The organism is Streptomyces sp. NPDC058812, assembly GCF_042744565.1.
Lineage (GTDB): Bacteria > Actinomycetota > Actinomycetes > Streptomycetales > Streptomycetaceae > Streptomyces > Streptomyces thinghirensis.
Genome location: NZ_JBHYOB010000026.1, coordinates 1 through 55,048 on the forward strand (window position 1 = coordinate 1; position 55,048 = coordinate 55,048).

Genomic DNA, 55,048 nt, shown 5'->3' on the forward strand with positions numbered 1-55,048 from the left:
AGCGCCATCACGCCACCGATCACGAAGAACGCGAACGACGTCACCAGATACAGCGTGCCGATCGTCTTGTGGTCAGTGGTCGTCAACCACTTGATGCTCTTGAGGTTCCTCACACCCCGCCTGTGTCCGAGCCCCGCCCGGACGTCACACTCGCAGGACGAGACGAGCGTCACGCGAAGACACGAAAAAGAACTGTGACGATCACGAGGGTGCCGGACACGAACGGAACATGAGCAACGACGAGATCTTCGCCGCTGCCTACCGCGAGCACTACTGGGCGGTCAGCCGCTACGTGGCGCGACGGCTGGACGGGCGCACGGGCGAGGTCGAGGAAGTGGTGGCGGAGGTGTTCACGGTGGCCTGGCGCCGCCGTGCCGAGCTGCCGCACACCCCGCTGCCCTGGCTGTACGGGGTGGCACGCAACTGCCTGGCCAACGCGGTACGCGGCCGGGGACGGCGCCGCCGGCTCCTCGACCGGCTCGGCAACGACGACGCCGCACACGGCCGGCACATCGCCTCCGGACCCGAGGCGGAGCCGCCGGGCGGCTGGGTCCACGAGGCCCTGGCCAGGCTCTCCCCGAAGGACCAGGAGGTGCTGCGGCTGACCGCCTGGGAGGAACTCGGCGTGGACGAACTGGCCGTCGCCCTCGGCTGCGGCAGACGGGCCGCCTCGATGCGGCTGCACCGGGCCCGCGCCCGGCTGAGAACGGAGATCGACCGCACGGGCCCGCCACCCGGTACGGCCCCGGCCCCCCGGCCGGGCACGGACGGCGTCCGGCGGCCCCCGCACCCGGCGACCACCGCCGACGCCACCCCCGCGAAGGAACACGGCCATGGCTGACGAACTCGACCTCCTGCGCCGCGCCAACCCGGTGCCGGCCGACGCCCCGGACTTCGGCGACGGTCCCCTGGACGGTCGCGCCGAACGGCACCTGGAGAAGTTGCTGCGCGAACCACCGCCCGCCCCGCCGCCCCGGCCGCTGCCCGGCCGGCGTTCCGCCCGCCGCGGCGTCCGCCTTGCCTGGGGCCTGGCCGCCACCGCCGTCGTCGCCGTGACCGCGCTGGCGCTGCTGGGCGGCCCGAGCACCACCCCCGCCGTCGCCGCGCCCCGCCCCCTGGTGGTGCTGGCCGACGCCGCCCCCGTACCGCTGGACCGGCTCGCCGACCGCGCCGAACAGGCCGCGGCGGACGGCGGACCCGGACTGCGCAAGGGCACGCACGTGCGGTCCTGGAGCCTGGGCATGTCCGACGACGAGCCCCCGGTCACCCTCCCCGTGGAACGCGTCGTGCGCTGGACGGCCGACGGCCGCCACACCGAGCTGGTCGTGGCGACCGACCCGCGCCACCCGGGCCGCCCGGTCCTCGGCGAGGACGAGGACGGCACCCCGCGGCTGGTCGACGACGGCCACGTCATCAGCCGGAAGACCTATCCGCCGAGCTGGAGCGACGCCCCGCCCGAGTCCCCCCCGCCGCACGACGCCGGACGACTGCGCGCCTACCTGGAGGAGGTCCAGTACACCGACTCACTGGGCACGCCCCAGCTCCTCGACGCGGCCCAGGTGCTGCTCGGCCACTGGACCCTCGGCGCCCGGGAGTCGGCCGCGCTCGCCCGCCTCCTCGCGGACGCCGACGGACTGCGGCCCGTCGGACAGGTCACGGACCGCCTCGGCCGGCGCGGCCAGGCCTACGTGTACGAGGGGACCGCCGGGGTGCGCCGCATGCTGATCATGCACCCGGCCACCGGCGCCGTCCTCGGTCTGGAGACCACCTTCACCGAGGACCAGCCCGAGTACGGCGTCACGGCGGGCGACGTGATGGAGTACAGCGCCTGGACGCGCTGACCGGCCCCGCGGACCGGGCCCCGCCACTCGGCTACTCGTCCCAGACCTGGATGGTGGTCTGCTCGACGATCCTGCCGTCCCGCAGCGACAGCATCGACTCGGCGAGGACCCGCTCACCGTCCGGATACGTGCACTCCTCGGTGAACGCGGCGTGGTCGCCCTGGACGACGCAGCGGTCCAGCCGGTGCGTCATGTCGCGGCTGTACACGTCGTCGAGCATCGCGGCGATCTGGTCCCGGCCGTGCAGGACCTTGGGACGGCTGGGCTGGTCGAACCTGTCGACGATGCGGACCTCCGCGTCCGGCGCGTAGAGCGACACGAGGGGTGCCGCCGTCTCTCCTTCGATGCCCCGGCGCAGCGCTTCGGTGTCGAAGCCGGGGCCTGCCGTGGTGCCCATGACGACCTCCTTCGAAGGCCGCGGCCCGAGGGAGGGGGGAACGGGCCGCCGTGGCCCTCTCCTTCGAGCTTCCTCCGTCCGGACGCCCACGGCAATCGCGGCCGGGCCACTGGTCCTCACGAGTGAGCGGCGCCGCCCGCCCGTGTCCGGGCCCGGCCCGCGCGCGTTGCTCAGAGCATGATCTCAACACGACGTATCGTCGCCGCCGTCGGGCTCGCCGCCGGTGTCACCGGCCTCGCCGCGCCGATGGCGAGCGCGGCCGAGGGAGGCGCGCTGGGCACGGGCAAGCTCAGCGTGACGCAGACGCTGGACTCGCTCGCGGTCGGTGACATGCCCGCCGAGGACCGGGCCCAGCTGCCGAGGCCCTCCCAGCAGCTGAACCGGCTGAACGACCTCAATCAGCTCCAGCATGTCACCGGCCTGGTCTCGCCGCTGTTCGGCGCCGTCCCCGCCCTGGGCTGACCGCCTGACCGACCCGCCGCCGAGGGCCGCCCGACTCCGGGCGGCCCTCACGCGCGTCAGAACGCGCCCGGCTCAGCCGCCGGTGGCCAGGAACTGGGTCGCCGCCAGCTCCGCGTACAGCGGGTCGGCGGTCACCAGCTCCCGGTGCGTGCCGACAGCGCGGACGCTCCCAGCGTCCATCACCACGATCCGGTCGGCCATCGTCACCGTGGACAGCCGGTGGGCGACGACCAGCACCGTCGTCGTGCGGGACACGTCGGCCACGGTGTCACGCAGCGCCGCCTCGTTGACCGCGTCCAGCTGCGAGGTGGCCTCGTCCAGCAGCAGCAGCCGGGGACGGCGCAGCAGCGCGCGGGCGATGGCCACGCGCTGACGCTCGCCGCCGGACAGCTTGGTACCGCGGTGCCCGACCAGGGTGTCGAGGCCCTTCGGCAGCCTGGCGACCAACCCGTCCAGCCGGGTCGTCTTCAGCACCCCGGCGAGCGTGTCGTCGGCCGCCTCCCGGTTGCCCAGCAACAGGTTGTCCCGCAACGACCCGGAGAGCACCGGGGCGTCCTGCTCCACGTAGCCGATGGCGGCCCGCAGCGAGGACAGTTCCCAGTCCGCCAGGCTCCGCCCGTCCAGTGTGATCTCTCCCGACTCGGGGTCGTAGAACCGCTCGACGAGCGAGAACACGGTGGTCTTGCCCGCACCGGACGGGCCGACGAACGCCGTCATCCCCCGGGCCGGCACGTCGAAGGTCACCCCGTGATGGACGTACGGCAGATCGTCCGCGTAGCGGAAGCGGACGTCGTGGAAGGCGAGGGCGGCGGGCCGGTCCCCGGCGGAGGGCAGCGGGGCGGCCGACCGCACCGGCGGCTCGGCGGGCAGCCGCAGCGCCTCCTGGATGCGCACCAGCGCCGCCGCACCCGTCTGGTACTGGGCCACGGCGCCGATCACCTCCTGCAGCGGTGATATCAGGAAGAACACGTACAGCAGGAACGCGACCAGCGTGCCCACGTCCACGGCCCCGGTCGCCACCCGCGCCCCGCCCACCGCCAGCACCGTGATGAAGGCGATCTGGATGGCCAGCCCCGCCGTGTTGCCCGCCGCCGCGGACCACTTGGCGGCCCGCACGCTCTGCCGCCACGACTCCTCGGCCGCGTCGTGCAGCACCCGCTCCTCCCGGTGCTCGGCACCCGACGCCTTCACCGTGCGCAGGGCGCCCAGCACCCGCTCCAACGCGGCCCCCATCACGCCGACGGCCTTCTGGGCCTCCTTGCTCGCCCGGTTGATGTGCGGCGCGATCAGCCCGATCACCGTCCCCGCGCCCACGATCACCGCCAGCGTCACCCCGAGCAGCACCGGATCGACCAGTCCCATCATCACGATCGTCGCCACCAGCGTGAGCCCGCCGGTGCCGAGGCCGACCAGCGACTCGGAGGTGACCGTGCGCAGCAGCGTCGTGTCGGAGGTGATCCGGGCCATCAGGTCGCCGGGCTCGGTGCGGTCGACGGCTGTGACCCGCAGCCGCAGCAGATACGACGACAGGGTGCGCCGTGCGTCGAGCACCACCGACTCGGCGGTGCGCCGCAGCACGTAGGAACCCAGGGCGCCCACCACCGCGTTGGCCACGACCAGGCCCGACATGGCGAGCAGCGCGCCGGTGATGGCGCGGTCCCGCGACAGGTCGTCGATCAGGCCGCGGGCCACCAGCGGCAGCAGCAGCCCCGTCACTCCGGTGAGCAGCGAGAGCAGCGCGCCCCCGAACAGCGCCCGGCGGTGCGGCCGTACGTAACCCAGCAGCAGCCGCCAGGCGGGCGGACCGGTCTCCGTCTCTGCGATGCTCACGACGCTCCTTCGATGGACGGACGGGCGGGTGGACGGGCGGACGACTCAGGTTATGTCGCCCTGTCGTCGGCCCGTACCGATCAGTTGCGCGTAGGGTCGGAGGGATTCATCGAGTGGTTGAAGAAGGGGTCCAGACCATGGCGCAGGAAGTACGCGGCGTGATCGCACCGGGCAAGGACGAACCGGTGCGGATCGAGACGATCGTCGTGCCCGATCCCGGACCGGGCGAGGCCGTGGTCGCCGTCCAGGCCTGCGGGGTGTGCCACACCGATCTGCACTACAAGCAGGGCGGCATCAGCGACGAGTACCCGTTCCTGCTCGGCCACGAGGCCGCGGGCGTCGTGGAGTCCGTCGGCGCCGGCGTCACCGACGTGGCCCCCGGCGACTTCGTGATCCTCAACTGGCGCGCGGTGTGCGGCAAGTGCCGGGCCTGTCTGCGCGGGCGGCCCTGGTACTGCTTCGACACCCACAACGCCGAGCAGAAGATGACCCTCGCCTCGACCGGGCAGGAACTCTCTCCGGCCCTCGGCATCGGCGCCTTCGCCGAGAAGACGCTGGTCGCCGCCGGACAGTGCACCAAGGTCGACCCCGCCGTCTCCGCGCAGGTGGCCGGACTGCTGGGCTGCGGGGTGATGGCCGGCATCGGTGCCGCCATCAACACCGGGAACGTGGGCCGCGGTGACACGGTCGCCGTCATCGGCTGCGGCGGCGTCGGCGACGCGGCGATCGCCGGTTCCCACCTGGCCGGGGCGGCGAAGGTCATCGCCGTGGACGTCGAAGACCGCAAGCTGGAGACCGCCCGCTCCATGGGCGCCACCCACACCGTCAACTCCCGCGAGACCGATCCCGTCGAGGCGATCCGCGAACTGACCGGCGGCTTCGGCGCCGACGTGGTCATCGAGGCGGTCGGCCGCCCGGAGACCTATCAGCAGGCCTTCTACGCCCGGGACCTGGCCGGCACCGTCGTCCTCGTCGGCGTACCGACCCCCGAGATGAAGCTGGAACTGCCGCTCCTCGACGTCTTCGGACGCGGCGGATCCCTGAAGTCGTCCTGGTACGGCGACTGCCTGCCCTCCCGCGACTTCCCGATGCTCATCGACCTCCACCTCCAGGGCCGCCTGGACCTCGGCAAGTTCGTCACGGAGACCATCCAGCTCGACGAGGTCGAGAAGGCCTTCGAGCGGATGCACGCCGGTGACGTGCTGCGTTCGGTGGTGGTGCTGTGATGGCCGCCCGCATCGAACGCCTCGTCACCTCCGGCCGGTTCAGCCTCGACGGCGGCACCTGGGACGTCGACAACAACGTCTGGCTCGTCGGCGACGAACACGAGGTGATCGTCATCGACGCCGCCCACGACGCCGACGCGATCGCCGAGGCCGTCGGGGACCGCAGGCTGACGGCCATCGTGTGCACCCACGCCCACAACGACCACGTCGACGCCGCGCCGGCCCTCGCCGAGCGCACCGGCGCCGTCATCTGGCTGCACCCCGACGACCTGCCGCTGTGGCAGCAGACCCACCCCGACCGCGACCCCGACGCCTGGCTGACCGACGGCCAGGTCATCGAGGCCGCCGGCGCCGACCTCACGGTCCTGCACACCCCTGGGCACGCCCCCGGCGCGGTCTGCCTCTACGACCCGGGTCTCGGCGCCCTCTTCAGCGGCGACACCCTCTTCCAGGGCGGGCCCGGCGCCACCGGACGCTCCTACTCCCACTTCCCGACCATCATCGACTCGATCCGCGACCGGCTGCTGGTCCTCCCGCCCGAGACGAAGGTCCACACCGGCCACGGCGACCCGACCACCATCGGAGCCGAGGCCCCGCACCTGGAGGAGTGGATCAAGCGCGGGCACTGACCCGTCGGGACGCGCGTAAACAGGACACGCGTAAAAGGAGACAGAAGATGTCCGGCTTCCCGGGCACTCTCGATCACGACATCGCTCGTGCGCGAGAGGAACGGGAGCCGGACATGGCAGCGTCACCGGAAGAGTCACCGAAGAAGCCGCTGACGGGCAGGGTCGCACTGGTCGCCGGGGCGACCCGGGGCGCCGGACGCGGTATCGCCGTCGAACTGGGCGCGGCCGGCGCCACCGTCTACGTCACCGGCCGCAGCACCCGCGCCCGGCGCTCCGAGTACGACCGCCCCGAGACCATCGAGGACACCGCCGACCTGGTCACCGAGGCGGGTGGCCAGGGCATCGCCGTACCGACCGACCACCTCGCCCCGGCGCGGGTCGCCGTGCTCGTCGACCGCATCACCCGCGAACAGGACCGCCTCGACATCCTGGTCAACGACATCTGGGGCGGCGAGAACCTCTTCGAGTGGGACAACCCCGTCTGGGAGCACGACCTCGACAAGGGCCTCAGACTCCTGCGGCTCGCCGTCGAGACCCACGCCATCACCAGCCACCACGCCCTGCCGCTGCTGCTGCGCCGCCCCGGCGGACTGGTCGTCGAGGTCACCGACGGCACCGACGACTACAACCGCCACCACTACCGCAACTCCTTCTTCTACGACCTCGCCAAGACGTCCGTCCTGCGCATGGCCTTCAGCCTCGGCCACGAACTCGGCCCGCGCGGGGCGACGGCCGTCGCGCTCACCCCCGGCTGGCTGCGCTCGGAGATCATGCTCGACCACTTCGGCGTACGCGAGGAGAACTGGCGCGACGCCCTGGACCGCGTCCCGCACTTCGCCATCTCCGAGACGCCCCGCTACGTGGGCCGCGCCGTCACCGCCCTCGCCGCCGACCCGGACGTGGCGCGCTTCAACGGCCGGTCCCTCTCCAGCGGCGGCCTCGCCCAGGAGTACGGCTTCACGGACCTGGACGGCAGCCGCCCGGACGCCTGGCGGTACATCGTCGAGGTCCAGGACGCGGACAAGCCGGCCGACGTCACCGGTTACCGCTGACGGGCGGCAGCGGCCAGCGGGCCGCGTGCCCCGGGGGGAGGGCCAGGTCCTCCCGTACGGCCGTGTAGTAGCCCTCGCGTCCAGCGCGCTGCCGCTCCAACAGGGTCTGCCAAGCATCCGGGTCACGCGTCCCCTCGCGCAGGAAGCGCTCCATCTCAAGCACCGTCACCACCCACGCCCGTGCCTTCTCCACCACATCCCTGCTGCCGAGCAGGAGCAGCGCCTCCCCGGCGGGGTCCCGGGCGAGGGTGGCCTCGGCCTGGGCAGGCGCGGCCTCCTCGGGGCTCAGCGGATGCGGGTGCGGGTCGTTGCCGAGGTGGGCGGCGACGCGGTACGTCAGCGTGACGGAGGCCTTGAGGGTCCGCGCGTAGTCGGCGTAGACCGCGAGCCTGCGCTCCTCCCAGCGGGCCGCGGTCTCACGGCTGAACCGGGCCCGATCGCTGCGGACCACGGCGAGATACGAACCGAGCGCGCCGATGACGACGCCTATGAGCGCGGGGAGTTGCTGAAGGAACGCGGACATGGAGGCACGCTATCTGCCCGAGTGATCGTTTCGGCAGTACCGTCGGGCCATGACGGACACAGGGCGATTCACCGACCACGGAGTACTGATCACCGGCGCCGCCCGGGGCATCGGCGCGGCCACCGCCCGCCGGTTCGCCGCCGAGGGGGCGCGGGTGCTGCTGACCGACGTGGACCTCCCAGCGGCGCGGCGCACGGCGGGGGAACTGACGGAACAAGGGCTCACCGCCGAGGCGTTCGTCTGCGACGTGGCCGACCGGGCGTCCGTCGAGGAGGCCGTCGGCCACGCCGTGGACACCTTCGGCGCCCTCGACGTGCTGGTCAACAACGCCTGCGCCTGCTCGCCCGACGCCCCGCTCTTCGAGGACGAACCGGACGAGGTCTGGGCCCGCGACCTCGACGTCACCCTCACCGGTGCCTACCGCTGCTGCCGCGCCGCGCTGCCCCACCTCGCGGCCTCGGGGCGCGGCGCTATCGTGAGCGTCGGCTCGGTCAACGGCGTCCAGGACTTCGGCAACCACGCCTACAGCGCCGCCAAGGCGGGCCTCGGCTCCCTGACCCGCACCCTCGCCGGACACGCGGCCGCGCGTGGCGTCCGCGTCAACCTCGTGACGCCGGGCACCGTGCGCACCACGGCCTGGGAGGGCCGGGAGGACGATCTTGCGGCGGTCCGGCGGTTGTACCCGCTGGGGCGGGTTGGCGAACCAGAGGACATCGCGGCGGCCGTCGCCTTCCTCGCCTCACGGGACGCGGCCTGGATCACCGGCACCACGCTGGTCGTCGACGGCGGTCTGACCGCGGTCAACACGGGGTTCCGGCAGGCGGTCCGGGAGTGGGACGGGATGGACTGACGGTCGGGGCGCCCGGTGGCGTTTGTCACTGTTCGGTCGCGACGCGGGTGTGGCAGGCAACCGAACCCACCGGTCGGCGGTCTAGCAGGCGGGGAGCACACCCCACCGCTTCGACGCGAAAGGCTGACCGGCCATGGGGGACATACGCAGACGGGGAGCCGTCGCACTCGGAGTCACCGCACTGGTGGCACCGCTCACGCTCGTGCTCGGTGCCGCGCCGGCCCAGGCGGCGAGCTGCACCACGCAGACGGGCCCGTACCAGAAGAAGGTGGAGAAGTTCCTCGGCCGCCCGGCCGACGGCAAGCAGTCCACCGCCGACTGCAAGGCGATCCGCGCCTTCCAGACCAAGCACGGCATCAAGCCGAACATCGGCTACGCGGGCCCTGTCACCTGGGGCGTGATGGACCTGATGACGAAGCAGAAGGCCGTCGGCAAGAACCCCAACAAGTCGGGCAAATGCCCGGTCAACAAGGGCCGCATCGCCTGCGTCAACCTCACCCTCCAGCTGAGCTGGATCCAGGACGGCGAGAAGGTCGTGTACGGTCCCGTGCCGGTCCGCACCGGCCGCGACGGATACGAGACCCGCACCGGCCTGAAGAAGGTCTACTGGCGCAACATCGACCACCACTCGACCATCTACGACGTGCCGATGCCCTACAGCCAGTTCTTCGACGGCGGCCAGGCCTTCCACTCGGCCGGCGTCAGCATGTGGAACCCGCCGGGCTCGCACGGCTGCGTCAACATGACGAAGACCGACGCCAAGAAGTACTGGTCGCTGCTGAAGAAGGGCGACGACGTCTACGTGTACGGCCGCAAGCCGGGCACCTGACGGTCATCCATCGGACACCCGGCTCGCGCGGCCGCGTCACAGCACCGGCGCGTCCCCGAAGTCCGGGATCTCCAGCCTGGCCCCGCCCTGCCGGGCGGACTCGTGCGCGACGATGCCCGGCAGGGTGTAGCGGGCGGCGACCCACGCGTTCACGGTCGGCAGGGTCCGGGAGTTCACCGCCGTGACGAAGTCGTCCACCAGGAAGTGGTGGCTGCCCTCGTGTCCGTTGTGCATCTCGTCGAACGCCCTCGGCAGCCGCGCCCGGTCGTGCACCGGCGCCGAACCCGAGGTGAAGGCGGCCCGCAGCTCCGGCGCGACGTGCTGGAGGGACGGGTCGTCGGGGGACATGGTGGGCTTGGGCTCCAGCAGGTCGCTGATGTCCTCCACCCCGTTCTTGTCCTGCCACAGGGCCACCGTGGCGAGCTGCTCCATGCTCGCCTCGGTGCCGAAGAAGCGGAAACGGGACTCCCGGATGTGCGAGGGGTAGCCGACCCGCCGGAACTCGTTCGTGCGGAACGACCCGCCGCCGGCCACCTCGAACAACGCTGTCGCGTTGGAGACGTCGTTGTCGAACCGGCTCACCGACCGGTCGAAGACCCCGTCCCCGCGCTCGTCCACCACTCCGAGCGCCGAGACGCTGACCGCGTGCGTCTGCCAGGCGCCCAGCACCCCGCCCACCGAGTGCGTCGGGTACAGCAGCGGCGGATAGCTGGCGGTGGACTTCCACGCCTCGCCGCCGCTGTACCGGTACGCCTCGTAGAAGCCCAGGTCCATGTCGTGGACGTAGTCGCCCTCGGCGTAGAAGAGCCGCCCGAAGGCGCCCTCGGCGATACGGTTGCGGGCGTGCACGGTCGCCGGGTTGTACTGGCTGGTCTCGCCCATCATGTACGTCAGTCCGGTCGCTTTGACCGAGTCTATGATCTCGGCGATCTCCCGCGTGCTGATCGCCATGGGGACCGCCGAGTACACGTGCTTGCCCGCGCCCAGTCCCTGGAGCACGAGCGGGCCGTGGGTCCAGCGCTGCGTGAAGATCGCGACGGCGTCGACGGCCTTCGACTCCAGCATCGCCTCATATGTGGGAAAGCTGCCGGCGAGACCTTCGGCGGCGACGAGCTGCTCGGCCCGCTCAGGCAGCAGGTCGGTGACATACACGTCGCTCACACCTGGGTGGGCCAGGAACAGCCTGGCGAACTGGCCGGAGAACTGGCCGGCACCGACGATGCCGAGGGAGAACGTCATGGATGGCGTGCCCTTCACTGGTCGCGTCACTGGTCGCGTCACTGGTCGCCTCGCTGGTCGTGTCACTGGTCGAGAATGAGATTGATCTGGTCGTTGGTCTCGTCGAGGCTGCTCACCGGCTTGCCGCCGCCGTAGATGTCCTGCATGGCGGGGTGCATGAGCGCGAAGACGTCCGCCGCGTAGTTGGTGATGGGGTAGGTGAAGGTCCGGAAGCCCTTCGTGTCGTCGACCGGCCGGGTGAAGGCCGTTACGTCGATGCCCTTCTTCTCGTAGGTCGCGACGGCCGCGTCCGTGCCGTCGGGCGCGGCCGGGAAGACGATGCCGTGGCCGCCCACGGTGCGCTGGCACTCCTCGGAGGCCAGGTACTTCACCCACTTCAGGGCGCCCGGCTTGTTGCGGGCGTTCTTGGTGACGGAATCCGCGAGGCCGTTCATCATCGTGGCCCGCTTGCCGGTCGGGCCCGCGGGGGTGACGGCGGTGGCGATGTCCAGGTCCTTGAAACCGGCGTACGTCGAGAGCATCCACGCCCCGTCGAAGGCGGTGGCCGCCCTGCCCGCGGCCACCTGTGCGTTGGCCTCGTTGGACTGGGAGTAGTCGGTGAAGGGGGCCATGTAGCCCTTGTCCGCCAGTCCGAAGTACCACTCGATCACCGACTGGAAGGTGTCGTCGTCGTACCGGTACTCGGTGCCCCACCGCTCCTTGTCGGTGTAGGACCAGCCCGCCGACGCGGCGAAGTGGCTCCAGGTGGTCTGACCGTCGCCGTCACCGCCGCCGTTGGAGGCGAGGCCGTAGGTCTTGACGTTGTCCTTGTCGAAGCCGGGTTCGTCGCCCCGCCTGCCCTTCTCGTCCACCGTCAGGTGCGCGACGGCCTTCTCGAAGGTGCCGCCGTCCTCCGGGTTCCAGGAGAGAGCGTTCAGCTCCTCGGCGCTCAGTCCGGCGTCCCGGGTCATCCTCTCGTTGTAGAAGAGGGCGACGGTGTCCCAGTCCTTCGGGGTGCCGTAGCGGTGGCCGTCCTCGCCGATCCAGCTGGCGGCCAGCCCGGGCTGGTAGTCGGAGTCCTCGATGCCCAGGTCGTCGAGCGGTTCCAGCACCTTCAGGCCGGCGAACTGGCCGAACTTCTGGATGTGGTCGGTGAACACGTCCGGCTGCGTGCCCGCGATGAAGCTCGCGGTCAGCTTCGTCCAGTAGTCGTCCCAGCCCATCTGGGAGATCCTCACGTCCAGGCCGGGGTTCTGCTTCTCGAAGTCCTTGGCGCACGCCTGGTAGGCGGGCAGCTGGTTGGTGTCCCAGAGCCAGTACGTCACCGTGTCGGCGGACGCCCCGGTGCCGCCCTGCGCGCAGCCGCTCACCAGGGACAGCGCCAGTGCCCCGGTCAGAGCGGCGGCCGTACGAAATCGCATGTCCGTCCCCTCACTTGATGCCGGTGAAGCTGATGGTGCTGACGATGCGACGCGCGAAGACGCCGAAGAGCAGCAGCATCGGCAGCGCCGCGATGAGCGTGGCCGCCATCAGGCCGGACCAGTCGACGCCGGTCGTCGGGGTCTGCGCGCGGAAGATGGCCAGCGCCACGGTCAGTACGCGCGAGCTGTCGCTGTAGGAGACCATCAGCGGCCAGAAGTAGTCGTTCCAGGACGTGATGTACGTCAGCACGGCCAGGGTCAGGACGGGCGTGGCCGCCATCGGCAGCAGCACCCGGAAGAAGACCCGCACCTTTCCGGCACCGTCCAGGAGCGCCGCCTCCTCCACCTCCCGGGGGATGTTCATGAAGAACTGCCGCAGGAAGAACACCGCGAACGGGGTCATGAACATCGTCGGCAGGGCGATGCCCAGCAGGGAGTCCACCAGGCCGAGTTCCTTGATGAGTACGAAGTTCGGCAGCAGGGTGAAGATGGCCGGCACCATCAGCCCGGCCAGGAACAGGGCGAACACCGTGTCCCGGCCCCGCCACCGCAGTCGGGCGAAGGCGTACGCGGCCATGGCGGAGAAGAGGATCTGGCAGACGGTGACCAGGGTGGAGACGAACACCGAATTGAGCAGGTACCGCCAGAACTTGAGGCCGCCGCCCGCGCCGCCCTGCGCGATCGCCTCCTCGGCGGACTGCAGGCCGAGGGCCCGCTCGAAGCCGCCGGTCGTCGGGTCGACCGGCAGCGGGTCGGCCGGGTGGCCGGCCAGTCCGGTGTTGGTGGACAGCGCGGTGCGCAGGATCCAGTAGAAGGGCAGCAGGGTGACGAGCACGATCGCGGCCATCACCGCCCAGGCCACGATCCGCCCGGGGGAGAGGCGGCGCCTGCCGCGCCGTACCGTCGCCCGGCCGGCCGAAGACGCCCCGGTCGCCGCCGCGGACGCCTTGGTGGACACGGAGGCCGTGTCGGTCATCTCGTTCTCCTCTCCGTCAGCCGAGGTCGGTCCGGCCGGCCCGGGTGAGCCGGTACTGGACGAAGGTGATGGCGCTCAGCACGACGAGCAGGGCGACGGACATCGCCGAGCCGTACCCGAACTGGAAGCGGCCGAAGGCGGCGCCGTAGATGTAGAACTGGAGCACGTTGGTGGCGTTCGCCGGTCCGCCGGCGGTGGTCACGGCGACCGTGTCGAAGACCTGGAACGAACCGATCACCGTCATGATGAGGACGACCGCGAGGACCGGCCGCAGCAGCGGCAGCGTGATCCGCCGGAACATCCGCCACTCGCTCGCGCCGTCCACTGTCGCGGCCTCGTACATGTCGTTCGGGATGGCCTGGAGCCCCGCGAACAACAGCAGCGCGGTGTAGCCGACGTGCCGCCACACGTTGATCAGCGCGATGGTCGGGACGGCCCAGGTCTCGTCGGCGAGGAACGGGATGCGGTCGGTACCGAGCGCCGCGAGGATCTCGTTTCCGACGCCGAGCTGCGTGTCCAGGATCCACAGCCAGACGATGCCGGCCACGACGTTGGACATCAGATACGGCGTGAGCACGATCCCGCGCAGCACCGACGACTGCGTCAGCCGCTGGAGCAACACGGCGACGGCCAGGGCCGACACCGTCTGCACGCCGATGTTGATGACCACGTAGCCGACCGTGATCCGCAGCGAGTCCCAGAAGATGGGGTCGTGGACCATCCGCACGTAGTTGTCCAGGCCCACCCACTGAGCCGGTGTCAGCAGGTTGAAGCGGGTGAAGCTCAGGTAGATCCCGCGCAGCGTCGGCCAGAGCAGGAAGACCGTGAAGCCGAGGAGGGCCGGCGCGACGAACACCGCGGCCAGACGTCCGTCGCCCCGGTTCTCGGCACGACGGCTGGAGGGGATGGTCATCGGGAGACTCCCTCTCACGCGGCGGCTCGGTCTCACTTACTTTTGGTGTGGAACAATCATCGCGTCAAGGGTTGGTGCAAGTATCTTTCCAAGGAGTGAGGTGCGGCTTAGGGTGATCCCGTTAGTTCCGAGGTGGAAGAAAGTGGGGGCTCGACCATCATGACCACAAGTGCCGAAGGCTGGCTCCCGCTGAGCCCCGGCGAACGCTCCGTGGCGATCGAGGTGCTCGTGCACGGACCGCTGTCCCGCACCGAGATCGCCCGGCGGCTCGCTCTCTCCCCGGGCAGCCTCACCCGGCTGACCAAGCCGCTCATCGAGTCGCGGCTCCTGGTCGAGGTCCCGGAGACGGGCGCGCCGGCCGGAGTGCGGCAGGGCCGGCCTTCGCAGCCGCTCGACGTGGTCGCCGACTCCCGGTACTTCCTCGGCTTCAAGATCACCGGTGACATGGTGTACGGCGTCGTCACCACCCTCAGAAGCGAGATCGTCGCCCGCCACGACCGTCCGCTCAGCACACACGACCCCGTCGAGGTCGCCGACCTGCTGGCCGCGATGACCGGGGAGCTGTCCCGTACCCGTCCCCGGGTCGTCGGCATCGGCATCGGCGTCGGAGGGCTCGTGGAGGGCCGTGCCGTGGTCGGCGAGTCACCCTTCCTGGGGTGGCGGGGCGTTCCGCTGGCAGGACTGGTCGAGGAGCGCACCGGGCTGCCGGTCGTCGTGGAGAACGACACCGCCGCCTTCGTGGAGGCCGAGACCTGGTTCGGGGCGGGACGCGGCCTGGACCGGTTCGTCGTCCTCACCATCGGCGCCGGCGTCGGTTACGGACTCGTGCTCGGCGGCAAGCGGGTGCCGTACTCGGGGGGCGAGGACCGCGGGTTCGGCCGCCACTGGATCCTCGACCCGTACGGCCCGCTCACCCCCGACGGCCGGCGCGGCAGCGCCGTCTCACTGCTGACCATCCCCAACATCCGCTACCAGGTCAGGGCCGCCACCGGCCGCGACCTGAGCTACGAGGAGATCCTCGCGTCCGCCGCCGACGGCGAGCGCATGCCCGCCCGGGTCGTCGAGGAGGCCGGGCGGGCCCTGGGCACCCTGGTGGCGCAGATCGCCAACTTCGTGATGCCGCAGAGGATCCTGCTCGCGGGTGAGGGGGTCGGCCTGATGGACGTGGCCGGTGATGTGGTGGAGCACACCATCCGCGACAACCGGCATCCGCAGGCCGCGCCGGTCGACCTGGAGACCAAGGTGTCCGACTTTCACGACTGGGCGCGCGGTGCCGCCGTGCTGGCGATCCAGGTGCTGGTGCTGGGGGCCGCGCAGGCGTGAAGTGGTGGGCCGTGTGCGGCGGAACACAGTCGCTGTGAACGAACTCAGCGGTAGGCCTTGACAGATGAGAAGATTGACGTGACCAGTAACACGGTCCGGTATGTCCGTTTGGCGCGCCATTACTCACATCGTCTTCACGCCGGGCGCCGTATGCTTCACAGCATGTCCACCACTGTTGAACCCTCCTCCGAGCGATCGGCTGCCGAGGTCAACGAGGAGATCCGGGCCCTGTGGCTCCGGTCGGGCGGGACACTGAGCGTCGAGCAGCGCGCGGAGTACCAGCGGCTGGTCATGGAGTGGGCCACCGCGGCCCCGGAGCCCGTGCAGGCCGCCTGAGCGGCGGCTGAGGCTCCTCGGCGCATCTGAGCCCCGGCCCCGGGCACCCCCTCGGGATGGGTGCCCTTCTCGCACTGGCCTCCGCCGTCTGCTACGGCGTCGTCGACTTCGCCGGCGGCCTGCTGTCCCGGCGCGTCCACTTCGCCGCCGTCACCTTCCTCGGCCAGGTCGGCGGGCTCGCGCTCGCCTGCGTGGCCGCCCTCCTCGTGACCACCCCCGACGTCCGCCCCGCGGACCTGCTGTGGGGCGCCCTGTCCGGCGTGGGCAGCGGCGTCGCCATGCACTTCCTCAACCGCGGCCTGAGCCGCGGCGCGATGAGCGTGGTGGTGCCGGTGAGCGCCGTCACAGGTGTCGCGCTCTCCGTCCTGTGCGGCGTACTCGTCCTCGGAGACCGCCCAGGCGCCCTCGCGTGGGTGGGGATCGCCGTCACCGTGCCCGCGCTCTGGCTCGTCTCCGGCGGCGGCACCGGCCCGGGCCACGCCGTCACCGACGGTCTGCTCGCCAGCGCGGGCGTCGCCGTCCAGTACCTCGCCCTCGGGCAGGCGGGCCCCGAAAGCGGCCTGTGGCCCGTGGCGGCCGGCCGCGTCGCCGCCGTACTCCTGCTGCTCCCCGGCGCCGCACGGCACGCCGGGCGCCTGCGGCTGCCGCCGCGTCGGTCCGCCGAGGCACTGCTGATCGGCGCCGGTGCCGCGCTCGGCCTGATCCTGTACCTCCTCGCCGCCCAGCGGCAACTGCTGTCGGTCGCCGTGGTCCTCGCCTCCCTCTACCCGGCCCTGCCCGTCGTCCTGGGGCTCGCCCTGCTCCACGAACGGGTCGACCGGCGGCAGGCCGTGGGCCTGATCGGCGCGGCGGCGGCCACGGTGCTGCTGACGCTGGGCTGAGGGCCGGGGCCCCGTGTGTGGCGAAGGTCGCTGCCCCACACCCGGACACGGGCGGCCGTGGCGGCCGAGCGGGGCGCCGCGGCCGCCACGGCGCCGTCCGGGCATCTCGGGGCCGACGGGCCGTGCACCGCGGCGGTGAGGGGTGTGGTGGTGCGAAGGGCGTGGTGGTGCGCGGGGCGCGGCGACAGCGGGGGCCCTCGGCGGGGCACCGGCCGTGGGCGGGCGCCGTTCCGCGGAGCCGCCCGCCCGTGTCCGCCCCCCAGCTCAGCCCCACGTCGCCGAATAGTGCCGTCGATAGGCCTTGCGGTCCTGTTCCGCGCGCATCCACCGGGTGGCCACCAGGGCGATCAGGCTGCCCGCGACGACGAGCATCCCCGGGCCGACGTTGCGGCGGTCGGTGAGACGGGAGAGCAGGGTCGAGCCGTTGACGCCCGTCACGGGCGCCGCGGCCCCGGGTGCCGCGGCACCCGGCGAGGTTCCACCGCCACCGCCACCGCCGCCGTCACCGCCACCGCCACCGGTGGCGGCCGGCGAGGAGGACGCGGCGCCGGGCCCCGCCCCTTCCCGCGTGGAGACGATCAGCTGTACACCGAGCGACTTCATCGCCTCCGGCAGCGGCTGGAAGAACGTCGTACCCCCCTTGTCGCAGTCGCCGCTGCCGCCCGACGTCACACCGAGCGCGATGCCCTCGGAGAACATCGGTCCCCCGCTGTCCCCGGGTTCGGCGCACACGTCGGTCTCGATGAGGCCGGTGACCGTGCCCTCCGGGTAGTTCACCGTCGCGTCGAGCGCGGACACCCGGCCGTCGCGCAGCCCGCTGGTGCTGCCGCTGCGGAACACCCGCTGCCCGACGGCCGGTTCACCGGTACCCGTGATCCGCACCCCCTTGCCACCACCGACCGCCACCACGTCGGCGCCGTCGCCCGCCTTGCCGTTCGCGTACTCCACGAGGGAGAAGTCGTCCCCGGGAAAGCTCCCGGCGACCGTCTTGCCGACCTGCCGGTCGCCCCCGTCGTCGCCGAACCAGACGGACCCCGTCGGCCCGCAGTGGCCGGCGGTGAGGACGAAGTCGCTCTGTCCGTCGGTCACGTTGAAGCCCGCCGAGCAGCGCCCCGCCGTGGACAGGATCGGCTCCGCGCCGTTCAACCGAGTCGTGAACGTGCCCTCGGTGCGCTCCATGCGGACGAAGCCGCCGATGCCCTCCGCGACGCCCGTCAGCCGGGACCAGTCGGACCCGGAGACCGTGCTGTCCCCCCGTACCACCACCTCGTTCGACCGGTAGTCGAGGGCCCACGCCGTACCGGGCACCCGGGGCGCCGAACGCAGCGCCGAGGTCGCCGACTTCAGCTCGGACATGCTGTGCCGTACGAGCTTCGCCTCGGCACCGGCCCGCCGCACCGCCTCGGCCGTGCTCTCGTCGGTGACCGCGACGACCGGCCGCCCGTCGGAGCCGACCCAGTGGCCCGCCGTACGGGAGGCGCCCAACCGTGCCACGAGGCCGGCGCCGGTACCGGACGCGGGCCGCGCCAACGTGTGCGGCGCGGCGGACGTGACTGGGGGCTCGCTCGCCACCGCCCGGGTGACCATCGTTCCCCCGACCAGGAGTCCGCCGACGGCCGCCAGCCGCGCCACTCGCCGGACGATGCGTCGTCGTGCGTGCCTCATGCGTGCGCTCCCGAACCCGAACACACGGCGTCGCCGCCGCGGGGGCCTCCGGACGTCGAGCGCCCTCCTCCCATACGGGGGCGGACCCGCCCGTGTTCATCCGGCCGGCGGTCTCGTCGGTCCCGTGGCGGGTGCGGCGGCCCGCCTGGGCTGGGCCCGACTCCTTCGTCCCCCGACACGGATGGCGCGTCGGCGCTGGGCCGCGGCAACGCGGTGAACCCGGCGACACCGCGTCCGCCCAACTCGCCGGAGGCGGACGGTCCCGGCGGGGAAGTCGGCGAGCCGCACCCGGGGCTGCGGCCCCGGGCGGTGCGGACTGCCCGGCGGCCCGGCGGGCCGGACAGCCGGGCCGTCTCCTCGACCCGGGCGATGCGCTCCGGCGTCAGCATGTCCCGCCGGTCGTGCACCGGGCGGGCCGCCCGCCCGCGCTCCAGGGCGCGGCCGTGGCGCGACGGCCGGCAGCGGTGGATCGGGGACCGGTCTCAACACCGGGCCGCCCGCGGAGCCGCGCCCGGCGGGCGTCCGCGCGGGCCGGGCCGCCAGCGGCAGCCGCGCCCCGTTCCCCCGTTTCCCGGTCGCACCGCGGGCCCCTATCTTGTGCCCCATGACCAGCATCCCGCAGCACCAGCCCGGCGAACCGAACCCCCTGCGCGCACTCACCCTCGACCAACTGCGCCGCCGTACGAGCATGAAGTGGCGCACCTACCCCGCGGACGTGCTGCCGCTGTGGGTGGCCGAGATGGACGTGCCGCTCGCCGAACCCGTCGCGCGGGCCGTCACCGACGCCATGGAACTCGGCGACACCGGCTACCCCGTCGGCACCGCCTACGCCGAGGCCCTGGCCGCCTTCGCCGGCAAGCGGTGGGGCTGGGACGACCTCGCGGTGGAGCGCACCGCGATCGTGCCCGACGTGATGCTGGGCGTCGTCGAGATGCTCAAGCTGGTCACGGGGCCGGGCGATCCGGTGGTCGTGAACCCGCCGGTGTACCCGCCGTTCTACGAGTTCGTGACGCACCTGGACCGGCGAGTCGTCGAGGCGCCGCTCGGCGCGGACCTGCGCATCGACCTCGGGATACTGGAGGAGGCGTTCCGGCGGGCCGTCGCCGACGGCGGGCGGGCCGCCTACCTGCTGTGCAGCCCGCACAACCCGACCGGTACGGTGCACACCGCCGACGAGCTGGCCGCCGTCGCCGCCCTCGCCGAGCGGTACGGCGTCCGGGTCGTCGCCGACGAGATCCACGCGCCGGTCGTGACCGGGAGCGCGCGGTTCGTGCCGTACCTGAGCGTGCCCGGCGCCGAGCGCGGCCTCGCGCTGATGTCGGCGTCCAAGGGTTGGAACCTGGCCGGGCTCAAGGCCGCGCTCGCCCTCGCCGGACCCGGCGCCGCCGCCGACCTGGCGCGGATGCCCGAGGAGGTCGGCCACGGACCCAGCCATGTCGGCGTCCTCGCCCACACCGCCGCCCTGCGCGACGGCGCCGCCTGGCTGGACGCGGTGCTGGCCGGGCTCGACGAGAACCGGCGGCTGCTCACCGACCTGCTGGCCGAGCACCTGCCCGGCGTCGTCCACCGCCCCGGGGAGGCGACCTACCTCGCCTGGCTCGACTGCCGCGCGCTCGGCCTCGGCGACGATCCGGCGGACGTCTTCCTCCACCGCGGCCGGGTGGCCCTCAGCTCCGGCATCCCCTTCGGCGCCGGCGGGGCGGGACACGTGCGGCTCAACCTGGCGGCCTCGCCCGAGGTGATCACGGAGGCGGTGCGCAGGATGACGGCGGCCCTGGCCTGAGCGAGGGGCGCGACATGGTCCGGCACCTATACTTCCGGACCATGGACGACGCCTCACTCGCCCGGCTGGGCGCCGGCAAGTACCTCCTGGTCACCACCTACCGGAAGAACGGCACGCCGGTCGCCACCCCGGTGTGGGTGGTGCGGGACGAGGACACCCTCGGCGTCTGGACGGCCGCCGACTCCTGGAAGGTCAAGCGCGTGCGCAATCGCGCCGACGTCCTGGTCGGCCCCTGCGACGTGCGCGGGAGGCCGACCGGCGACCAGGTCCCGGCGACCGCTGAGATCTGCGACCCGGCCACCACCGGCCGCTACCGCCGGCTGATCGCCCGCAAGTACGGCATCGTCGGCCGGCTCACCCTGTTCGGCAGCCGGCTGCGCCGGGGCCTGGACGGCACCCTGGGGATCCGCATCACGCTCGCGTCCTGAACGCCCGGCGGCCACGACCCACCGCCGGGTACCGGCGGTTGCGCGAGGAGTGAGCCGACGGCCCGGGGGAAAGGGCTTTCTGCATGAGTCGAACTCCCCGCCTGCGCGCGGCCGTCGTCGGTACCGGGCACCGCGCCCAGACCTTCACCCGAGGCCTCGCCGAACGCCCCGGCCACCTCGTCGCCGCCCTGTGCGACCCCAGCCCGACCAGGATGGCCTTCCACAACAGGCTGCTCACGGCGGCCGGTCAACCCACCGCCGCCCAGTGGGAACCCGAGCGTTTCGCCGACCTGCTGACCAAGGAGGACATCGACGAGGTGGTCGTCACCACCGTCGACGTCGAACACGACCGGTACATCGTCCCGGCGCTGCGCGCGGGCTGCCGCGTCGTCACCGAGAAGCCGATGACCGTCGACGCGGACCGCTGCTCCCGCATCCTGGACACCGTCCGAGAGACCGGCAACTCCCTCACCGTCGCCTTCAACTACCGCTTCAACCCGGTCCACGAGAGGGTGCGCGCCCTGCTCGCCGAGGGCGCGGTCGGCGAGGTGCTGTCCGTCCACTTCGAGTGGTTGCTCGACGTACGGCACGGCGCCGACTACTTCCGCCGCTGGCACCGGGAGAAGCGGCACAGCGGCGGGCTGATGGTGCACAAGTCATCGCACCACTTCGACCTCGTCAACTGGTGGCTGGCGGACGAGCCGCGGGAGGTCTTCGGCTACGGACGGCTCGGCTTCTACGGACGAGCGGCCGGCGAACGCCACGGCCTGCGCCGGGAGTACACCCGTGCCCACGGTGCCGGTCCGGCCGCGGACGACCCCTTCGCCCTCGACCTGTCCGCCAACGACACCTTGCGAGCCCTCTACTTGGAGGCGGAGCGGGACGACGGCTATCTGCGCGATCGCAACGTCTTCGACGGGCCGGTCACCATCGAGGACGACATGGCGGTCCTGGTCCGGTACGTGCGCGGCGCGACCATGACGTACCACCTGACCGCCTACTCCCCGTGGGAGGGCTACCGGGTGATGGTCAACGGCAGCGCTGGACGCCTGGAGCTGGAGGTGGAGGAGAGCCGCTGGGCGCGGCCTCTGACGCCGGCGGCCTCGGGCCGGGGAGCGGTGCACGGGGACACGGCCGCCGAGCACGCGGGCGGCGCCCGCCTCACCCTGCGCCCGCTGTGGAAGCCCCCGGTCGGGATACCGCTCGACGTCGACCACGAGGCGCACGGCGGTGGCGACCCGCGCATGCTCGACGCGCTGTTCGGCCCCGTCGGCCGGGGTGGGCCGACCCGCCCGACGGCGGACACGGGCGCCGCCGCACACCCGACCGCCACCGAACGCGACGGCGCGCTCGCCCTGGTCGTGGGGCTCGCCGCCAACCGGAGTTTCGAGACGGGGACGCCGGTGCGCACCGACGCGCTGGTGTCCGGGACGGAGCGTCCCGCGCAGGGCTGACCGGCTCTCAGGTCCAGGCCCGGTACGGCTCGTCGATCAACTGGAAGACGGGCTCGCCGCGTACCGGGTCCTTGGCCGTGGACAGCCGCACCCGGTCCCCGCTGTGGATGCCGATGAGCGGGCCCATGACCCGGCCGCGCAGCACGAAGCCCTCGGCCATCTCGATGAGGGACACGTTGCGCGCGGCGGGGGTGTTGCGGTGCACCACCGTGGCGTGGCGCACCGTCCCCGTGCCCTCGCTGCGCTCGGTCCGCAGGTCGCTGCCGCGACAGACCGGGCACAGCACCCGGTGGTACATGGCGGTGCCGCACCAGGTGCAACGCTGGAAGAAGACGGCCTCGGCGTCCGGGGCCTTGGGGTCGAGCACGCCCGTCGCGGAGCCGACTGCCTGCTGAGCGACGTTTCCTGAGTGGTGGTACACGCTGGTCAACTCCCTGCACTCGGGCCGGAATCCCGCGTGCGCGGTCGCCCGGGCACGCCCATGCGCGGCTCGCCGTGCCACCGTGCACGCTCCACAGCGTATGGCACGGAGTGTCACGCGTAAAGGCACTGCGTACCCTCGATTCCGCGCCGTTGACTTCGCGGCCGTCGGTCGTCAGGCGCGGGCGAACGCGGTCTCGACCTCCCGCACGACCTGCCACAGGGGCGTCCCGCGCCGGGAGACCACGACCACCACGTCCTCGGGCGCCTCGTCGCGGGGCGCGAGGGGAACACCGCCGAACGTGGACTGCGCGTACCCCAGCGCGTGGTCCACCGCGGCGCCCGCGTCGTCCCGCCCGTCCGAACGCAGCCAGGACCGCAGGGCGTTGTTGTGCGCCGCGACCACCGCGGCCGCGATCACGTCGGCCCGCAGGATCCCGTCCGGCCGCCCGTCCAGGCGCCCGCGCAGGTACTCGGCGAGGGCGCGCTCGTAGCGCCAGACCACCGACAGCTCGTACGCGCGCAGTCCGGGGACCTTCTTGGTGAGGTGGTAACGCTGCACCGAGAAGGCCGGGTTCTCGGCGTACATGCGCAGCACGAGCCGGGCCGCGTCGCAGACCCGTATCACCGGGTCGGCGTCCTCGGGGGAGGCGGCCAGGAAGGCCGTCATGTCGGCCAGGCACCGCTCGTGGTCGGGAAAGACCACGTCCTCCTTGGAGGGGAAGTAGCGGAAGAACGACCGCCGTCCGACACCGGCGAGCGCGACGATGTCGTCGACGGTCGTCTGTTCGTAGCCCCGCTCCAGAAACAGCTGGAAGGCCGCCGCGACCAGCGCCTCCCGCATCGGCGGCCGGATACCCGCCGCGTCCGTCCGGTCCCCGCGGCGGGGCGCCGCACTGCTGGAGCTCATGAGGGGGAACGTAGCAGCTCACCGGCGCCCATGACACTCAGTGCAGGGAACAGAGGGAACTCAGTGCCCTCATGGACCCGCTGCCTCGCTGCCTCGCTGCGCCGGTCGCATACGATCACTCCCGGTCAGCCCCGAGGAGTTCCGCATGCCGTCCACCCGCCCCCGCGTCCTGTACGTCACCGACCTGGCCTATGAGGCGCGCGGGCGGCGCTACTGCGACGAGGACATCTTCCTGTCCTCCCGTCTGCGCGAGGACTTCGACCTGGCCCTGTGCCACCCGGGGGAGGCCGCCGTGCTGTTGGACGCCTTCGACGCGGTCGTCGTCCGCAACAGCGGTCCCGTGCTGGGTCACCAGGCCGCCTACGACGCCTTTCGCGAGCGCGCGGCCGAGCGCGGAACCCGCGTCTACAACCAGCTCACCGGCCGGGCGGACATGGTCGGCAAGCAGTACCTCCTCGACCTGACCGACGCGGGGTACCCGGTCATCCCCACCGTCGGACGGCCCGAGGACCTGCACCGGCTGCCCCCGGCGGACGAGTACGTCGTCAAGCCCAGGCTCGGCGCGGACTCGATGGGCCTGCGGTTCGTGCCCGCCGAGCGCCTACGGGAAACGGTGCGCGGCGACGCCGGGGACATCCTCGTCCAGCCGCGCGTCGACTTCGCCCACGAGGTCTCCTTCTACTTCGTCGACCACGACTTCCAGTACGCCCTGTACGCGCCGCACCCCGACCGGCGCTGGCGGCTGGAGCCGTACGACGCCTCACCGGAGGACCTCGACTTCGCGCGGCGGTTCATCGAGTGGAACGGCATCGACCACGGCATCCAGCGCGTCGACGCCTGCCGCGCGCCCGGCGGTGAGCTGCTCCTGGTCGAGCTGGAGGACCTCAACCCCTACCTGTCGCTGGACGCCCTCGACGAGGCGGGCCGGAACTCCTTCGTCACCGCCCTGCGGACGGCCCTGCGGCGCCTCCTCGCGGCATGACCCCGCCCGGGAACGGCGCTTAGCATGGCCGGCATGGACGAGTTTCTCGGTCGGCTCGACCCGGACATGTGCGTGGTGACGGCCGCGGCGGACGGGGAACGGGCGGGTTGCCTGGTCGGCTTCTCCTCGCAGTGCTCCCTCGACCCCGTGCGTTTCGTCGTATGGCTCTCCGAGGTCAACCGGACCTTCCGGGTGGCGCGGTCCGCCGACGTCCTGGCCGTTCATCTGCTCGCCCGCGACCAGCGCGGGACGGCCGAGATCTTCGGCGGGCAGACCGGCGACCGGGTGGACAAGTTCCGGCAGGTCCGCTGGCGTGAGGGGTACGGCGGGGCGGTCGTGCTGGAGGACGCCGAGGCGTGGTTCGTCGGCCGCGTGGTGGAGCGCGCCGCTGGAGGCGATCACGTCGGTTTCGTCCTCGACCCGGTCGAGTGGGGCGGGCGGGAGACGTCCGGCGGACGGCTGCTGCGGCTCGCCGACGCCCTCACCATCCGGCCCGGCCACCCGGTGGACTGACCGGCGCCCACGGCGACCCGGCCGGTTCGTCTGGTTCGTCCGGCACCTGTACGGTCCCGTGCGGGTCGGCCCGGGCCAGCGCGGGTCGGCCCGGGTCAGCGCCCGGCGGCGCCCCGCTCGGCCAGCGCCTCGGTGACCGCTCGCACGCTGCGCGCGATGTGCTGCAACTGCAGGACCTCCGCCGCGTACAGCTTGATGGTGTGCTCGATGACCGACTCGGGCAGGCCGAGCCGGGGCAGGTCCGCCCGGGCGGTCTGCAGGGCGGTGCGGGCCACCCGGATCTCGTGCTGGACCTGGATCTGCGCATGGCGGGCGAGCAGCACGGGGTGGCGGATCAGCGCCGGGTAGCCCGCGTACCGGGCCGGCACCAGCTCGCGCAGCCACTTGGCCGCCGAGCGTTCCCAGTCGTAGCTGCCGGGTGTCTTGACCTGGCACGGCCAGTCCGGGCTGATGCGCGTGGTCGTCAGGGGCATGATCATCGCTTCCGGGGGTGCGGCGTCGACGGGGTGGGGCGACGGTTGGGGCGGCCCCGGTCCAGGGGACGACCGGGACCGCCGCGGGCGCTCGCGCAGGCGATGCCCGACGGAACACCCCCGGGTGCGCCGGAGCGGGTAGGAGCCGGCTGCCAGGGGTGTTCGCGCAGGTGTGGACGCGCTCCGGGGCGGCCCCGTCGCGATCCGTGAGCAGTATTTATATATGCCATCTGCTTTGCAAGGCGTATGAAAACATTCATGCCTGCTTTGACAGGGATGGCCCCCGTCCGCGCCGGCCAATCGCCATGCCCGCCCGGGAAACGGGGCCGGACAGCAGTGCCGGAAACGCGGCCGAAGCAGGGACCGGCTCAGTCCCGGAGGAAGAACTGGTGCTGGTCGGCGACCTGCTCGTACTCCTCCAGCCGGGCCTGAGTGCGCTCGGGATCGGCGTCGGTCATGGCTTGGAGCAGTGCCGCGCACATCACGCCCGGCGCCGCGTAGGAGTCGAAGACCAGCCGAGACCCGGTGCCGGTGGCGAAGGTGACGTCGGCCTCGTCGACGACGGGGCCGAGCGCCAGGTCGGTGATCAGCGCCACCTTCAGTCCGGCACCGCGTGCCACCCGGACGGCGCCCAGGGTCTCGTGGGCGTGCCGGGGCATGGAGAAGGCCAGCACCCAGGTGCCGCCCGCCTCCCGGGACTGGAGCAGGGCGTCGTAGGCGACGGTGCCGCCCCGGGTCACCAGGCGTACGTCGGGGTGGACGCGGCGGGCGGCGTAGGCGAAGTACTCGGCGAGCGAGACGGAGATGCGCAGCCCGAGGACGGTCAGCGGCGCGGAGGCGGCCAGCTTGCGTCCGACGTCGATCACCCGGTCGGCGTCGGCGAAGTCGCGCCGCAGGTTCTCCAGGTTCTCGATCTCGGCGTCGACGGCCGCCTGGAGTTCGTTGCCCCGGTTCTCCTCGGCCGGAGCGCCGCCACGGGTGCCCAGCGCGATCGACTGGAGCTGCTCCCGCAGCGCCGGGTAACCGCTGAAGCCGACCGCCGAGGCGAACCGCGTCACCGAAGGCTGGCTCACGCCCACCCGGTCGGCGAGGTCGGTGATCGACAGGAACGCCGCCTCGGTGAGGTGCTCGATGAGGTACTGCGCGATGCGCCGCTGGCCCGGGGAGAGGCGGGGCCGGTCGAACAGCGTCCTGAGCCGGGACGTGGGGGAGACCTCCGCCTCCGGGGCCGCCCGTCCCGAGGTGATCGCCGATGCCTGCGCGCGTGCCTGCTGCGGCGATGGCACGGATGCGCCTCCTTTGTCTCCCACGGAGGTCAACATAGCTCACCCCCTGTGTCCGGCAGGACGGCGTCACGGGCCGTCCCCGAGCCCGCACAGGCCGGCCTCCGCCCCGCACGGAAGCGGCCTCCGCCCCGCAGGGAAGCGGCCTCCGCACCCACACGGAACCGGCATCCGCACCCGCGGGGGGATAGCACGGCCCGCTCCGGGAACCCGCCGCCACGGAAGCAGGAAGTACCCACAGCACGGACGAGGAGCCGCCGTCATGACCGTCCCGGAAGAGAACCGGCCGAAGACCGACACCACCGACGACGTTCTCGACCAGCGCGACAAGGAGGCGCCCCGCCAGCCGGGTGGCACCGGCCGGACCATGCGCGAGGCCCTGGAGGAGGCGCACGTCCGCCCCGACGACTACGACGAGGAATGACCGTCCGGTAACCGCGCGACGCCCGCGCCACACCCGGGCGGCCGACCCCGAGAACACCCGGCAGGTGAATACCGCATGGGCGCCATCAGCGCGCTGGAGAAAGCCCTGGAAAACGGTTGGGAAGCGCTGTGGGCGCGGGTCTTCGACAGGGACCCTGTCGAACTCCTCGACGCCCTGCGCACGGAATGCGACAGCAGGGCGGTGGTCTCGCCCGCGGGGCGGATCATGGTGCCGAACGCCTACGACGTCGCGCTCGCCGACGTCGTCCACGAGGAACTGACCCGCCGCGACAGCCAGGTGGGCCAGGTGCTCACCGACAGCCTGGCCCGGCACGCCGAACGGCACGGATACGAGTGGGCAGGCCCGCTGGCCGTGCACATCACCAAGTCGGACGACGTGCCCAACGGCCGCTACCGCGTGGCGAGCAGCGTGATGCCGCACGTGAGCGCTGACGGCTTCTCGCACGCGGAGCCCCAGCCGCGCTCCACCGACGGCCGGCTCACGACCGAGTGACGAGGTGACCGACGAGCACGGTGACGCCCCACCCGTGCGGGAACCGAGGCGTCACGCACCAGGCCCTAGCCGTCCGCGCCCGGCATCGCCCCCGCCGGTACCACGAGGTCGGCGCGATCCCGGGTCGCGGCGACCAGGTCGGCGTTGCGCTGGTCGGTGCCGAGCACCCAGGCGACCGCGTCCTCGTGGGACTTGCCGAACCGCTCGTGCCGCGCCACCAGCCGGCGGAGCCGCTCCGCCTCCGCCGGCTCGCAGAACCACACCTCGTCGAGCCGGGAGCGCACCCGCGCCCACGCGCCGGTCTCCAACAGCAGGTAGTTGCCCTCCGTCACGACCAGCCGCGCCGACGCCGGCACCGGCACGGCCCCGGCGATCGGCTGCTCCAGCACGCGCTCGAAGCCGGGCGCGTACACGGTGTCGCCGCCCGCCCCCTCGTCGTCCGGCTCCTCGCGCAGCCGGCGCAGCAGCGCCGCGTACCCGGTCGCGTCGAAGGTGTCGGGGGCGCCCTTGCGGTCCCGGCGGCCGAGGCGGTCCAGTTCGGCGTCGGCGAGGTGGAAGCCGTCCATGGGGACGTGCGCGACCCATGGCTCGCCGGTCCCGTTCAGTTCCCGCACCAGATGCTCGGCGAGCGTCGACTTTCCGGCGCCGGGGCTTCCGGCGATGCCGAGGATCGCGCGCCGCCCGCCCTCCGGCAGGGAGCGGGCCCGGGTGAGAAGGTCGTCGAAAGTCAGCGGCACACCGCAGAGTGTGTCACCTGATCGGACCCGCCCCGGCGGGGAACTGTGTCGGGTATGACGACGCAGCTAGGACTTCCCGAAGACATCCGGGCCTGCCTCTTCGACCTCGACGGGGTCGTCACCAGGACGGCGGTGGTGCACGCCGCCGCCTGGAAGGAGACGTTCGACGCCTTCCTGCGCGAGCGGGACGGCGCGGACTTCCGTCCCTTCACCGACTCCGACTACGACGAGTACGTCGACGGCCGCCCACGCGCCGACGGCGTCCGCTCCTTCCTGGCCTCCCGCGGCGTCGAACTGCCCGACGGGGACCCCGACGACCCGCCGGACGCGCAGACCGTCAACGGCGTCGGCAACCGCAAGAACGAACTGCTCCTGGAGAAGATCCGCACCGACGGCGTAAAGCCGTACGAGGGCACGCTGCGCTACATCGACGCGGTCCGCGCCGCCGGCCTCGCCACCGCGATCGTCTCCTCCAGCGCCAACACCCAGGACGTGCTGCACTCCATCGACGCCGAGCGCCTGTTCGACGTACGGATCGACGGCGTCGTGGCCCGCGAGCGGAAGCTGCCGGGCAAACCGCGCCCCGACACCTTCCTGGCCGCCGCCCGCGACCTCGGCGTCGACCCGTCCCGCGCCGCCGTCTTCGAGGACGCGCTGGCCGGCATGGACGCGGGACGCTCCGGGCACTTCGGCTACGTCGTCGGTGTCGACCGCGTCGGCCAGACCGACGCCCTCTACGCCCACGGCGCCGACCGCGTCGTCAAGGACCTCGCCGAACTGGGAGGCCAGGCGTGATCACCAACCGGACGTACGCCGTCGAGCCCTGGTCCGTGCGCGAGACGGCCCTCAACCTCGACCTCCTCGCCCAGAGCGAGTCCGTGTTCGCCCTGTCCAACGGGCACATCGGCTGGCGCGGCAACCTCGACGAGGGCGAACCGCACGGCCTGCCCGGCAGCTACCTCAACGGCGTGTACGAACTGCACCCGCTGCCGTACGCCGAAGCGGGCTACGGCTACCCCGAGTCCGGCCAGACCGTCATCAACGTCACCAACGGCAAGCTGCTGCGGCTGCTCGTCGACGACGAGCCCTTCGACCTGCGCTACGGGCGGCTCGTCAAGCACGAACGCACCCTGGACCTGCGGCGCGGCGTGCTGGAGCGGACCTGCGAGTGGACCTCCCCGGCCGGTACGACCATCCGGGTGCGCTCCACCCGGCTGGTCTCCCTCACCCAGCGGGCCATCGCCGCCGTGGAGTACGAGGTGGAGCCCGTCGATAGCCGGACCCGGGTGGTCATCCAGTCGGAACTCGTCACCAACGAGAGCCTGCCCTCCCCGGACGGCGACCCCCGGACGGCCAAGGCGCTGCAGTCCCCGCTGGAGCCGGAGGAGGACCTCGCCATGGGCTCCCGGCTGCGCCTGGTCCACCGGACGCGGCGCAGTGGACTCAGGGTCGCCGTGGCCGCCGACCACGTCGTCGACACCTCCGGGGAGATCACCACCAGCAGCGAGAGCAACACGGACGTGGCCCGACTGACCATCACCTCCGTGCTGGAGCCGGGACAGCGGCTGCGGGTGCAGAAGACGGTCGCCCACGGCTGGTCGGGTGCCCGCTCCCGGCCTGCGATGAGCGACCAGGTCGAGGCCGCGCTCGCCGCCGCCGCGCACAGCGGGTGGGACGGCCTGGTGGCGGAACAGCGCGCCTACCTCGACGACTTCTGGGCGCGGGCGGACGTGGAGGTGCACGGTGACGAGGAGATCCAGCAGGCCGTGCGCTTCGCCCTCTTCCACGTCCTGCAGGCCGGAGCCCGTGCCGAACAGCGGGCGATCCCGGCCAAGGGACTGACCGGCTCCGGTTACGACGGACACGCGTTCTGGGACACCGAGATGTTCGTGCTGCCCGTACTGACCTACACCGAGCCCAGGGCCGTCGCCGAGGCGCTGCGCTGGCGCCGGGACACCCTGCCCGCCGCCCGGGACCGGGCCGCCCAGCTGGGGCTGCGCGGCGCCGCGTTCCCGTGGCGGACCATCGACGGCTCGGAGGGCTCCGCGTACTGGCCGGCCGGCACGGCCGCCTTCCACGTGGCCGCCGACATCGCGCATGCCGCGGTGCGGTACACGGCGGCGACCGGCGACGCCGACTTCGAACGCGACATCGCCCTCGAACTCCTGGTGGAGACGGCCCGGCTGTGGCGCTCGCTGGGTCACCACGACCACCACGGCGTCTTCCACATCGACGGCGTCACCGGTCCGGACGAGTACAGCGCCATCGCCTACGACAACACGTACACCAACCTCATGGCACGGTCGAACCTGCTCGCCGCGGCCGACGTGTGCGAACGCCACCCGGACGAGGCGGCCCGCCTCGGCGTCGACGACGAGGAGAGCGCGGCCTGGCGGGACGCCGCCGAGTCCGTGCACATCCCCTACAACGAGGAGCTGGGCGTCCACGAGCAGCACTCGGGCTTCACCCGCCACCAGCGCTGGGACTTCGCCGCCACTGGCGCCGACCAGTACCCGCTGATGCTGCACTTCCCCTACTTCGACCTCTACCGCAAGCAGGTCATCAAGCAGTCCGACCTCGTCCTGGCGATGTACACCTGCGGCAGCTGGTTCGACGCTCACTGCGACGAGGACCAGATCGCCCGCAACTTCGCCTACTACGAGCCGCTGACCGTACGGGACTCCTCCCTGTCCGCCTGCTGCCAGGCCGTCGTCGCCGCGCAGACGGGACATCTGCGGCTGGCCTACGACTACGCCGCCGAGGCCGCCCTGATGGACCTCGCGGACCTGGAGCACAACACCCGCGACGGACTGCACATCGCCTCGCTCGCCGGTACGTGGATGGCGCTGGTCGCCGGCTTCGGCGGCACCCGCCGGGAGGGCGACAGCCTCCGGTTCAGGCCGCGCCTGCCCGAGAAGTTCAGCCGCCTCGCCTTCCGGCTCCAGTTCCGAGGCCGGTGCCTGCGTGTGGAGATCGGCGCCGACAAGGCCACGTACACCCTGCTGGAGGGCGTCCCCCTGACCATCCATCACCACGGGAGCGCGCTGACCGTGAACGGGGACGGCCCCGTCACCCGCGCCATCCCGGCCCCCAAGCGACGCTCCACCCCCGAGCAGCCCCCGCACCGCCGCCCCAACGCCCACTGACCGGTCGGACGCGCAGTGAGGAGAGGGAAAGGGAACGAGACAGCGCGACTGGCCGACTTCCGCCCTGCGTATCCTTGGCCTGCGGGTTAGGTTGATCTTGTTTTCCGGGTTTCCGGGCTCCCGCCACTGGCGGCAGGAGGTGAGGAACGAGCGGCCCCGCGACAAGCGGGGGTGAGGGGTGCACGATGGCCGATGGCGCGAACGCCATGCTCGCCGGCAGACGGCGGGACGAGGCGACGACGGCGTCCGACACCCCCCGGCTCCTGCGCGGTGACGCTCTGATCGCGGCGGTGGCCGCCGTCTTCACCCTGTTGCAACTGGTCTTCGTCCACCCCTGGATGGGCCTCGGCTGGGACGAGACGGTGTACGTCAGCCAGGTCACCTCCCACCACCCCGCCGCCTTCTTCAGCGCACCGCGCTCCCGCGGCGTCTCCCTGCTGGTCGCGCCCGTCGCGTCCTGGTCGTCGTCCACCGAACTGCTGCGCGTCTACCTCGCCGTGCTGTCCGGCCTCGGCCTGTACCTCGCCCTGCGGGCCTGGAAGGGCCTCTTCCCGGCCCGGGTCCTGGCCACGGCCGGCGCGTTCTTCGCCACCCTGTGGGTGACCCTCTTCTACGGTCCGCAGGCCATGCCCAACTACTGGGTCGCGATCGGTGCCCTGATCTGCGTCGGCTGCTTCCTGCGGGCCTGGCAGGGGCTGTCCGGGCGGGCCGCGCTGTGGGGAGTGGTGGCCGGAGCCGCGCTGATGGCGTGGATGCGCCCCACGGACGCGGTCTGGGTGACCCTGCCCCTGCTGGTCCTCGTCCTCGTACGCCGCCACTGGCTGCTGCTGCTCGCCCTCGCGGGCGGCCTCGCCGCCGGGGGAGTGGAGTGGGTGATCGAGGCGTACGGCTGGTACGGCGGCCTCGGGGAGCGGCTGTCGCGGGCCTCCGAGATCCAGGGCGGCCTCGGCTGGAACATCGCCGTCGACGACCAGATGCGCAGCCTCGGCGGGCGGGGCCTGTGCCGCCCGTGCACCGGATCGATGCCGCACCCGGTGGTCACCCTGTGGTGGATCGTCCTCCCGGCCGTCGCCGTGCTCGGGGTCGTCGTCGCCGTCCGGGCCCGGCGTGCCGCCCGCACGGTGATCCCGTTCGCCTGCGCGGTGACGGCCGCGCTGCCGTACCTGTTCATGATCGGCTACGCGGCGCCCCGCTTCCTGCAGCCCGCCTACGCCCTGCTGGCCGTCCCGGTCGCCGTGGCGCTGTGGCACCTGGTCAGGACGGGACGCGGCCGATGGCGTCCGGTGGCGGCGTCTCTCGTCGCGCTCGCGCTGGCCGGCCACCTGGCGGTGCAGTTCGCCGTCCTCGTGGGCACCGTGGACCGCAACGTCGAAAGCCGCGAGGACTGGGCCCGCGTCGCCGACGAGCTGCACCGGCTGGGTGTCCGCCCGCCGTGTCTGATCACCGGGCACGAGTCCATCCCGATCGGCTACTACACGGGCTGTTCCTCCGGCGCCACCAGCGGCAACAACGAGAACACCACGGCCGCCGAGATCGTGGACACCGCCCGCCGCATCCCGGTCGCCGACGTCACAGGACCGGGCGGCACCCCGCCCGGCTACGCCCGCGACTGGAGCCCGCACCGCATCACCGACCTGAGCATCCGCGTCGCACCCCGGGGGTGAAGATCCCGGGCCGGGAACGGGTTAGAGATCGCGTATCGGGAAACGCGAACCGCACATCCAGACCACCGAGCCGACGCAGCGCGAGAGGGAGGCAGCGATGGGCACGGACCCGATGGCCGACGACGTCTACCAGCCCACCGGAACCAACGAGGAGCAGGAGGACGCCGCGCCCCTCGACCTCCAGGACGCCGTCGACGAGCGGACCTACGACGACACGCTCGACGAGGGCTACTCCCCGCCGGAGAAGCCCCTCGGCGTGACCAAGCACGGCACCACGGCCGCCGAGCAGCACGACGGCGAGACCTTGGACGAGCGGCTGTCCCAGGAGATGCCCGACGTGTCCGCGCCGGACGGCGACGGCGTGGGCGACAGGCCCGGAGGTGACGGGGAACCGGTCGACCCCGAGGCGGGCACCGCACGCTCCGGCCGTCTGGTCGCCCCCGACGAGGGCGTACGCACCGACACGACGAAGGAGACCGTCGCCGAGGACGTCGGCATCGACGGCGGAGCGGCGGGCGCCGAGGAGGCCGCCATGCACGTCGTGGAGGACGAGACGGCGCTGCCGGACAGGGAGGACGACCGGTAGGGCAGGCGCCGGCCGCGGACCAGGGCCCCTGCCGCGGACCAGGGCCCCTGCCGCGGACCAGGGGCCGCCGGTCGCGCCTGCCGACCCGCCCGAGCGCGCTCACGCGTCACATGGCCCGGACCGGTGCCGCCCGCACCGGTCCGGGCCATGTGACGCCCGGTGGCCGCCCGGTCAGGGCAGAAGCTTGTCGAGGGCGGCGGGGCCCTCCTCGTCCAGCTTGCGCCTGGCCCATTCGAGGTTCTTCGGGGTGACGTCCCGGCCGGCCGCGAGGACGAGGTCCTCCGGAGACACCTCGGTGCCGGTACGGGTGTGGAGCAGGTCGTCCGGGGTGGCGCGGTCGTCCCCCGCGCGTGCTTCGGACGGCCGGGAGGCGTCGGGCTGTGACGTCGACATGATCAGTGCTCCTCGGATCCGGATCGCTGCTTCGGTGCCGTGCTGTTGTCGGTCCCGAATATCCCGATAACACCATTCAATGCGGAAGCGGCCCCCGCATCCGGAGACCGACGCGATTCAGACCGGCGCAGGGGGCGAAGGAGTGAGGACCAGCATCGTGACGTCGTCGTCCACGTCCGGGCAGAAGCGCACCAGATCGGCCCAGACGCGGTCGGGGAGCGCGGCGGGGTCCTCGTCGGCGAAGGCGGTCAGCCGGTCGGCCAGCGGGTAGTACGCGCCGCCAGCGTCCCGGGCCTCGACCACTCCGTCCGAGGCGAGGAAGAGCCGGTCACCGGGGCGCAGGGACACCGTGTGGGCCCCGATCGCGCCGGCGTCCGCCAGCCCGAGCCCGAGTGGTGTCCACGGCGACACCTCCAGCTCCGTGGCCCGCGCGCCCCGCAGCAGGAGCGGCGGCGGGTTGCCGCAGACGACGACGCGGACCTCCAGGGCGTCGGCGGAGAACTCCAGCAGCGCGGCCGTCGCGAACAGCTCGGCGTGCCGTGCGCCCGCCGAGTCCACCAGCAGCCTGCGGTCGAGCCGTCCGGCCACCGACGGGAGGTCCGGCTGGTCGAGCACCGCCTCGCGGAACGCCCCCAGCAGCGAGGCGACCGTCGACACCGCCGACAGCCCGTGCCCCTGCACGTCCCCCGTCACGACCCGTACGCCGTAGGGACCGTCCCGTACGTCGAAGAAGTCGCCCCCGACGAGCGTCCCGCGCTGCGCCGCCCGGTACAGCCCGGCACAGCGCACCGCCCCGACCCGCTCGGGCAGCGGGGGCACGACGGCATGCTGCGCGGCCTCGGCGACCGTGCGCTCCAGACCCAGCTGGGCGTCGCGGCGACTGCGTACGAAGGACACGAAGACGCTGAGCCCGGCGACGAAGACGACGGTCAGCAGGTCGGTGTCACCCGGCCGGTCGAGCTGGAAGGCCGGGATGTTCAGCAGCGCGACCACCACGCCGCCCAGCAGAGCGGTGGCCAGCGGGCTGTAGGAGAGCACGGCCAGCGGCGGGATGGCACCGAGCAGGAAGCCGATGTCGAGGGGATCGTGGCTGATGAGCGTCGCCGCGCAGATCGCCACGACGAGGACCGGCGGCAGCACCCGCACCCAACGGGGTGGCGGAGCACCGCTCAGCCAGCTCCGCCGGTCCTCGCCCCGGCGCGGTGGCGGGGCCGACACCTTTCGCACACCACCACGCTCCTACGCCGCCCGGCCTACCGCACGCCGGGCCCCGCCCCCGCCCGGAACGCGGTGAGCGTCAGCCGGAACCCGGTGGGCGCCGTGTCCTGGATGCAGGAGGCGAAGTCGGCCTCGGGACCGGTCGTGCCGTCGTCGGGCGCGGCGAGGGCGCCGTCGCGGAACAGCACGTCCCGGGTGGACGGCTTGCCGAAGGACACCTGGGCCGGCCCGGGCCCGCTCAATCCACGCCGGAAACCGGTGGCCGCCCTCGCACGGCACCCGGTACTGTCTGAGCCACGCCCTGAGACCGACGGAAGGAGGGTGCCGTGCAGTTCACATCACCTCCGCGCTCCCTCCCCGTAGTCCCGGCGTACCTAGACTGACACCGGGAGCGCACCACGCATGACGCATCCCGGAGGAATCCGTGACCGATCTGGTCATCCGCGCGCTCGACGCGAGCGACGCCCATCTCTTCGACACGCTGCCCGACCCACTGGGCGCCCGTGAGGGCCACCGGCTCACCCAGCACCGCCCCGACTGGAAGCGGGTCGTCCTGCGCGACGGCGTCGTCGTCGCCCGCGGTGCCTGGTGGGGCGGTCCCGACGACACCGAACCCGTCACCCTCAACTGGTTCGACGTGGCCGAGGGCGAGGAGGAGGCGGGAGCCGAACTCCTGAGCACCGCCCCCTGGCAGGTCGAACTGGAACTCAACCCGCCCGGCACCTGGCGCGAGGACCCCGCCCTGCGCGCCGCCACCGAGGCACGCTTCGCCGCCGCACGGACGGCCGGGTACGACCTCCTGGTCGAACGCTTCCTGTACCGGTGGACGCCGGAGTGCGGGCTCCCCGAGCGGCCCGGCCGTCTGGACTTCCGCCCCGAACCGGACGACACGGTGTTCTTCGACGCGCTGCGCCGCATCCACTCCGCCACCCTGGACGCCCACGCGATCATGGACATCGAAAAGGGCGGGCTCGACCAGGCCGCGCAGTCGGAACTCGACTTCTTCCACTGGTGCCCCTCGCCGCGGGAGTGGTGGCAGTTGGCGTACACCCCGCAGGGCGAACTCGCGGGCATCCACATCCCCGCGCACAACCCGTCCGGCCCGTGCGTCGGCTTCATCGGCGTGCTGCCGGACCACCGCGGACACGGGTACGCCTACGACCTGCTGGCCGAGTGCACCCACTTCCTGGTGGAGCGGGGCGCGGAGTTCGTCTCCGCCGCGACCGACCGGGGGAACCATCCCATGGCCGCCAACTTCGCCAAGGCCGGCTACCCGATCGTGCGGGAACGGATCAACTTCCGTCCGGTAGCGGCCGGCCGGTAGTCGCCAGGCACCGGGCCGGGAGTTCTCCGGCCCGGTGCCGGTGCCTGCGTCGGCGTTCGCTTCGGTGCGGTGTCAGTGCCGGGTGGCATGCTGTCCGGCACGGTGGTCAACGGCGTGCGCGGAGGCGATGTGGGTTTCGAGGGCGAGGTCTGGCACGTGCGCGGGGCGCCGGACACGGGGGAGGGGGGAACCGGCGCGGAGGTCGGGGAGATCCTGATCGACGACGCCGACTTCCCCTGGCTGTCGGGCCGGTTCCGCGCCGGCCCGGCGTTCGCCACCGTCCAGGACCTGTTCGCCCGCGAACTCGCCCTCGCGGAGCGGGACGACGAGGGGCACTGGGCCCAGTGGGAGGCGGTCTACGCCGAGATCGAACGACGTGTGCGGCTGGTCTCTCCCGACGGTCCGGTCGCCGAGTTCCTGCTGCACATCCGGGGAGAGAGAGCCTGGTTCCGGTGGAGCGAAGAGCCGTTCGAGCAGGAGGGGCCGACGGCTGAAGGTGGCTGACGGCGGTTGACGGCGGTTGACGGCGGTCACCACCGGTCGCTCAGCAGCGCCTCGGCCTCGGCGAGGATCTCGGTGACCCGCAGGCCGAACGCGGCGTCGCACGCGTGCGGGTGCCCGCCCCCGGCAGAGGAAAGGAGCGCGTCCGCGGCTCGCAGCAGAGCCGGCACCGGACCCTCCGCGCTCTCCGGAAGCAGCGTCACACCGGCCCGGCCACGCAACTCCACGGTCGCGCCCGCCGCGGCCGGCGGCGCCGTCAGGCTGAGCGTGAGCGTGCTCGACGCGCCGCCGGTGTGGTCGAGGACCAGATGGACGGTGTCCCCGGAGCCCGGTGCCGCCGCCGTCACGCGCCGGGCGTCACCGAGGACCGGCAGCAGCACCGACAGGGCGTGCGGTCCCACGTCCCACAGGGCGCCCTTCTCCCGTCGCCACGGCGAGTCCGCGAACGGGCTGTCGCCGCTGAAGACCGCGCCGAGCCACTGCGCCCGCGCCGTGAACCAGTCGCCCCCGGCGGCCTGTTCGGTAATCCATGCCTCGGTCCCGGGCTGGAACCGGGCGGTGAAGAAGACGACGGAGGCGACGCCCGCCGCACGCACCGCCTCGACCACCGCCCGCCCCTGCGGCACCGTCGCCGCGAGCGGCTTGTCGAGCAGCAGATGGCACCCGGCCCGCGCCGCGCGCACCGCCAGCTCGGCCTGCACGGCCGGTGGCAGCGCGACGGCGACCGCCTCCACGTCCGCCAGCAGGGCGTCGGCGTCGTCGTAGGCGCGTGTGCCGTGCCGGTCCGCCAGCTCCTTGGCGGCCTCCGGGCGGCGCCCCCACACGCCCACGAAGTCCAGGCCGTCGTGCCGGCGCAGGGCGGGGGCGTGCGCCATGTCCGCCCAGGGACCGGTGCCGAGCAGTCCGATACGCATGCCGTCGCCTCTCCGCAGTGCCGAACCCGAGCCCGGGCCCGCCGACGTTCCTCCCTGACGGCCGGCGCGCGACAGCCCGGCCGACGCCGAGCGTGCCACAGCGACCCGGTGCCCGGGCAAGACCGCGGGCTTCGGGACGGCGGCCTCGTCGCCGACTCGTCTGTCGCGCCGCCGCTGCCTCATGGCCCCGCCGCCACTCTCCTACCCTGCTTCCTTCCCCTGCTCTCGTCCCCTGCCCAGGCCCGTCGTCCCCCGGGCCCCGCGGCCCACCCGGCGCACGGGGCCGGTGATTTTACCGATCCCCCGGACCGCACCGCCCGCCGACAGTGGCACCGCCAGCACATCGGCGACGCCCGTCCGGCGGATGTCCCGGGACGCGCCCCCACGTGTTCCGGGCCGTGTGCGATCACCGGCCGGGCCCGTCGCCACGACAGAGAGGACGACCCTCGTGCAGCAGAACCCCCACACCCACGCCGCTCCCCGGGCCGCGCGCCCGGCGTTCCGCGGAACGCGGCGGCGGCTCGCCGGCGTCACGGCGGCCGTGGCCGCCGTCGTCGCGCTCAGCACCCTCACCGGCCCCGGCGCCCACGCCGCCGCCGACAACCCCTACGAGCGCGGACCGGCGCCCACCGAGTCCAGCATCGAGGCACTGCGCGGCCCGTACTCCGTGGCGGACACCAGCGTCTCCTCGCTCGCGGTCACCGGCTTCGGCGGCGGCACGATCTACTACCCGACCAGCACCAGCGACGGCACGTTCGGCGCCGTCGTGATCTCGCCCGGCTTCACCGCGTACGAGTCCTCCATCGCCTGGCTCGGTCCGCGGCTGGCCTCGCAGGGCTTCGTCGTGTTCACCATCGACACCAACACCACGTGGGACCAGCCCGCCTCCCGCGGCCGGCAGCTGCTGGCGGCCCTGGACTACCTCACCGAGCGCAGCTCCGTCCGCGGGCGGGTCGACAGCAGCCGACTCGGTGTCATGGGCCACTCGATGGGCGGCGGCGGCTCTCTGGAGGCGGCCAAGTCCCGGCCGTCGCTCCAGGCCGCGATCCCCCTCACCCCCTGGAACACGGACAAGACCTGGCCCGAGGTCAGCACCCCGACGCTGATCGTGGGGGCCGACGGCGACACCGTCGCCCCGGTCTCCTCGCACTCCGAGCCGTTCTACTCCAGCCTGCCGTCCCGAACGGACCGCGCCTACCTGGAGCTGAACAACGCGAGCCACTTCACGCCGAACAGTTCGGACACCACGATCGCGAAGTACAGCATTTCCTGGCTCAAGCGGTTCATCGACAACGACACCCGCTACGAGCAGTTCCTGTGCCCGCTGCCCCGGCCGAGCCTGACCATCGAGGAGTACCGGGGCAACTGCCCGCACGGCTCCTGACCCTGCTCACAGCACCATCCGGCGGCGGTCGCGAGCACGTCGCGGCCGCCGTCGGCGGTGTCACCTGCGGTTGTGCCGCCGCACGGCCCCGGACCGGGACCGCTGGGCAGCGGCACAGTGCGTACCCCGGCCCCACGGCGCACAACCGCAGGTGACACGGCCGACGCCCCGGCGGGCCGCGGCGGACCGATGGCTTCCGCGTCAGGTTACGCGCGCGTAACCTCCCGGGAATGACCGGAGAGACGACCGTACGTGCGGCCGTGCGGATCCACGGCCGGAGCGCGCAACGGCAGGAGGTGCGCGCCCTGTTGGACGGCCTGCGCACCCACAGCGGCCACCTCGTCGTGACCGGCGAACCCGGGCTCGGCCGGACCACCCTGCTCCACTGGGCCGCCCGCTCCTTCCGGGCCGGTCCCGTACTCCACCTCGGGCCCGGACCGGACCGAAGCGCACGTGTCACCGCCGGAGAACTGCTCGACACCCTGCGGTCGGCGGCCGGCGAGGCACCTCTGCTCGTGTGCGTCGACGACGCGCATCTGTGGGACGCCCCGGCCCGGACGGCCCTGGGCCGCGCGGCCGAACGCCTGGACCCCCCGGGCCGCGTCGGTGTGCTCCTCTCCGTCGCCGGACACCGCGCCGTCGACCCGGAGTACGCCCACCTGCCCGCCGTACGCCTGGACCCGCTCACGCCGCCGCAGGCCGACGCCCTGCTCGACGACGTGACCGACGGCGCCGCCGACCCGGCCGTCCGCGAGCAGCTGCTCGCCGAGGCGGAGGGGAACCCGGCCCTGCTCCTCGCCCTCGTCCGCCGGCTCTCACCGGCCGAACTGCGTGGGCACCGGTCCCCGCCCAGACCCCTGGCCGACGCCGCGATCCTGGCGGAGGTGGCGGGGGAGGCCCTGACCGGTCTGTCAGCGGACGCGCACGACCTGCTGCTGACGGTGGCGGCGGCCGTACGCGCCTCGGACGGACCGGACGTCGACGCGGGCCTGGTCTTCGACGCCGTACGGCACCTGCGGCCGGCGTCCACGTCGCCCCCCGCCCCTTTCCCGGGACCGCTTCCCGCGCTCCTCGCCCTGGCCGACGACCGGCTCCGCTTCCACGGCCCCCTGATCCGTCGTACGGTCCACGCCACCGCCGCACCGGACCGGCGCCGCGCAGCGCACCGCGCGCTGGCCGACGTGCTGGAGGCCGGCGGCCGGCGGCTCCCGGGGCTCCTGCACCGCTCCTGGTCCCTGACCGGCCCGTCGCCCGCGCCGTCGCTCGCGGACCGGCTCGCGGCGGTCGCGGCCGACGGCACGGTGCCGGGCTCGCCCCGGCTGCGCGCCACGGTGTACGCCCGTGCCGCCGAGCTGACGGCCGACGGCCCCGCCCGCGCGGAGCGGTACACGGCCGCGGCCGAGCAGGCGCTGCTCGCCGGCCGCCCCGACCGGGCACGCCCGCTGCTCGGCGCGGCCCGCGGCTGCGACCCCCCGGCCGGTGTACGGGGACGGGCCGAGCTGGTGCGTGGCCTGACGGAACTCCGGGACGGCCCCGTGGGCGACGCCCATCAGTCGCTGCTGCTGGCCGCGTCCCTGCTCGCCGCGGACGCCCCCGCCGACGCCGCGACCGCCGCCCTGGCCGCCGCCGACGCGGCCTGGGCGGCGGGTGACCTGTCGGCGTGCCTGGCCGCACTCGCGCCCGAACCGCCTTCGAAGACCCCGGCTCCCCGGCACACCGGCGCCCGGCGACCCACGGCGTACGTGGCCGACACCGTGCGCGACCACCGGGTCGGCATGCGGGCGCTGCTCGAAGGGCGGCTCGACCGGGCCGCCGTACCGCTCGGGCAGGTGGTGGAGCGGGCCAGGACCGAGGACCGCCCGGAGGGGCTGCTGCGGTCGGCGTCGGCCGCGTTGCTGCTCGGGGACGTGGACGCCGCCCGCCGGGCCGGGGCACGGGCCCTGGCCGCCGCCCGGCAGCTCGGGTCGGACGCGCTGGTGCCGCGGGCACTGGAGTACCTGGCCTACGCCGAACTGCGCGCCGGCCGGCACCCGCAGGCCCGCACCCACGCGGAGGAGGGACTGCGCACCGCGCTGCGGGCCGGCCAGCGCAACACGGCGGCCCACCACCGGGCGGTACTGGCCCTCGCGGCGTCGATCGAGGAGGAACCGGACGTCGTCGCCCGGCATGTGACGGCCGCGCTGACCACCGCCCGGCGACACGGACTCGCGCAGGCGGCCACCCTCGCGGAGTGGGCGGCGGCCCGGGCCGACCTCGGCCGGGGACGCCCCTACGACGCCGCCGACCGGCTCGGACTCCTGGTCCTGCCCGGACCCGGACGCGGACACTTCGCGGTGTGGCGGCTCGCCGTGCCGTGCTTCGTGGAGGCCGCGGTCCTCGCCGGACGCCACGAGGAGGCCCGCGCGGTTCTCACGGACTTCGCCGGGTGGGCGGCGTTCGGCGCCGATCCGCAGGCCGCCGCGCAACTGGCCCGCTGCCACGCCCTCCTCGCCCCGCCGGACCGCGCCGACGACCTCTACCGGCGCGCGCTCGCCCGGCACGACGAGGCGGGCGGCGACTTCGAACGGGCCCGCACCGCGCTCCTGTACGGCAAGTGGCTGCGCCGGCGGCGCAGGCCCCGTGAGGCCCGCGGCCGCCTGGGCACCGCGCTGGCCGGCTTCGACCGCTGCGGGGCCGGCGTCTGGGCGGCGCAGGCGCGCGACGAGCTGCGGGCGCTCGGAGCGGCCTCGCACGACTCGGGCGCCGGCGCGCTGTCCCGCCTGACGCCGCAGCAGTTGCGCATCGCCCGGCAGGTCGCCGAGGGCGCCACCAACCGCGAGGTCGCGCTGACCCTCGCGGTGAGCACCCGCACCGTCGACTACCACCTCCGCAAGGTCTTCGCGGCGCTCGGGGTACGGTCCCGCCTGGAGCTGGCCCGCATGGTCGAGCATGCCGGACAGGCCGGACGGGGCGAAAAGACCGGTGCACAACCCTAGGGACCGACCGGACGGTATGCCATCCTTCGGGGCAGGACGAGTCAGGGGGCAGGCTCGGCACGGGTGGACAGCCCGTCGCGGGGCGCCCCCGCAAGCCCTGGCCCGGGGAGGACCGCGATGCAGCACGCCGTACGGTCACGAGCAGCGATCCGCACCGGGCTGACGCCCGTACCACGCCCGCGGACACCGAGCGTCGCGTCGTTGATGGACGCCGACGCCCTGCGTGTCCTGCACCGGGCCGCCCGCGCCCTGCTCGACGACCTGCCCGACCTGGCCGACCGGCTGGTGGCCCTGCTGAAGGAGCAGGAGCCGGCCTACCGCGCGGCCCTCACGAAGGACCCCACCGCCACCTGGCAGGAGGCCCACCGCTCGCTGCGGCACAGCGTGGCCTCGCTGCTCGACCCGCGCGGCGCGCGGGAAGCGGCCCGCCGCTGCTCCTGGCGGATCGGCGCCACCCGTGCCGAGCAGGGGCTCCCGCTGGACGCGCTGCTGCACGCCTTCCGTCTCGGCGGCTCACTGGTGTGGCAGCGGTTGATCGAGGAGACCTCCCGGACCGCACCCGAGGACGTGCGCCTCCTCGTGCACGTGGCCGCCGACGTGTGGAACTTCGTCGACGAGCACTGCACCCTCGTCGCGGACGCCTACCGGCAGACCGAGTGGCAGCTCGCCCGACGCCGCGAGAACCGGGCCCGGCTGCTGGCGGCCGGTCTGCTCGACGGCACCAGCCGCATCGCCGACCTGCCCGAGGCCGCGCAGGCGCTGGGCCTGCCGGAGCAGGGCCGCTACGTCGTCGTCGCCGTCACCGGCCGGCACCCCGCACGGTCCGACGCCGCCCGCGCCGCCGCCGTGGCGTCCGGTACACGCGTCCACTGGCACGCCGGAGGGGAGGTCGACTACGGCATCGTCCTGGTCGGCGCCGGCAACGACGGGCTCCCGGGTCCGGAGGATGCCGAGCCCGGGCCGCATGCCGCGCTGTCCGGCGTCCGGATCGGTGTCGGCAGCCCGGTCGACGGACTCGCCTCCGTCGGCGAGGCCCGCCGGCACGCCGACACGGCCCTGGACATCTGCCCCGAGGCCGGCGGCACGGTCCGGCTCGCCGACCACCTCCCCGCCGCCCTCGTCGTCTCCAGCCCCGAGCTCGGCCGGGCCCTCGCCGAGAAGGTGCTCGGCCCCCTGCTGCGGCTGGAGCCGGCCGACCGTGAGGTGCTGCTGGACACCCTCACCACCTGGCTCGACTGCGACGGTTCGGCGCAGCGGGCCGGCGAACGCCTCTACTGCCACCGCAACACGGTCCTCAACCGCCTCCGCCGGTGCGAGCAGCTGACCGGCCGGTCGCTGGCCCGCCCGGCCGACGTCGTCGAAATGAGCCTGGCCCTGACCGCCCGGCGCGTCCTGCGCGACTGACGGACACGCGACGCCTCCGGCGCCTGGCCCCGGGCGCGGCTCCGTCCCGGCACCGGGCGGCGACCCGCGCTGCTCGTCGCAGCTCCGGGACACCCATCTCGGGCTCACCCCGCCTGCCCGTGGCCGAGGCGCGGGCCCCGCCGTCCCGGACGCCCGGGGCGGCGGGGGCCCGGGACGGCAGGGGGGCCCGGGACGCGGCCGTGCGGCGCGAATCCCGGCCCGTGGTCTCCCGGCGCGGCGTGGCCCCCGGTGCTCCGGTGCGCGCCGAGAAACGCTCGCGCAGGGCGTGGCTACGGTCCCGTCGCCTTGGCGGTGCGCGGAGGGTTGACTGTTGGTGCCCGTGGTGCCCGTGGTGCCCGTGGTGCCCGTGGTGCCCGTGGTGCCCGTGGTGCCGGTGGTGCCGGTGGTGCCGGTGGTGCCGGTGGTGCCGGTGGTGCCGGTGGTGCCGGTGGTGCCCGTGGTGTGCGCTTGGTGTCCTTGGTGCGTGCGCCCTCCCCGGGCGGCCTCGGCACCCGGCAGCGACGCGGCCCCCCGACGCGGCCCCCGGCGGGGCCCTCCGCCGCCCGGGTCTGGGCATCCGCACAGACTCTCCCGCCCGGGACTGGGACGCCGCAGCGACCCTGGCCGCGGCTCTGTACCGGCACCGGCGTGCGTGCTGTCGTGAGCTCCCCCTTTCCCGTCACCGTGCCGGCCTCGGCACGGTCCCAAGGAGCCGCGATGCCCGCAGCACCACCGGACGGCGAGCCCGCCCTGCACGTCGAGAGCCTCGACGTGAAGTACGGGCGCGCACTGTCCGCCCTCCGTTCCGTGTCCCTGACCGTCCCCTACGGCGGCGTGGTCGCGCTGCTCGGCGCCAACGGCGCCGGCAAGACGACGCTGCTGAGGGCCGTGTCGGGCACACTGCGCCTGCACCGCGGCGCGATCACGGCCGGCCGTGTCCGCTACGGCGACACGCCCCTGGACGGCCGGGACCCGGTCGCCGCCGTACGCGCCGGAGTCGTGCAGGTACCCGAGGGCAGGCGGGTGTTCGCCGGACTCAGCGTCGACGAGAACCTGCGGGCCGGCGGGCTCGGCCTGGGCCGGCGCGCCCCGGCCCAGGTCCGTGAGGCCCGGGAGCGGGTCTTCACGCTCTTCCCGCGGCTGGCCGAGCGCACCCGCCAGGCCGCCGGCCTGCTGTCCGGCGGCGAGCAGCAGATGCTCGCCATCGGCCGCGCCCTGATGGCCGCACCCCGCCTGCTCCTCCTCGACGAGCCCTCTCTCGGACTCGCCCCACTGATGGTGGACCGCATCGCCGAGGTCGTCCGCGAGATCAACACCCAGGGCACCGCCGTACTCCTCGTGGAACAGAACGCCGGCATGGCGTTGTCCCTCGCCGAACACGCCTACGTCCTGGAGGTCGGCGAGATCGGGCTGTCCGGGCCCGCCGGCGAACTCGCGCGGACGGACGCCGTACGCCGCCTCTACCTGGGCGACACCACTGACGGTCAGGGGGCCGCGTGACCACCCGTACCGCCGCACCCCCCGCGCTGGAGGTCCGGAACGTCACCGTGCGATTCGCCGGCCTCGTCGCCCTCGACGACGTCTCCTTCACCGTCGCCCCGGGCACCGCGCACGCCGTCATCGGCCCCAACGGCGCGGGCAAGTCCACCTGCTTCAACGTCCTGTCGGGGCTGTACCGGCCCACCGCCGGCACGGTACGGCTCGGCGACGCCGAGCTGACCCGGCTCGCCCCGCACAGGATCGCCGCCCTCGGAGTGGCCCGTACCTTCCAGAACATCGTCACCACCCAGGGCACCGTCGCCGACAACCTGATGCTCGGCCGCCACGCCCTGTCCCACGCCGGTTTCGCCGCCAGCGCCCTGCGTCTGCCGCGCGCCGTGCGCGAACAGCGCGAACACCTCGCCAAGGCCCGCGAGATCGCCGAGCTCACCGGCCTCGGCGCCCACTTCGACGCACCCGTCGCCCTGCTGTCCTACGGCGACCGCAAGCGGGTCGAACTCGCCCGCGCCCTCTGTCTGGAGCCCCGTGTACTGCTGCTCGACGAACCCGTGGCCGGCATGAACGCCGCCGAACGCACCCGCATGACCGAGGTCGTCCGGGAGATCCGCGCCGAACTCGGCCTGTCCGTCGTGCTGGTCGAGCACGACATGGGACTGGTCATGCGGCTCGCCGACGAGGTCACCGTCCTCGACTTCGGCAAGGCCATCGCCCACGGCACCCCGGACCAGGTCCGGCGCGACCCCGAGGTGCTGCGTGCCTACCTCGGCACCGACACCACCGGGGAGAACGCGGCATGACCGGCTTCCTCGACAACCTCCTCAACGGCCTCGCCCTGGGTTCCGTCTACGCCCTGATCGCCCTCGGCTTCGTCACCATCTTCAAGGCGTCGGGCGTGCTGAGCTTCGCCCACGGCTCGCTCCTGCTGCTCGGCGGGTACCTCGTCGCCGTCCTCCACGACGACATCGGCTTCGCCGGGGCGCTGGCCGTCGCGGTCCTCGTGACGGCCGCCGTCGCCGGGGCGCTGGACCGGCTGGTGCTCCAACGGGTCGGGGGGACCGACCCGCACGCCGCCCACGTCCAGACCATCGTCACCATCGGCATAGACATCGTCCTGGTCACCGACCTGGCCCGGCGGATCGGCGGTGACCTGCTGCCGCTCGGCGACCCGTGGGGCAACTCGGTGACCGACCTGGGCCCGGTGACCGTCGCCGACAGCCGTATCGCCGCGATCCTGGTGTCCGGCGTGGCCATCGGCGGCGCCTTCGCCCTCTTCCGGTTCACCCCCTGGGGCCTGTCGCTGCGCGCGGCGGCCGAGGACGGTGAGGCCGCCGCCCTCATGGGCGTACGGCTGACCCGCGTACGCACCGTCGCCTGGTGCCTGGCCGGCGGACTCGCCGCGCTCGCCGCGGTCTTCCTGGTCGCCTTCCCGGCACCGGGACTGGAGCGCACCACCGGGCAGATCGCCCTGAAGGCGTTCCCGGCAGCCATCCTCGGCGGCATGGCCTCCCCGGTCGGCGCCCTGGTCGGCAGCATGCTGATCGGCCTCACCGAGGCCTTCGTCGCCGGCTACCAGTCCGAACTGCACGTCCTCGGCGAGGGCTTCGGCGACGTCGCCCCGTACGCCGTGATGGTGCTGGTCCTCCTGGTACGCCCCGCCGGACTCTTCGCGGCGAAGGGAGCGGCACGTGTCTGACCTTCTCAAGAGGAGCACCCTCCTCAAGCGCGGCGGACTCCTCAAGCAGAGCCGGCTCCTGCTGCCCGCCCTCCTCCTGTGCGCCCTGCCCTTCTACCTGGACGCCTTCTGGCTGCGCATCGGCCTGTTCTCCATGGCCGCGGCCATCGGCGCCGTCGGTCTCGGCCTGCTCAGCGGCACCGCGGGACAGCTCTCCCTGGGGCACGCCTTCTTCCTCGCCGTCGGCGCCTACGGGTACGTATGGCTGGCGGGCGAGCCCGGACCGGGGCTGCCGCCGGCCGTCGCCGCCGTCCTCGCCGTGCTGCTCGCCGGAGCCGCGGGCGGCCTGTTCAGCCCCGTCGCCGGCCGGGTGAAGGGCATCTACCTCGGCGTGGCCACGCTCGCCCTGGTCTTCCTCGGCCACCACGTCCTGCTCACCGCCGACTCCGTCACCGGCGGCTTCAACGGACGCTCGGTGCCACCCCTGGAGATCGGCGGGTTCACCTTCGCCGAGACCGACCCGGAACTGACGGTGATGGGCGTGCCGTTCGGCGCCGAGGAACGGCTCTGGTACCTGGGGCTGGTCCTGTTCGCGGTGACCTGGTTCACCGCGCGCGGACTGCTGCGCGGGCGCCCCGGACGCGCCCTGGTGGCGCTGCGCGACAGCGAGACCGCGGCTTCCGTGATGGGCGTGCACGTGGCCCGGTACCGCTCGGCCGCGTTCGTCGTCTCCTCGATGTACGCGGGCCTCGCCGGAGTCCTCCTCGCGCTCTCCTTCCGCCGCGTCGTGCCCGACTACTTCTCGCTCCTCCTCTCCGTCGACTACCTCGCCATGATCGTCATCGGCGGCCTCGGGTCGGTGGCGGGCGCCACCGCCGGCGCCGTCTTCGTCACCGCGCTGCCCCTGCTGATGACCCGCTACGCCGACCAGTTGCCGCTGGTGGCGACCCCGGGCTCCGGAGACGGCTCGATCGGCCCGACCGAGGCCTCCCGCTACCTCTACGGCGCGGCGATCGTCGTGATCCTGCTCTACGCCCCGGACGGCCTGCACGGACTGGCCCGACGGACCCGCGCACGCCTGCGCCGCAAGCCACCCGTCACCGGCCCTCCCGACGCCGGGTCCACGCCCCGGCCCTCCGCCACCACCGCCAACGCCGCACGAACCAAGGAGCACACCCCGTGAACGTCACGCACTCCAGGCCCCGCACCACTCGGACCGCCGCCCTGGCCGCGGCACTGGCCGCCGTGCTGCTCGCGGGCACCGCATGCAGCTCGAAGGCGGACGGCGGGAGCACCGACGACGCCGCCGACGGCGTCAAGGCCGGCCCCGGAGTCAGCGACAAGGCCATCAAGCTGGGCGCGCTGACCGACCTCACCGGCCCCTACGCCACCCTCGGCAAGAGCATCGTGCAGGCCCAGCAGATGTGGGCCGACGAGACCAACGCCGCGGGCGGCATCTGCGGCCGCAAGGTCGAGATCGTCGTCAAGGACCACGGCTACGACGTGCAGAAGGCGGTCACCGCCTACGCCGACATCTCCCCGGACGTCGTCGCCCTGCCCCAGGTCATCGGCTCGCCGGTGGTCGCGGCCCTGCTCGACGACATCGAGCGGGACCACATGCTGACCTTCCCGCAGGCCTGGGCCGCCTCCCTGCTCGGCATGGACCCCGTCCAGGTCCTCGGCACCACCTACGACCTCGACATGATCGCCGCCGTCGACTTCTTCACCCGCACCAAGAAGCTCGCCAAGGGCGACTCGATCGGCCACGTGTACTTCGAGGGCGACTACGGCGCCAACGCGCTGGAGGGCTCCGAGTGGGCCGCGGAGCAGGCGGGGATGAAGGTGGTGGGTCAGAAGATCAAGGCCACGGACACCGATCTGACCGCGCAGGTGTCGGCGCTGAGCAAGGCCGGGGTGAAGGCGATCCTGATCAGCGCGGGCCCCGCCCAGACCGCCTCCCTCGCCGGCGTGGCCGCCGCCCGGGGCCTGAAGGTGCCGATCGTCAGCAGCGCTCCCGGATACTCCCCGCAGCTGATGAAGACGCCCGCGGCGCCGGCGCTGGAGGCCATGGTCCACGTGGTCAGCGCCGCACCGGCGGTCAGCTCCGACCTGCCGGGCGTCAAGAAGATGGTCGCCTCCTACACCAAGAAGTACCCGGGCGAGCCGGTCGACTCCGGCGCGCTCTCGGGCTACAACGCCGCCCAACTGATGGGCGACGACCTGAAGAAGGCGTGTGAGGGCGGCAGCCTCACCCGACAGGACCTGGTCAAGGCGCACCGCTCGCAGAAGAACGCCGACACCGGCCTCGGCACCCCGCAGAACTTCACCCTGGTGACCGAGCCGGCCAGCCGGTCCACCTACGTGCTGAAGCCCGACGCCAAGGCGACCGGCGGCCTGGTCGGCGTGGAGGAGGCCCACAAGGCGCCCGGCGTCGACGCGTACCTGGCCGCACGCGGCTGACCCGTGTGGGTGGCCGTCAACTCGACTGCCCCGCAGTCACCTTGGCGGCCACCTGGTCCGCGTACTGGTTTCCCTGACCGCCGGGTCTCTAGGATGTACTCTCGGTCATGCCAGTGCAGTTGGCGCGGTACAGAGCTGGGGGAACGATGCAAGCCGACAAGCAGTTGTCCACGGAGATCGACGCCAACGTGCCAACGGCCGCACGTATGTACGACTACTACCTCGGCGGCAAGGACAACTACGCGGCCGACCGGGCGGCGGTCGCGGAACTCGACAAGGTCGTCCCCAGCACCCGTCGGCTCGCGCTGAACAACCGGCGCTTCCTGCAGCGGGTCGTCAGGACCCTCGCGGAGGACTACGGCATCCGCCAGTTCCTGGACCACGGCTCCGGCCTGCCCACGCAGGACAACGTCCACCAGATCGCGCAGCGCGTCGCCCCGGACTCCCGTGTCGTGTACGTCGACAACGACCCGATGGTGCTGGTACACGGCCGTGCGCTGCTCGACCAGAACGACCGGACCGCCGTCATCCACGCCGACATGCGTTCGACGGAGGAGATCTTCTCCCACCCGGACACCCAGCGCCTGATCGACTTCTCGCAGCCGGTGGCCGTGCTGTTCAACTCGGTCTTCCACTGCATCCCGGACAGCGACACCGACGGCCCGATGGCCGTGATCCGCCGCGTCACCGAGCGGCTGGTACCCGGGAGCTACGCCGTGATGTGCCAGCTGGTCAGCGACGACGCCGAGGTGCGGGAGTCCGTCACGGCCTTCATGGACCAGGCGACGCAGGGGCACTGGGGCCGGGTCCGCGAGCCCAAGGACGTCGAGGCCTACTTCGAGGGCATGGACATCCTGGAGCCGGGCCTGGTGGAGGTCTCCACCTGGCGTCCGGACAGTGAGGTGGCTCCGCGCCAGCTCACCGACGAGTGGATCGAGTTCGGCGGTCTGGGCCGCATCCGCTAGCGGAGAAGCATCCGGGCCGCGCGCTACGCGTGCGGCCCTTCTCTTTCGCGTCGCTACTTCTCGACTTCTTCGCGTCGCTACTTCTCGGCGTAGCGCTGCGCCATCGTCTCGCGCAGCAGTTCCAGTGACTCGCGCGGAGTGAGCGCCTCGTCGGCCAGGCGGTCCAGCGCGACCCGGTACTCCTCGGTCTCGTCGCGGTCCTCCAGGAAGTTGGCGCTCTTGATGTGCTCCAGGTAGACCACGTCGGGCAGGTCGATGCCGCCGAAACGCAGATAGGTGATGGGGATCGCGGGTGCCGACGCGTTCGTCACGTCCAGCGGCACGATCTGCAGCGTCACATGGGGCTGCCCGGCCATCTCGACGAGGTGCGCGAGTTGTTCACGCATGACTTCGCGGCTGCCCAGTACTCGCAGCAACACGGACTCGTCGATGATCGCCCACAACTGAGGCGCGTCACCGCGGTGCAGCAACTCCGCACGGCGCTTACGCAGTTCGACACGCCGCTGGACCTCACCGGCAGGCGCGTTCGGCAGGCCCCGCTCGACCACGGCCCGGGTGTAGTCCGCGGTCTGGAGCAGGCCGGGGACGTACTGGATCTCGAAGGTCCGGATGGTCGCCGCGGCCTCCTGGAGTCCGACCAGACGGTCGAACCACTCGGGCATGAGGCGCTTGTCGTACCGCTGCCACCAGCCCGGTTCGCCGGCACGCTGCAACAGCTTGACCAGTACCGAGGCCTCGTAGGCGTCGGTGCCGTACCGCTCCAGGATCGCGCGGACGTCCGTCTCCGTCGGAGGTTTGCGGCCCTTGCCCGACTCGATGCGGGAGAGCTTCGCCGGGCTGAACCCGATGTCGCGTGCCGCCTGTTCCTGGGACAGGCCTGCGTCCTCGCGGAAGCCCGCCAGCTGAACACCGACAAGCATCTTCAGCAGAGTCGGAGCCGGCTCGGCCCGGTCCAGATAGGGTTCGAGACGGGAGAGGCGATGCGATGCGGCGGACATCCTGACTCCCAGCAGACCGGCAGACTTGAGAAACCACACTATCTCATCCCGCATGTGCCTGCCGCATCAGCCCGTGGAAAACGGGTAGTTGGCCTCCGCTTCACGATGGCCGCCCGCGTCGCCGGCCGCTCCCGGCCCCGCTTCACAGCAGGTGGTCGAACTCGCCCTCCTTGGCCCCGGCCAGGAAGGCGGCCACCTCCGCGGAGGTGTAGACGAGCGCGGGGCCGTCCGGATCACGGGAGTTGCGCATCGCGATGCCTCCGTCCACGAGGGCGACCTCGACGCAGTTGCCCTCGGCGTTGCTGTGCCGACTCTTCTTCCAGCAGGCGTCCAACAGGCTGGCCTGCACTCCGTTGCGCACTGGTGGCACCGCGGTCTCCTTGCCGTTCGGGGGAGCGGACCGAGTCCCGTCGGTCCCCGTGCGCTCCCATCCGATTTTTTTCGCGCAATTTCTCGTGCAATTGCACGCGAGCGCTGTCTGCGTGGATAATAGCCGTGGCGTCAACCCCTCGGTCGACGCCCGATTCTGACGTCGCATCAGGGAGATGCCGTGTCGTCACCTGTGCATCCAGCGCTCCGGTCGCCCGGCGAACCCGTGTCGGAGGCAGGCCCCGCGAGCCGGTTCGGAGAGCGTCCGCGCGCGGCGCCGCCGGCCGCAGGCCGGGGCGAGTGGCCGTTCCCCGCTCCCCACGCGAAGCACCACGCCGCAGGTGGCCGACCCGCTTCCGCGGTGCTGCGCATCGCGTGCAGCGGGGAGGGGTTCGCCCGGGCCCGGGTCTTCACGCGGGACACGTTGAGCGGCTGGTCGCTGGACCGGCACGCCGACGACGCGGTCCTCGTGATCACCGAGCTCGTCTCCAACGCCGTGAGGCACGCGGTGCCGTCGGTGGCGGCCGGCGCGCCCGAGGTCAGGCTGGGACTCGCCCTGGACTCCGACCACCTGACGCTGACCGTCTCCGATCCCGGGGACAACGCGCCCGTGTTCGACCCGTCCGGAATCTCCGCACTCCAGGAGCACGGACGCGGCCTGTGCATCATCGACGCCCTCGCGGAGGAGTGGGGCTGGACCCCGAGGCCTCCGGCGGGCAAGACCGTCTGGGTCAAGTTGTCGACCCGCCCCCTCACCTGACCCGACTGCCGCGGAAGGGCCCCACACCATGCGCAGCGCTCCGAAACCCGAGCCGAGTATCCGGCGCACCGACCGTCAGACGCAGCCGCCCGGCTCGCCCCGGGCCGCCGGCCCCCTCGCGGGGCTGGACGGCGTGCCGTGGAGCGAGATCCAGGACTCCAGCGGCTCCGCCGCGGCCATTCCCCGTCTGCTGCGCAAGGTCGCCCTGGGGGACGCCGAGACCGCCCGTGCCGCCCTCGGCGATCTGCGGAAACGCATCTGCCAGTACGGCTTCGTCGTCGAACAGGCCACCGCCGCGACCGTCCCCTTCCTGTGGGAACTGGCACAGCGGCCCCAGGTGAGCTGCCGGGCGCAGATCATCCAGCTGCTCAAGAACATCGCCGACGCCCGCCAGTGGGAGACCACCGCCACCGCCTACCCCAAGCTGCTCAACCACCGGGAGAACCCCGTGGCATGGGAGCGCGCGGCGCGGCAGGCCGTCCGCGCCCGGCGGGACGGCCTGGAGCGGCTGCTGGCCGAGGGCGACAGCGAGATCGCACGGGCCACGACCGAACTGGCCCGCACACTCGGGGACTGAGACCCGCGCCCTCCACGGGGGAGAAGGCGCGGGTCTCCTTCTGGCGCATCGACGCATCGACGCACGGGCGTACGGGCGTACGGGCGTTCCGGCCTTCGGAACGGTGTGGCGTACTCCTCGCCGAGGGGGTAGGAAAGCGCGGAATGAAAGCGCTTGCCCCACTCGGTCACCAGGAGGACCACGCCGATGGCGTCGCCGCCCGAAAAGCCACTCGATCACCGCTATCGGGGCGAACACCCGATACGCACGCTCGTCTACCTGTTCCGCGCCGACCGCCGCCGTCTGGCGGGGGCGGTCGCGGTCTTCACCGTCAAGCACAGTCCCGTCTGGCTGCTGCCCCTCATCACCGCGTCGATCATCGACACCGTCGTCCAGCACGGACCGATCGGCGATCTGTGGACCAGTACCGGGATCATCATGTTCATCCTGGTGGTCAACTACCCACTGCACCTGCTGTACGTCCGTCTCCTGTACGGCAGCGTGCGCCGCATGGGCACCGCCCTGCGTTCCGCGCTGTGCACCCGCATGCAGCAGCTCTCCATCGGCTACCACTCGCGCGTCAGCGCCGGCGTCCTCCAGGCCAAGGTGGTCCGGGACGTGGAGACGGTGGAGCAGATGGTGCAGCAGACCGCGGAGACGGGGCTGGGCGCGTTCACCGTCCTCACCGGCGGCCTGGTCATCATCGCCGTGCGCACGCCGGAGTTCCTGCCGGTCTTCCTCGTCGTCGTACCCGCCGCCTCCCTCCTCGTGGCCCGGCTCCGCGCCCGGCTGCGCAGCCACAACGAGCACTTCCGCCACGAGGTCGAGACCCTGTCCTCCAGGGTCACGGAGATGACCCGGCTCATTCCGGTCACCCGCGCCCACGGACTGGAGGGCAAGGCGCTGCGCCGCATGGACGGCACCCTGGACCGCCTGCTGACCTCCGGCAACCGCCTGGACCTGGTCAACGGCCGCTTCGGCTCGCTGTCCTGGGTCGTGCTCAACGTGGTCGGCGTACTGGTCCTCGCGGGCGCCGCGCTGATCTCGTACCACGACGTCTGGGGCGTCTCCGCCGGCGACGTCGTCATGCTCAGCGCCTTCCTGACCACCCTCACCAACTCCACGACAACGTTGGCAGGGCTGGCGCCGGTCATCACGAAGGGCCTGGAGTCCGTCCGTTCGGTCGGCGAGGTGCTCCAGGCCCCCGAACTGGAGGACAACGAGGGGAAGGCGGAGCTCACCGCGCTGCGCGGCGCCGTCACCTTCGAGGGCGTCGGGCACCTCTACGAGAGCGACGGGCGGCCCGCGGTCAGCGACTTCACGCTCGCGGTCCGACCCGGCGAGACCATCGCGCTGGTGGGCGCGTCCGGCGCCGGCAAGTCCACCGTCCTCAACCTGGTCATCGGCTTCCTGCGGCCGACCGCGGGCCGGCTGCTGCTCGACGGCACCGACATGAACACCCTCGACCTGCGCACGTATCGGCGCTTCGTCTCGGTGGTGCCGCAGGAGTCCATCCTCTTCGACGGCACGATCCGGGAGAACGTCGCCTACGGCATGGACGACGCCGACGAGGAGGCGGTGCGTGCGGCCCTGCGCGACGCCAACGCGCTGGAGTTCGTCGACCGGCTGCCGCAGGGCCTCGACACCCTCGTCGGGGAGCACGGGGCACGGCTCTCCGGTGGCCAGCGCCAGCGCCTGGCCATCGCCCGCGCCCTGATCCGGGACCCCAGGGTGCTCATCCTGGACGAGGCCACCTCGGCGCTGGACACCCGCTCGGAGGCGCTCGTCCAGCAGGCGCTGGCCAGGCTCCTGCGCGGGCGCACCACGTTCGTCGTCGCGCACCGGCTGTCCACCGTGCGGGGCGCGGACCGGATCGTGGTGATGGGTGAGGGCCGGATCCAGGAGGCCGGAACCCACGAGGAACTGCTGGGCAGGGGAGGGGCGTACGCGGCACTGCACAGCGGCCA

The 55,048-nt window shown here is 72.8% G+C and carries 54 protein-coding genes and 1 pseudogene (1 of these 55 cut by a window edge); 36 read left to right on the forward strand and 19 right to left on the reverse strand.

Translation table 11 applies throughout. The features are described 5' to 3' along the window. The first annotated feature begins 229 nt into the window (after positions 1-229). Positions 230-841: an RNA polymerase sigma factor gene (locus tag ACFW48_RS34740; protein ID WP_386322057.1), complete on the forward strand. Its 612-nt coding sequence runs from the start codon at positions 230-232 to the stop codon at positions 839-841. After that, a complete protein-coding gene (locus ACFW48_RS34745) occupies positions 834-1,841 on the forward strand; it encodes a CU044_5270 family protein (protein WP_386322059.1) in 1,008 nt (335 codons plus the stop codon). The genes ACFW48_RS34740 and ACFW48_RS34745 overlap by 8 nt, the downstream gene beginning before the upstream one ends. Positions 1,842-1,872: 31 nt before the next feature. On the opposite strand, the gene ACFW48_RS34750 is transcribed toward ACFW48_RS34745, so the two are convergent. Further along, on the reverse strand, positions 1,873-2,238 hold the full coding sequence (locus ACFW48_RS34750; RefSeq protein ID WP_386322061.1) for a nuclear transport factor 2 family protein: 366 nt from the start codon (positions 2,236-2,238) through the stop codon (positions 1,873-1,875). Between the two features lie 177 nt (positions 2,239-2,415). On the opposite strand from ACFW48_RS34750, the gene ACFW48_RS34755 reads away from it, so the two are divergent. Further along, positions 2,416-2,700 (forward strand): hypothetical protein, encoded by a 285-nt coding sequence (locus tag ACFW48_RS34755; RefSeq protein ID WP_386322063.1) that lies wholly within the window; start codon positions 2,416-2,418, stop codon positions 2,698-2,700. Positions 2,701-2,772: 72 nt separating this feature from the next. On the opposite strand, the gene ACFW48_RS34760 is transcribed toward ACFW48_RS34755, so the two are convergent. Continuing rightward, positions 2,773-4,530 (reverse strand): ABC transporter ATP-binding protein, encoded by a 1,758-nt coding sequence (locus tag ACFW48_RS34760; RefSeq protein ID WP_386322064.1) that lies wholly within the window; start codon positions 4,528-4,530, stop codon positions 2,773-2,775. Between the two features lie 137 nt (positions 4,531-4,667). On the opposite strand from ACFW48_RS34760, the gene ACFW48_RS34765 reads away from it, so the two are divergent. From ACFW48_RS34765 to ACFW48_RS34775, 3 genes are all read left to right on the forward strand, one after another. Then, positions 4,668-5,756: an S-(hydroxymethyl)mycothiol dehydrogenase gene (locus ACFW48_RS34765; RefSeq protein WP_386322065.1), complete on the forward strand. Its 1,089-nt coding sequence runs from the start codon at positions 4,668-4,670 to the stop codon at positions 5,754-5,756. Further along, positions 5,756-6,385 (forward strand): MBL fold metallo-hydrolase, encoded by a 630-nt coding sequence (locus tag ACFW48_RS34770; protein WP_386322067.1) that lies wholly within the window; start codon positions 5,756-5,758, stop codon positions 6,383-6,385. Before ACFW48_RS34765 ends, ACFW48_RS34770 begins: the two co-directional genes overlap by 1 nt. A gap of 113 nt (positions 6,386-6,498) precedes the next feature. Beyond that, positions 6,499-7,437 carry an SDR family oxidoreductase gene (locus ACFW48_RS34775; protein ID WP_386322068.1) on the forward strand — a complete coding sequence of 313 codons (939 nt, stop codon included), beginning with the start codon at positions 6,499-6,501 and terminating at the stop codon, positions 7,435-7,437. Here ACFW48_RS34775 and ACFW48_RS34780 read toward each other — a convergent pair. Next, the gene (locus ACFW48_RS34780; RefSeq protein ID WP_386322070.1) at positions 7,421-7,960 is read right to left on the reverse strand and encodes a hypothetical protein; all 540 of its coding nucleotides are present in this window, start codon (positions 7,958-7,960) and stop codon (positions 7,421-7,423) included. The genes ACFW48_RS34775 and ACFW48_RS34780 overlap by 17 nt on opposite strands. A 49-nt stretch (positions 7,961-8,009) precedes the next feature. On the opposite strand from ACFW48_RS34780, the gene ACFW48_RS34785 reads away from it, so the two are divergent. Then, positions 8,010-8,810, forward strand: a complete 801-nt coding sequence (locus ACFW48_RS34785) for an SDR family NAD(P)-dependent oxidoreductase (protein WP_386322072.1) — start codon at positions 8,010-8,012, stop codon at positions 8,808-8,810. Positions 8,811-8,943: 133 nt separating this feature from the next. Further along, a complete protein-coding gene (locus ACFW48_RS34790) occupies positions 8,944-9,639 on the forward strand; it encodes a L,D-transpeptidase family protein (protein ID WP_386322074.1) in 696 nt (231 codons plus the stop codon). Positions 9,640-9,675: 36 nt separating this feature from the next. Here ACFW48_RS34790 and ACFW48_RS34795 read toward each other — a convergent pair whose 3' ends face one another. The 4 genes from ACFW48_RS34795 to ACFW48_RS34810 all read right to left on the reverse strand — a co-directional run bounded on the left by ACFW48_RS34795 (position 9,676) and on the right by ACFW48_RS34810 (position 14,167). Next, positions 9,676-10,878, reverse strand: a complete 1,203-nt coding sequence (locus tag ACFW48_RS34795) for a Gfo/Idh/MocA family protein (protein ID WP_386322076.1) — start codon at positions 10,876-10,878, stop codon at positions 9,676-9,678. A 62-nt stretch (positions 10,879-10,940) separates the two neighbouring features. After that, positions 10,941-12,278: an ABC transporter substrate-binding protein gene (locus tag ACFW48_RS34800; RefSeq protein WP_386322078.1), complete on the reverse strand. Its 1,338-nt coding sequence runs from the start codon at positions 12,276-12,278 to the stop codon at positions 10,941-10,943. 10 nt (positions 12,279-12,288) lie between these two features. Next, entirely contained in the window at positions 12,289-13,254 is a 966-nt protein-coding gene (locus tag ACFW48_RS34805) for a carbohydrate ABC transporter permease (protein WP_386322080.1), read from the reverse strand. A gap of 16 nt (positions 13,255-13,270) precedes the next feature. Further along, positions 13,271-14,167: a carbohydrate ABC transporter permease gene (locus ACFW48_RS34810; RefSeq protein ID WP_386322081.1), complete on the reverse strand. Its 897-nt coding sequence runs from the start codon at positions 14,165-14,167 to the stop codon at positions 13,271-13,273. A 159-nt stretch (positions 14,168-14,326) separates the two neighbouring features. Here ACFW48_RS34810 and ACFW48_RS34815 point away from each other — a divergent pair, with 159 nt between their 5' ends. From ACFW48_RS34815 to ACFW48_RS34825, 3 genes are all read left to right on the forward strand, one after another. Beyond that, entirely contained in the window at positions 14,327-15,490 is a 1,164-nt protein-coding gene (locus ACFW48_RS34815; RefSeq protein WP_386322083.1) for an ROK family protein, read from the forward strand. Between the two features lie 150 nt (positions 15,491-15,640). Then, positions 15,641-15,826, forward strand: coding sequence for a hypothetical protein (locus ACFW48_RS34820; RefSeq protein WP_121745465.1), 186 nt, complete (start codon positions 15,641-15,643; stop codon positions 15,824-15,826). Between the two features lie 56 nt (positions 15,827-15,882). Then, entirely contained in the window at positions 15,883-16,707 is an 825-nt protein-coding gene (locus ACFW48_RS34825) for an EamA family transporter (protein ID WP_386322085.1), read from the forward strand. A 264-nt stretch (positions 16,708-16,971) separates the two neighbouring features. Here ACFW48_RS34825 and ACFW48_RS34830 read toward each other — a convergent pair whose 3' ends face one another. Then, entirely contained in the window at positions 16,972-18,372 is a 1,401-nt protein-coding gene (locus ACFW48_RS34830; RefSeq protein WP_386322087.1) for a S1 family peptidase, read from the reverse strand. A gap of 604 nt (positions 18,373-18,976) precedes the next feature. On the opposite strand from ACFW48_RS34830, the gene ACFW48_RS34835 reads away from it, so the two are divergent. The 3 genes from ACFW48_RS34835 to ACFW48_RS34845 all read left to right on the forward strand — a co-directional run bounded on the left by ACFW48_RS34835 (position 18,977) and on the right by ACFW48_RS34845 (position 22,037). Continuing rightward, the gene (locus tag ACFW48_RS34835) at positions 18,977-20,155 is read left to right on the forward strand and encodes a MalY/PatB family protein (protein ID WP_386322089.1); all 1,179 of its coding nucleotides are present in this window, start codon (positions 18,977-18,979) and stop codon (positions 20,153-20,155) included. A gap of 41 nt (positions 20,156-20,196) precedes the next feature. Beyond that, positions 20,197-20,583, forward strand: a complete 387-nt coding sequence (locus ACFW48_RS34840; RefSeq protein WP_386322091.1) for a PPOX class F420-dependent oxidoreductase — start codon at positions 20,197-20,199, stop codon at positions 20,581-20,583. 83 nt (positions 20,584-20,666) lie between these two features. Beyond that, the gene (locus ACFW48_RS34845; protein ID WP_386322093.1) at positions 20,667-22,037 is read left to right on the forward strand and encodes a Gfo/Idh/MocA family oxidoreductase; all 1,371 of its coding nucleotides are present in this window, start codon (positions 20,667-20,669) and stop codon (positions 22,035-22,037) included. 7 nt (positions 22,038-22,044) lie between these two features. Here ACFW48_RS34845 and ACFW48_RS34850 read toward each other — a convergent pair whose 3' ends face one another. Together ACFW48_RS34850 and ACFW48_RS34855 are read right to left on the reverse strand one after the other, a co-directional pair. Then, a complete protein-coding gene (locus tag ACFW48_RS34850; RefSeq protein ID WP_386322095.1) occupies positions 22,045-22,458 on the reverse strand; it encodes a Zn-ribbon domain-containing OB-fold protein in 414 nt (137 codons plus the stop codon). Between the two features lie 174 nt (positions 22,459-22,632). Then, positions 22,633-23,367 carry a TetR family transcriptional regulator gene (locus tag ACFW48_RS34855; protein ID WP_386322097.1) on the reverse strand — a complete coding sequence of 245 codons (735 nt, stop codon included), beginning with the start codon at positions 23,365-23,367 and terminating at the stop codon, positions 22,633-22,635. A 145-nt stretch (positions 23,368-23,512) separates the two neighbouring features. On the opposite strand from ACFW48_RS34855, the gene ACFW48_RS34860 reads away from it, so the two are divergent. Both ACFW48_RS34860 and ACFW48_RS34865 read left to right on the forward strand, forming a co-directional pair. After that, positions 23,513-24,349: a hypothetical protein gene (locus ACFW48_RS34860; RefSeq protein WP_386322099.1), complete on the forward strand. Its 837-nt coding sequence runs from the start codon at positions 23,513-23,515 to the stop codon at positions 24,347-24,349. A 24-nt stretch (positions 24,350-24,373) separates the two neighbouring features. Then, a complete protein-coding gene (locus tag ACFW48_RS34865) occupies positions 24,374-24,862 on the forward strand; it encodes a flavin reductase family protein (RefSeq protein WP_386322101.1) in 489 nt (162 codons plus the stop codon). 95 nt (positions 24,863-24,957) lie between these two features. Here the strand turns inward: ACFW48_RS34865 and ACFW48_RS34870 are convergent, their stop codons facing one another. Together ACFW48_RS34870 and ACFW48_RS34875 are read right to left on the reverse strand one after the other, a co-directional pair. Beyond that, positions 24,958-25,341, reverse strand: coding sequence for a hypothetical protein (locus ACFW48_RS34870; protein WP_386322103.1), 384 nt, complete (start codon positions 25,339-25,341; stop codon positions 24,958-24,960). Between the two features lie 362 nt (positions 25,342-25,703). Next, the gene (locus ACFW48_RS34875) at positions 25,704-26,621 is read right to left on the reverse strand and encodes a MurR/RpiR family transcriptional regulator (RefSeq protein WP_386322105.1); all 918 of its coding nucleotides are present in this window, start codon (positions 26,619-26,621) and stop codon (positions 25,704-25,706) included. Positions 26,622-26,880: 259 nt separating this feature from the next. Here ACFW48_RS34875 and ACFW48_RS34880 point away from each other — a divergent pair, with 259 nt between their 5' ends. Together ACFW48_RS34880 and ACFW48_RS34885 are read left to right on the forward strand one after the other, a co-directional pair. After that, the gene (locus tag ACFW48_RS34880; protein WP_386322107.1) at positions 26,881-27,042 is read left to right on the forward strand and encodes a hypothetical protein; all 162 of its coding nucleotides are present in this window, start codon (positions 26,881-26,883) and stop codon (positions 27,040-27,042) included. A 75-nt stretch (positions 27,043-27,117) separates the two neighbouring features. Next, positions 27,118-27,555: a DUF3662 domain-containing protein gene (locus ACFW48_RS34885; protein WP_386322109.1), complete on the forward strand. Its 438-nt coding sequence runs from the start codon at positions 27,118-27,120 to the stop codon at positions 27,553-27,555. 65 nt (positions 27,556-27,620) lie between these two features. Here the strand turns inward: ACFW48_RS34885 and ACFW48_RS34890 are convergent, their stop codons facing one another. After that, entirely contained in the window at positions 27,621-28,292 is a 672-nt protein-coding gene (locus ACFW48_RS34890) for a nucleoside/nucleotide kinase family protein (protein WP_386322110.1), read from the reverse strand. A 54-nt stretch (positions 28,293-28,346) separates the two neighbouring features. Here ACFW48_RS34890 and ACFW48_RS34895 point away from each other — a divergent pair, with 54 nt between their 5' ends. The 4 genes from ACFW48_RS34895 to ACFW48_RS34910 all read left to right on the forward strand — a co-directional run bounded on the left by ACFW48_RS34895 (position 28,347) and on the right by ACFW48_RS34910 (position 33,688). Beyond that, entirely contained in the window at positions 28,347-29,087 is a 741-nt protein-coding gene (locus tag ACFW48_RS34895) for a beta-phosphoglucomutase family hydrolase (protein WP_386322112.1), read from the forward strand. Next, complete coding sequence (locus tag ACFW48_RS34900) at positions 29,084-31,438, forward strand: glycoside hydrolase family 65 protein (protein ID WP_386322114.1); 2,355 nt, start codon at positions 29,084-29,086, stop codon at positions 31,436-31,438. Before ACFW48_RS34895 ends, ACFW48_RS34900 begins: the two co-directional genes overlap by 4 nt. A 185-nt stretch (positions 31,439-31,623) precedes the next feature. Continuing rightward, the gene (locus ACFW48_RS34905) at positions 31,624-33,102 is read left to right on the forward strand and encodes a hypothetical protein (protein WP_386322116.1); all 1,479 of its coding nucleotides are present in this window, start codon (positions 31,624-31,626) and stop codon (positions 33,100-33,102) included. Between the two features lie 97 nt (positions 33,103-33,199). Next, entirely contained in the window at positions 33,200-33,688 is a 489-nt protein-coding gene (locus tag ACFW48_RS34910; protein WP_386322118.1) for a DUF5709 domain-containing protein, read from the forward strand. A gap of 171 nt (positions 33,689-33,859) precedes the next feature. On the opposite strand, the gene ACFW48_RS34915 is transcribed toward ACFW48_RS34910, so the two are convergent. From ACFW48_RS34915 to ACFW48_RS34925, 3 genes and pseudogenes are all read right to left on the reverse strand, one after another. Next, positions 33,860-34,081: a hypothetical protein gene (locus tag ACFW48_RS34915; protein WP_310869589.1), complete on the reverse strand. Its 222-nt coding sequence runs from the start codon at positions 34,079-34,081 to the stop codon at positions 33,860-33,862. Between the two features lie 117 nt (positions 34,082-34,198). Continuing rightward, positions 34,199-35,308: a PP2C family protein-serine/threonine phosphatase gene (locus ACFW48_RS34920; protein WP_386322120.1), complete on the reverse strand. Its 1,110-nt coding sequence runs from the start codon at positions 35,306-35,308 to the stop codon at positions 34,199-34,201. 26 nt (positions 35,309-35,334) lie between these two features. Continuing rightward, a pseudogene (locus ACFW48_RS34925) lies at positions 35,335-35,541 on the reverse strand (hypothetical protein); the annotation flags it as partial. A gap of 182 nt (positions 35,542-35,723) precedes the next feature. On the opposite strand from ACFW48_RS34925, the gene ACFW48_RS34930 reads away from it, so the two are divergent. Both ACFW48_RS34930 and ACFW48_RS34935 read left to right on the forward strand, forming a co-directional pair. Beyond that, positions 35,724-36,623 (forward strand): GNAT family N-acetyltransferase, encoded by a 900-nt coding sequence (locus ACFW48_RS34930; RefSeq protein ID WP_386322122.1) that lies wholly within the window; start codon positions 35,724-35,726, stop codon positions 36,621-36,623. A 129-nt stretch (positions 36,624-36,752) separates the two neighbouring features. After that, positions 36,753-37,127 carry a hypothetical protein gene (locus tag ACFW48_RS34935; protein ID WP_386322183.1) on the forward strand — a complete coding sequence of 125 codons (375 nt, stop codon included), beginning with the start codon at positions 36,753-36,755 and terminating at the stop codon, positions 37,125-37,127. A gap of 26 nt (positions 37,128-37,153) precedes the next feature. Here ACFW48_RS34935 and ACFW48_RS34940 read toward each other — a convergent pair whose 3' ends face one another. After that, positions 37,154-38,038, reverse strand: a complete 885-nt coding sequence (locus tag ACFW48_RS34940) for a Gfo/Idh/MocA family protein (RefSeq protein WP_386322124.1) — start codon at positions 38,036-38,038, stop codon at positions 37,154-37,156. 448 nt (positions 38,039-38,486) lie between these two features. Between ACFW48_RS34940 and ACFW48_RS34945 the strand changes: the two genes are divergently transcribed. The 9 genes from ACFW48_RS34945 to ACFW48_RS34985 all read left to right on the forward strand — a co-directional run bounded on the left by ACFW48_RS34945 (position 38,487) and on the right by ACFW48_RS34985 (position 50,398). After that, a complete protein-coding gene (locus ACFW48_RS34945) occupies positions 38,487-39,422 on the forward strand; it encodes an alpha/beta hydrolase family protein (RefSeq protein ID WP_386322126.1) in 936 nt (311 codons plus the stop codon). A gap of 230 nt (positions 39,423-39,652) precedes the next feature. Further along, positions 39,653-42,397: a LuxR C-terminal-related transcriptional regulator gene (locus tag ACFW48_RS34950; protein WP_386322128.1), complete on the forward strand. Its 2,745-nt coding sequence runs from the start codon at positions 39,653-39,655 to the stop codon at positions 42,395-42,397. A 117-nt stretch (positions 42,398-42,514) separates the two neighbouring features. After that, positions 42,515-43,801: a PucR family transcriptional regulator gene (locus tag ACFW48_RS34955; protein ID WP_386322129.1), complete on the forward strand. Its 1,287-nt coding sequence runs from the start codon at positions 42,515-42,517 to the stop codon at positions 43,799-43,801. Between the two features lie 717 nt (positions 43,802-44,518). Then, positions 44,519-45,301: an ABC transporter ATP-binding protein gene (locus tag ACFW48_RS34960; protein ID WP_386322131.1), complete on the forward strand. Its 783-nt coding sequence runs from the start codon at positions 44,519-44,521 to the stop codon at positions 45,299-45,301. Continuing rightward, the gene (locus ACFW48_RS34965; protein WP_386322133.1) at positions 45,298-46,098 is read left to right on the forward strand and encodes an ABC transporter ATP-binding protein; all 801 of its coding nucleotides are present in this window, start codon (positions 45,298-45,300) and stop codon (positions 46,096-46,098) included. Before ACFW48_RS34960 ends, ACFW48_RS34965 begins: the two co-directional genes overlap by 4 nt. Beyond that, positions 46,095-46,994, forward strand: a complete 900-nt coding sequence (locus tag ACFW48_RS34970) for a branched-chain amino acid ABC transporter permease (protein WP_386322135.1) — start codon at positions 46,095-46,097, stop codon at positions 46,992-46,994. The genes ACFW48_RS34965 and ACFW48_RS34970 overlap by 4 nt, the downstream gene beginning before the upstream one ends. A 58-nt stretch (positions 46,995-47,052) precedes the next feature. Then, positions 47,053-48,156: a branched-chain amino acid ABC transporter permease gene (locus tag ACFW48_RS34975; RefSeq protein ID WP_386322185.1), complete on the forward strand. Its 1,104-nt coding sequence runs from the start codon at positions 47,053-47,055 to the stop codon at positions 48,154-48,156. Further along, positions 48,153-49,433, forward strand: a complete 1,281-nt coding sequence (locus tag ACFW48_RS34980; RefSeq protein ID WP_386322137.1) for an ABC transporter substrate-binding protein — start codon at positions 48,153-48,155, stop codon at positions 49,431-49,433. Before ACFW48_RS34975 ends, ACFW48_RS34980 begins: the two co-directional genes overlap by 4 nt. A 146-nt stretch (positions 49,434-49,579) precedes the next feature. Continuing rightward, a complete protein-coding gene (locus ACFW48_RS34985) occupies positions 49,580-50,398 on the forward strand; it encodes an SAM-dependent methyltransferase (RefSeq protein WP_386322139.1) in 819 nt (272 codons plus the stop codon). A gap of 77 nt (positions 50,399-50,475) precedes the next feature. Here ACFW48_RS34985 and ACFW48_RS34990 read toward each other — a convergent pair whose 3' ends face one another. Further along, positions 50,476-51,396, reverse strand: coding sequence for a helix-turn-helix domain-containing protein (locus ACFW48_RS34990; protein ID WP_386322140.1), 921 nt, complete (start codon positions 51,394-51,396; stop codon positions 50,476-50,478). A 142-nt stretch (positions 51,397-51,538) separates the two neighbouring features. Continuing rightward, positions 51,539-51,766 (reverse strand): DUF397 domain-containing protein, encoded by a 228-nt coding sequence (locus tag ACFW48_RS34995; protein WP_114531800.1) that lies wholly within the window; start codon positions 51,764-51,766, stop codon positions 51,539-51,541. Positions 51,767-52,126: 360 nt separating this feature from the next. On the opposite strand from ACFW48_RS34995, the gene ACFW48_RS35000 reads away from it, so the two are divergent. The 3 genes from ACFW48_RS35000 to ACFW48_RS35010 form a co-directional block, all read left to right on the forward strand. Then, positions 52,127-52,525 (forward strand): ATP-binding protein, encoded by a 399-nt coding sequence (locus tag ACFW48_RS35000; RefSeq protein ID WP_386322142.1) that lies wholly within the window; start codon positions 52,127-52,129, stop codon positions 52,523-52,525. Positions 52,526-52,553: 28 nt separating this feature from the next. Further along, on the forward strand, positions 52,554-53,102 hold the full coding sequence (locus ACFW48_RS35005) for a hypothetical protein (protein WP_386322144.1): 549 nt from the start codon (positions 52,554-52,556) through the stop codon (positions 53,100-53,102). Positions 53,103-53,288: 186 nt separating this feature from the next. Next, positions 53,289-55,048: the 5' portion of an ABC transporter ATP-binding protein gene (locus ACFW48_RS35010; protein ID WP_386322146.1), read on the forward strand. Its footprint extends 10 nt past the window's final position; the window shows 1,760 of its 1,770 coding nt (coding positions 1-1,760); it begins with the start codon at positions 53,289-53,291; its stop codon lies beyond the right edge, outside the window.

Bases quoted from the DNA above. Each gene is read 5' to 3' on its own strand.
- ACFW48_RS34860 (WP_386322099.1), top strand. From the start codon at position 23,513: ATGCCGTCCACCCGCCCCCGCGTCCTGTACGTCACCGACCTGGCCTAT.
- ACFW48_RS34795 (WP_386322076.1), bottom strand. From the start codon at position 10,878: ATGACGTTCTCCCTCGGCATCGTCGGTGCCGGCCAGTTCTCCGGCCAG.
- ACFW48_RS34985 (WP_386322139.1), top strand. From the start codon at position 49,580: ATGCAAGCCGACAAGCAGTTGTCCACGGAGATCGACGCCAACGTGCCA.
- ACFW48_RS34820 (WP_121745465.1), top strand. From the start codon at position 15,641: ATGCTTCACAGCATGTCCACCACTGTTGAACCCTCCTCCGAGCGATCG.
- ACFW48_RS34940 (WP_386322124.1), bottom strand. From the start codon at position 38,038: ATGCGTATCGGACTGCTCGGCACCGGTCCCTGGGCGGACATGGCGCAC.
- ACFW48_RS34830 (WP_386322087.1), bottom strand. From the start codon at position 18,372: ATGAGGCACGCACGACGACGCATCGTCCGGCGAGTGGCGCGGCTGGCG.
- ACFW48_RS34780 (WP_386322070.1), bottom strand. From the start codon at position 7,960: ATGTCCGCGTTCCTTCAGCAACTCCCCGCGCTCATAGGCGTCGTCATC.
- ACFW48_RS34815 (WP_386322083.1), top strand. From the start codon at position 14,327: ATGACCACAAGTGCCGAAGGCTGGCTCCCGCTGAGCCCCGGCGAACGC.
- ACFW48_RS34765 (WP_386322065.1), top strand. From the start codon at position 4,668: ATGGCGCAGGAAGTACGCGGCGTGATCGCACCGGGCAAGGACGAACCG.
- ACFW48_RS34910 (WP_386322118.1), top strand. From the start codon at position 33,200: ATGGGCACGGACCCGATGGCCGACGACGTCTACCAGCCCACCGGAACC.
- ACFW48_RS34745 (WP_386322059.1), top strand. From the start codon at position 834: ATGGCTGACGAACTCGACCTCCTGCGCCGCGCCAACCCGGTGCCGGCC.
- ACFW48_RS34915 (WP_310869589.1), bottom strand. From the start codon at position 34,081: ATGTCGACGTCACAGCCCGACGCCTCCCGGCCGTCCGAAGCACGCGCG.
- ACFW48_RS34950 (WP_386322128.1), top strand. From the start codon at position 39,653: ATGACCGGAGAGACGACCGTACGTGCGGCCGTGCGGATCCACGGCCGG.
- ACFW48_RS34775 (WP_386322068.1), top strand. From the start codon at position 6,499: ATGGCAGCGTCACCGGAAGAGTCACCGAAGAAGCCGCTGACGGGCAGG.
- ACFW48_RS34800 (WP_386322078.1), bottom strand. From the start codon at position 12,278: ATGCGATTTCGTACGGCCGCCGCTCTGACCGGGGCACTGGCGCTGTCC.
- ACFW48_RS34845 (WP_386322093.1), top strand. From the start codon at position 20,667: ATGAGTCGAACTCCCCGCCTGCGCGCGGCCGTCGTCGGTACCGGGCAC.
- ACFW48_RS34755 (WP_386322063.1), top strand. From the start codon at position 2,416: ATGATCTCAACACGACGTATCGTCGCCGCCGTCGGGCTCGCCGCCGGT.
- ACFW48_RS34970 (WP_386322135.1), top strand. From the start codon at position 46,095: ATGACCGGCTTCCTCGACAACCTCCTCAACGGCCTCGCCCTGGGTTCC.
- ACFW48_RS34805 (WP_386322080.1), bottom strand. From the start codon at position 13,254: ATGACCGACACGGCCTCCGTGTCCACCAAGGCGTCCGCGGCGGCGACC.
- ACFW48_RS34865 (WP_386322101.1), top strand. From the start codon at position 24,374: ATGGCCGGCATGGACGAGTTTCTCGGTCGGCTCGACCCGGACATGTGC.
- ACFW48_RS34880 (WP_386322107.1), top strand. From the start codon at position 26,881: ATGACCGTCCCGGAAGAGAACCGGCCGAAGACCGACACCACCGACGAC.
- ACFW48_RS34885 (WP_386322109.1), top strand. From the start codon at position 27,118: ATGGGCGCCATCAGCGCGCTGGAGAAAGCCCTGGAAAACGGTTGGGAA.
- ACFW48_RS34855 (WP_386322097.1), bottom strand. From the start codon at position 23,367: ATGAGCTCCAGCAGTGCGGCGCCCCGCCGCGGGGACCGGACGGACGCG.
- ACFW48_RS34770 (WP_386322067.1), top strand. From the start codon at position 5,756: ATGGCCGCCCGCATCGAACGCCTCGTCACCTCCGGCCGGTTCAGCCTC.
- ACFW48_RS35005 (WP_386322144.1), top strand. From the start codon at position 52,554: ATGCGCAGCGCTCCGAAACCCGAGCCGAGTATCCGGCGCACCGACCGT.
- ACFW48_RS34750 (WP_386322061.1), bottom strand. From the start codon at position 2,238: ATGGGCACCACGGCAGGCCCCGGCTTCGACACCGAAGCGCTGCGCCGG.
- ACFW48_RS34870 (WP_386322103.1), bottom strand. From the start codon at position 25,341: ATGATCATGCCCCTGACGACCACGCGCATCAGCCCGGACTGGCCGTGC.
- ACFW48_RS34785 (WP_386322072.1), top strand. From the start codon at position 8,010: ATGACGGACACAGGGCGATTCACCGACCACGGAGTACTGATCACCGGC.
- ACFW48_RS34835 (WP_386322089.1), top strand. From the start codon at position 18,977: ATGACCAGCATCCCGCAGCACCAGCCCGGCGAACCGAACCCCCTGCGC.
- ACFW48_RS34790 (WP_386322074.1), top strand. From the start codon at position 8,944: ATGGGGGACATACGCAGACGGGGAGCCGTCGCACTCGGAGTCACCGCA.
- ACFW48_RS34990 (WP_386322140.1), bottom strand. From the start codon at position 51,396: ATGTCCGCCGCATCGCATCGCCTCTCCCGTCTCGAACCCTATCTGGAC.
- ACFW48_RS34895 (WP_386322112.1), top strand. From the start codon at position 28,347: ATGACGACGCAGCTAGGACTTCCCGAAGACATCCGGGCCTGCCTCTTC.
- ACFW48_RS34905 (WP_386322116.1), top strand. From the start codon at position 31,624: ATGGCCGATGGCGCGAACGCCATGCTCGCCGGCAGACGGCGGGACGAG.
- ACFW48_RS34740 (WP_386322057.1), top strand. From the start codon at position 230: ATGAGCAACGACGAGATCTTCGCCGCTGCCTACCGCGAGCACTACTGG.
- ACFW48_RS34840 (WP_386322091.1), top strand. From the start codon at position 20,197: ATGGACGACGCCTCACTCGCCCGGCTGGGCGCCGGCAAGTACCTCCTG.
- ACFW48_RS34955 (WP_386322129.1), top strand. From the start codon at position 42,515: ATGCAGCACGCCGTACGGTCACGAGCAGCGATCCGCACCGGGCTGACG.
- ACFW48_RS34825 (WP_386322085.1), top strand. From the start codon at position 15,883: ATGGGTGCCCTTCTCGCACTGGCCTCCGCCGTCTGCTACGGCGTCGTC.
- ACFW48_RS34810 (WP_386322081.1), bottom strand. From the start codon at position 14,167: ATGACCATCCCCTCCAGCCGTCGTGCCGAGAACCGGGGCGACGGACGT.
- ACFW48_RS34960 (WP_386322131.1), top strand. From the start codon at position 44,519: ATGCCCGCAGCACCACCGGACGGCGAGCCCGCCCTGCACGTCGAGAGC.